The 57,671-nt window shown below is 54.0% G+C and carries 53 protein-coding genes and 7 pseudogenes (2 of these 60 running past the window's edge); 9 read left to right on the forward strand and 51 right to left on the reverse strand.

What is annotated here, in order from left to right; translation table 11 throughout:
• From ELQ88_RS01390 to ELQ88_RS01420, 7 genes and pseudogenes are all read right to left on the reverse strand, one after another.
• Nucleotides 1–432, reverse strand: the start of a protein-coding gene (locus ELQ88_RS01390) for an NAD(P)-dependent oxidoreductase (RefSeq protein WP_138963158.1). The gene continues 453 nt to the left of window position 1, outside the view; 432 of the gene's 885 nt are visible here — the first part of the coding sequence; the start codon lies at nt 430–432; its stop codon lies beyond the left edge, outside the window.
• Nucleotides 433–450: 18 nt separating this feature from the next.
• Nucleotides 451–1,356, reverse strand: a complete 906-nt coding sequence (locus ELQ88_RS01395) for a DMT family transporter (RefSeq protein WP_228761510.1) — start codon at nt 1,354–1,356, stop codon at nt 451–453.
• 43 nt (nt 1,357–1,399) lie between these two features.
• On the reverse strand, nt 1,400–1,807 hold the full coding sequence (locus tag ELQ88_RS01400; RefSeq protein WP_228761511.1) for a DUF126 domain-containing protein: 408 nt from the start codon (nt 1,805–1,807) through the stop codon (nt 1,400–1,402).
• Complete coding sequence (locus ELQ88_RS01405) at nt 1,807–3,099, reverse strand: aconitase X catalytic domain-containing protein (RefSeq protein WP_138963162.1); 1,293 nt, start codon at nt 3,097–3,099, stop codon at nt 1,807–1,809. The genes ELQ88_RS01400 and ELQ88_RS01405 overlap by 1 nt, the downstream gene beginning before the upstream one ends.
• Nucleotides 3,100–3,221: 122 nt before the next feature.
• Nucleotides 3,222–3,992: an SDR family oxidoreductase gene (locus ELQ88_RS01410; protein WP_138963164.1), complete on the reverse strand. Its 771-nt coding sequence runs from the start codon at nt 3,990–3,992 to the stop codon at nt 3,222–3,224.
• A gap of 37 nt (nt 3,993–4,029) precedes the next feature.
• A complete protein-coding gene (locus ELQ88_RS01415; protein WP_138963166.1) occupies nt 4,030–4,785 on the reverse strand; it encodes a class II aldolase/adducin family protein in 756 nt (251 codons plus the stop codon).
• 187 nt (nt 4,786–4,972) lie between these two features.
• Nucleotides 4,973–5,128 (reverse strand): annotated as a pseudogene (locus tag ELQ88_RS01420) (transposase); the annotation flags it as partial.
• Nucleotides 5,129–5,416: 288 nt separating this feature from the next.
• Between ELQ88_RS01420 and ELQ88_RS01425 the strand changes: the two are divergent.
• The gene (locus ELQ88_RS01425; protein ID WP_138963360.1) at nt 5,417–6,520 is read left to right on the forward strand and encodes a GlxA family transcriptional regulator; all 1,104 of its coding nucleotides are present in this window, start codon (nt 5,417–5,419) and stop codon (nt 6,518–6,520) included.
• Nucleotides 6,521–6,718: 198 nt separating this feature from the next.
• Here ELQ88_RS01425 and ELQ88_RS01430 read toward each other — a convergent pair whose 3' ends face one another.
• Together ELQ88_RS01430 and ELQ88_RS01435 are read right to left on the reverse strand one after the other, a co-directional pair.
• Nucleotides 6,719–7,408 (reverse strand): IS6 family transposase, encoded by a 690-nt coding sequence (locus ELQ88_RS01430; protein WP_138962948.1) that lies wholly within the window; start codon nt 7,406–7,408, stop codon nt 6,719–6,721.
• Between the two features lie 138 nt (nt 7,409–7,546).
• Entirely contained in the window at nt 7,547–8,581 is a 1,035-nt protein-coding gene (locus ELQ88_RS01435; protein WP_161599942.1) for a LacI family DNA-binding transcriptional regulator, read from the reverse strand.
• Nucleotides 8,582–8,916: 335 nt separating this feature from the next.
• Here ELQ88_RS01435 and ELQ88_RS01440 point away from each other — a divergent pair.
• Nucleotides 8,917–9,420: pseudogene (locus tag ELQ88_RS01440) on the forward strand (IS630 family transposase); the annotation flags it as partial.
• 114 nt (nt 9,421–9,534) lie between these two features.
• On the opposite strand, the gene ELQ88_RS01445 reads toward ELQ88_RS01440, so the two are convergent.
• The 17 genes from ELQ88_RS01445 to ELQ88_RS01525 all read right to left on the reverse strand — a co-directional run bounded on the left by ELQ88_RS01445 (nt 9,535) and on the right by ELQ88_RS01525 (nt 30,193).
• Entirely contained in the window at nt 9,535–11,055 is a 1,521-nt protein-coding gene (locus tag ELQ88_RS01445; protein ID WP_138963171.1) for a proline/glycine betaine ABC transporter permease, read from the reverse strand.
• Nucleotides 11,045–12,103 carry a glycine betaine/L-proline ABC transporter ATP-binding protein gene (locus ELQ88_RS01450; protein WP_138963173.1) on the reverse strand — a complete coding sequence of 353 codons (1,059 nt, stop codon included), beginning with the start codon at nt 12,101–12,103 and terminating at the stop codon, nt 11,045–11,047. The genes ELQ88_RS01445 and ELQ88_RS01450 overlap by 11 nt, the downstream gene beginning before the upstream one ends.
• Before the next feature lie 170 nt (nt 12,104–12,273).
• Nucleotides 12,274–13,923, reverse strand: coding sequence for an electron transfer flavoprotein-ubiquinone oxidoreductase (locus tag ELQ88_RS01455; protein WP_228761532.1), 1,650 nt, complete (start codon nt 13,921–13,923; stop codon nt 12,274–12,276).
• Between the two features lie 35 nt (nt 13,924–13,958).
• On the reverse strand, nt 13,959–14,867 hold the full coding sequence (folD, locus tag ELQ88_RS01460) for a bifunctional methylenetetrahydrofolate dehydrogenase/methenyltetrahydrofolate cyclohydrolase FolD (RefSeq protein ID WP_138963175.1): 909 nt from the start codon (nt 14,865–14,867) through the stop codon (nt 13,959–13,961).
• Between the two features lie 18 nt (nt 14,868–14,885).
• Nucleotides 14,886–15,746 (reverse strand): formyltetrahydrofolate deformylase, encoded by an 861-nt coding sequence (gene purU, locus ELQ88_RS01465; RefSeq protein WP_138963177.1) that lies wholly within the window; start codon nt 15,744–15,746, stop codon nt 14,886–14,888.
• Between the two features lie 32 nt (nt 15,747–15,778).
• The gene (locus ELQ88_RS01470) at nt 15,779–16,708 is read right to left on the reverse strand and encodes an FAD-binding protein (protein WP_138963179.1); all 930 of its coding nucleotides are present in this window, start codon (nt 16,706–16,708) and stop codon (nt 15,779–15,781) included.
• A 10-nt stretch (nt 16,709–16,718) separates the two neighbouring features.
• Nucleotides 16,719–17,471, reverse strand: a complete 753-nt coding sequence (locus ELQ88_RS01475) for an electron transfer flavoprotein subunit beta/FixA family protein (protein WP_138963181.1) — start codon at nt 17,469–17,471, stop codon at nt 16,719–16,721.
• A 182-nt stretch (nt 17,472–17,653) separates the two neighbouring features.
• The gene (locus tag ELQ88_RS01480) at nt 17,654–18,607 is read right to left on the reverse strand and encodes a glycine betaine ABC transporter substrate-binding protein (RefSeq protein ID WP_138963183.1); all 954 of its coding nucleotides are present in this window, start codon (nt 18,605–18,607) and stop codon (nt 17,654–17,656) included.
• Nucleotides 18,608–18,640: 33 nt separating this feature from the next.
• Nucleotides 18,641–21,061, reverse strand: coding sequence for an FAD-dependent oxidoreductase (locus ELQ88_RS01485; RefSeq protein WP_138963185.1), 2,421 nt, complete (start codon nt 21,059–21,061; stop codon nt 18,641–18,643).
• 487 nt (nt 21,062–21,548) lie between these two features.
• Nucleotides 21,549–22,247 (reverse strand): amino acid racemase, encoded by a 699-nt coding sequence (locus tag ELQ88_RS01490; RefSeq protein ID WP_138963187.1) that lies wholly within the window; start codon nt 22,245–22,247, stop codon nt 21,549–21,551.
• Nucleotides 22,248–22,451: 204 nt separating this feature from the next.
• On the reverse strand, nt 22,452–23,732 hold the full coding sequence (locus tag ELQ88_RS01495; protein WP_138963189.1) for a TRAP transporter large permease: 1,281 nt from the start codon (nt 23,730–23,732) through the stop codon (nt 22,452–22,454).
• 39 nt (nt 23,733–23,771) lie between these two features.
• On the reverse strand, nt 23,772–24,353 hold the full coding sequence (locus ELQ88_RS01500; protein WP_138963190.1) for a TRAP transporter small permease: 582 nt from the start codon (nt 24,351–24,353) through the stop codon (nt 23,772–23,774).
• Between the two features lie 101 nt (nt 24,354–24,454).
• Nucleotides 24,455–25,453: a TRAP transporter substrate-binding protein gene (locus ELQ88_RS01505; protein ID WP_138963192.1), complete on the reverse strand. Its 999-nt coding sequence runs from the start codon at nt 25,451–25,453 to the stop codon at nt 24,455–24,457.
• Between the two features lie 92 nt (nt 25,454–25,545).
• Entirely contained in the window at nt 25,546–26,739 is a 1,194-nt protein-coding gene (locus ELQ88_RS01510) for an aminotransferase class I/II-fold pyridoxal phosphate-dependent enzyme (protein WP_138963194.1), read from the reverse strand.
• 45 nt (nt 26,740–26,784) lie between these two features.
• Nucleotides 26,785–28,098, reverse strand: a complete 1,314-nt coding sequence (gene hisD, locus ELQ88_RS01515) for a histidinol dehydrogenase (RefSeq protein ID WP_138963196.1) — start codon at nt 28,096–28,098, stop codon at nt 26,785–26,787.
• 38 nt (nt 28,099–28,136) lie between these two features.
• Nucleotides 28,137–29,159 carry a putative sulfate exporter family transporter gene (locus tag ELQ88_RS01520; RefSeq protein WP_138963198.1) on the reverse strand — a complete coding sequence of 341 codons (1,023 nt, stop codon included), beginning with the start codon at nt 29,157–29,159 and terminating at the stop codon, nt 28,137–28,139.
• A gap of 23 nt (nt 29,160–29,182) precedes the next feature.
• Entirely contained in the window at nt 29,183–30,193 is a 1,011-nt protein-coding gene (locus tag ELQ88_RS01525; protein ID WP_138963200.1) for a D-cysteine desulfhydrase, read from the reverse strand.
• A gap of 141 nt (nt 30,194–30,334) precedes the next feature.
• On the opposite strand from ELQ88_RS01525, the gene ELQ88_RS01530 reads away from it, so the two are divergent.
• Nucleotides 30,335–31,246, forward strand: a complete 912-nt coding sequence (locus ELQ88_RS01530) for a LysR substrate-binding domain-containing protein (RefSeq protein ID WP_138963202.1) — start codon at nt 30,335–30,337, stop codon at nt 31,244–31,246.
• 825 nt (nt 31,247–32,071) lie between these two features.
• Here ELQ88_RS01530 and ELQ88_RS01535 read toward each other — a convergent pair.
• From ELQ88_RS01535 to ELQ88_RS01555, 5 genes and pseudogenes are all read right to left on the reverse strand, one after another.
• Nucleotides 32,072–32,845 carry a sulfite exporter TauE/SafE family protein gene (locus ELQ88_RS01535; protein WP_138963204.1) on the reverse strand — a complete coding sequence of 258 codons (774 nt, stop codon included), beginning with the start codon at nt 32,843–32,845 and terminating at the stop codon, nt 32,072–32,074.
• Nucleotides 32,846–32,947: 102 nt separating this feature from the next.
• Entirely contained in the window at nt 32,948–33,193 is a 246-nt protein-coding gene (locus ELQ88_RS34265) for a hypothetical protein (RefSeq protein ID WP_178084664.1), read from the reverse strand.
• A 124-nt stretch (nt 33,194–33,317) separates the two neighbouring features.
• A pseudogene (locus tag ELQ88_RS01545) lies at nt 33,318–33,635 on the reverse strand (transposase); the annotation flags it as partial.
• 238 nt (nt 33,636–33,873) lie between these two features.
• On the reverse strand, nt 33,874–34,275 hold the full coding sequence (locus ELQ88_RS01550) for a type II toxin-antitoxin system MqsA family antitoxin (protein WP_138963206.1): 402 nt from the start codon (nt 34,273–34,275) through the stop codon (nt 33,874–33,876).
• A 1-nt stretch (nt 34,276) separates the two neighbouring features.
• A complete protein-coding gene (locus ELQ88_RS01555) occupies nt 34,277–34,573 on the reverse strand; it encodes a type II toxin-antitoxin system MqsR family toxin (protein ID WP_138963208.1) in 297 nt (98 codons plus the stop codon).
• 327 nt (nt 34,574–34,900) lie between these two features.
• Here ELQ88_RS01555 and ELQ88_RS01560 point away from each other — a divergent pair, with 327 nt between their 5' ends.
• The 3 genes from ELQ88_RS01560 to ELQ88_RS01570 all read left to right on the forward strand — a co-directional run bounded on the left by ELQ88_RS01560 (nt 34,901) and on the right by ELQ88_RS01570 (nt 36,943).
• A complete protein-coding gene (locus tag ELQ88_RS01560; protein ID WP_138963210.1) occupies nt 34,901–35,200 on the forward strand; it encodes a MarR family transcriptional regulator in 300 nt (99 codons plus the stop codon).
• Nucleotides 35,201–35,424: 224 nt separating this feature from the next.
• Nucleotides 35,425–36,612, forward strand: coding sequence for a sulfite oxidase (locus ELQ88_RS01565; RefSeq protein WP_228761512.1), 1,188 nt, complete (start codon nt 35,425–35,427; stop codon nt 36,610–36,612).
• On the forward strand, nt 36,599–36,943 hold the full coding sequence (locus ELQ88_RS01570) for a cytochrome c (protein WP_228761513.1): 345 nt from the start codon (nt 36,599–36,601) through the stop codon (nt 36,941–36,943). The genes ELQ88_RS01565 and ELQ88_RS01570 overlap by 14 nt, the downstream gene beginning before the upstream one ends.
• 533 nt (nt 36,944–37,476) lie before the next feature.
• Here the strand turns inward: ELQ88_RS01570 and ELQ88_RS01575 are convergent.
• The 13 genes and pseudogenes from ELQ88_RS01575 to ELQ88_RS01635 form a co-directional block, all read right to left on the reverse strand.
• Nucleotides 37,477–37,926, reverse strand: coding sequence for a hypothetical protein (locus tag ELQ88_RS01575; protein WP_228761514.1), 450 nt, complete (start codon nt 37,924–37,926; stop codon nt 37,477–37,479).
• A 469-nt stretch (nt 37,927–38,395) separates the two neighbouring features.
• Entirely contained in the window at nt 38,396–38,848 is a 453-nt protein-coding gene (locus ELQ88_RS01580; RefSeq protein WP_138963216.1) for an RES family NAD+ phosphorylase, read from the reverse strand.
• 67 nt (nt 38,849–38,915) lie between these two features.
• The gene (locus ELQ88_RS01585) at nt 38,916–39,287 is read right to left on the reverse strand and encodes a DUF2384 domain-containing protein (RefSeq protein ID WP_138963218.1); all 372 of its coding nucleotides are present in this window, start codon (nt 39,285–39,287) and stop codon (nt 38,916–38,918) included.
• 401 nt (nt 39,288–39,688) lie between these two features.
• Nucleotides 39,689–39,955, reverse strand: a pseudogene (locus tag ELQ88_RS34480) (hypothetical protein).
• A 211-nt stretch (nt 39,956–40,166) separates the two neighbouring features.
• Nucleotides 40,167–41,207, reverse strand: coding sequence for a putative sulfate exporter family transporter (locus tag ELQ88_RS01595; protein ID WP_138963220.1), 1,041 nt, complete (start codon nt 41,205–41,207; stop codon nt 40,167–40,169).
• Nucleotides 41,208–41,321: 114 nt separating this feature from the next.
• Nucleotides 41,322–41,648, reverse strand: coding sequence for an NIPSNAP family protein (locus tag ELQ88_RS01600; RefSeq protein ID WP_138963222.1), 327 nt, complete (start codon nt 41,646–41,648; stop codon nt 41,322–41,324).
• 235 nt (nt 41,649–41,883) lie between these two features.
• On the reverse strand, nt 41,884–43,374 hold the full coding sequence (locus ELQ88_RS01605) for a CoA-acylating methylmalonate-semialdehyde dehydrogenase (RefSeq protein ID WP_138963224.1): 1,491 nt from the start codon (nt 43,372–43,374) through the stop codon (nt 41,884–41,886).
• Entirely contained in the window at nt 43,374–44,105 is a 732-nt protein-coding gene (locus tag ELQ88_RS01610; RefSeq protein WP_138963226.1) for a fumarate hydratase C-terminal domain-containing protein, read from the reverse strand. The genes ELQ88_RS01605 and ELQ88_RS01610 overlap by 1 nt, the downstream gene beginning before the upstream one ends.
• Entirely contained in the window at nt 44,105–45,043 is a 939-nt protein-coding gene (locus tag ELQ88_RS01615; RefSeq protein ID WP_138963228.1) for a fumarate hydratase, read from the reverse strand. Before ELQ88_RS01615 ends, ELQ88_RS01610 begins: the two co-directional genes overlap by 1 nt.
• Nucleotides 45,040–46,788: an FAD-binding protein gene (locus tag ELQ88_RS01620; protein WP_138963230.1), complete on the reverse strand. Its 1,749-nt coding sequence runs from the start codon at nt 46,786–46,788 to the stop codon at nt 45,040–45,042. Before ELQ88_RS01620 ends, ELQ88_RS01615 begins: the two co-directional genes overlap by 4 nt.
• 39 nt (nt 46,789–46,827) lie before the next feature.
• Nucleotides 46,828–47,166 (reverse strand): succinate dehydrogenase, encoded by a 339-nt coding sequence (locus ELQ88_RS01625; protein WP_138963232.1) that lies wholly within the window; start codon nt 47,164–47,166, stop codon nt 46,828–46,830.
• Entirely contained in the window at nt 47,163–47,501 is a 339-nt protein-coding gene (locus tag ELQ88_RS01630) for a succinate dehydrogenase (protein WP_138963234.1), read from the reverse strand. Before ELQ88_RS01630 ends, ELQ88_RS01625 begins: the two co-directional genes overlap by 4 nt.
• The gene (locus ELQ88_RS01635) at nt 47,498–48,223 is read right to left on the reverse strand and encodes a succinate dehydrogenase/fumarate reductase iron-sulfur subunit (protein WP_138963236.1); all 726 of its coding nucleotides are present in this window, start codon (nt 48,221–48,223) and stop codon (nt 47,498–47,500) included. Before ELQ88_RS01635 ends, ELQ88_RS01630 begins: the two co-directional genes overlap by 4 nt.
• Before the next feature lie 133 nt (nt 48,224–48,356).
• Here ELQ88_RS01635 and ELQ88_RS34485 point away from each other — a divergent pair.
• Nucleotides 48,357–48,956 (forward strand): annotated as a pseudogene (locus ELQ88_RS34485) (transposase); the annotation flags it as partial.
• Nucleotides 48,957–49,000: 44 nt separating this feature from the next.
• On the opposite strand, the pseudogene ELQ88_RS01645 reads toward ELQ88_RS34485, so the two are convergent.
• Nucleotides 49,001–49,186, reverse strand: a pseudogene (locus ELQ88_RS01645) (transposase domain-containing protein); the annotation flags it as partial.
• Nucleotides 49,187–49,208: 22 nt separating this feature from the next.
• Between ELQ88_RS01645 and ELQ88_RS34035 the strand changes: the two are divergent.
• Nucleotides 49,209–49,326 (forward strand): annotated as a pseudogene (locus ELQ88_RS34035) (transposase domain-containing protein); the annotation flags it as partial.
• A gap of 242 nt (nt 49,327–49,568) precedes the next feature.
• Here ELQ88_RS34035 and ELQ88_RS01655 read toward each other — a convergent pair.
• From ELQ88_RS01655 to ELQ88_RS01675, 5 genes are all read right to left on the reverse strand, one after another.
• Complete coding sequence (locus ELQ88_RS01655) at nt 49,569–50,822, reverse strand: OprD family porin (protein ID WP_138963240.1); 1,254 nt, start codon at nt 50,820–50,822, stop codon at nt 49,569–49,571.
• A 371-nt stretch (nt 50,823–51,193) separates the two neighbouring features.
• On the reverse strand, nt 51,194–51,961 hold the full coding sequence (locus tag ELQ88_RS01660; RefSeq protein WP_138963242.1) for a sulfite exporter TauE/SafE family protein: 768 nt from the start codon (nt 51,959–51,961) through the stop codon (nt 51,194–51,196).
• Nucleotides 51,962–52,061: 100 nt separating this feature from the next.
• Entirely contained in the window at nt 52,062–53,579 is a 1,518-nt protein-coding gene (locus ELQ88_RS01665) for a tripartite tricarboxylate transporter permease (RefSeq protein WP_138963244.1), read from the reverse strand.
• Complete coding sequence (locus ELQ88_RS01670) at nt 53,576–54,070, reverse strand: tripartite tricarboxylate transporter TctB family protein (protein ID WP_138963246.1); 495 nt, start codon at nt 54,068–54,070, stop codon at nt 53,576–53,578. Before ELQ88_RS01670 ends, ELQ88_RS01665 begins: the two co-directional genes overlap by 4 nt.
• Nucleotides 54,071–54,136: 66 nt before the next feature.
• The gene (locus ELQ88_RS01675) at nt 54,137–55,147 is read right to left on the reverse strand and encodes a tripartite tricarboxylate transporter substrate binding protein (RefSeq protein WP_138963248.1); all 1,011 of its coding nucleotides are present in this window, start codon (nt 55,145–55,147) and stop codon (nt 54,137–54,139) included.
• 363 nt (nt 55,148–55,510) lie between these two features.
• On the opposite strand from ELQ88_RS01675, the gene ELQ88_RS01680 reads away from it, so the two are divergent.
• Nucleotides 55,511–56,398 (forward strand): LysR family transcriptional regulator, encoded by an 888-nt coding sequence (locus ELQ88_RS01680; protein ID WP_138963250.1) that lies wholly within the window; start codon nt 55,511–55,513, stop codon nt 56,396–56,398.
• Nucleotides 56,399–56,648: 250 nt separating this feature from the next.
• Here the strand turns inward: ELQ88_RS01680 and nhaA are convergent, their stop codons facing one another.
• On the reverse strand, nt 56,649–57,671 hold the 3' portion of the coding sequence (nhaA, locus tag ELQ88_RS01685) for a Na+/H+ antiporter NhaA (protein ID WP_138963252.1). The gene runs 378 nt beyond the window's last position; the window shows 1,023 of its 1,401 coding nt (coding positions 379–1,401); its start codon lies off the right edge, out of view; it ends in the stop codon at nt 56,649–56,651.

Genomic DNA, 57,671 nt, shown 5'->3' on the forward strand with positions numbered 1-57,671 from the left:
TTCGAAGGTCGCCAGGTCGCCGCCTACCAGCACAGTCAGGGTGCCCGCTGCTGCACCTTCGGCGCCGCCGGAGATAGGGGCATCGAGGGTACGGATCTGTTTTTCCGCGGTCAAGGCGCGCACTTCGCGCCACACCTCAAGGTTGTTGGTGCTCAGCTCAATCCAGATCGCGCCCTGACGTATATGAGCGATCAACCCGTCCGTCGCGCAGGCGACCTGCTTGATGATTGCGGGCGAAGGCAGTGAGGTCATCACCACGTCGGCCTCACTAATGGCGACCTCGATGCTATCGGCCCAATGCGCGCCAGCCTCCACCAGTGCCAGGGATTTGTCACGGTCGACGTCATGGACAGTCAGATCGAAGCCGCCCTTGAGCAGATTGGCCGCCATCGGCGCCCCCATGTTACCCAGACCAATAAACGCGATTTTCATCAGGTATTCTCTCCCGTATCAGACAGTCGATTGTTTGCGTAATGTGCTTGCGCCTATGGAAAAGACGCCGCCGGTCACCACCAACGCGGCTCCGACCAGGGTCCATGCATCGGGGAACTCCCCAAACACCAGCAAGCCGATGAACATCGCGAACACCAGCAGGCTGTAATTGAAAGGTTGCAGGGCTGCGGCGGGGGCATACTCCAGCGCCTTGACCAGCAACAGGTGAGCGACTATCCCGCTCACCGACAATACCCCCATCAGTCCCCATTCACCGGGACTGGGTGCTTGCCACACTGGCAAGCCGAAGGCCGTGGACGCCACCGCGCCGACCACCGCCATATACAGCATGTTGGTGGTGAAGCCGTCCTCACGACTGACCAGGCGAGTGACCAGGTTGTAGACCGCGAACGCCAATGCCGCCGAGAGCGGAATCAGCGCCGCCGACTCGAACAAGTCCAGGCCCGGGCGCAAGATGACCAAGGTGCCGAGAAAACCAATCGCCGCCGCCAGCCAGCGGCGCAAGCCGATAAACTCGCCCAGCACCACCCCGGCCAGCGCCATCGCCAGCAACGGAAAAACCGCGAACAGCGCGTGGCTTTCGGCCAGTCCCAGGTAACGCAAGCCAAGGCTGAAGATGGCGATCTCGCCGACCGACAGCAGCGAGCGCAGCAGCTGTAACCAGGGATGCCGGGTCCGCGCTGCCGCAGCGAGACCGCCGCGCCAGTGGGCATAGCCCAGGGCGAAGGCCACAAACACCCAGTAGCGCACCATGATGAACTGGGCCACCGCGAAGTCCTGCACCAGCACCTTGGTGATCGCGTCCTGGCTGGCGAACACCAGCATCGACAGCAGGCACAGGCCAATGCCGCGCTGAATGCCTGCTTCCGTGGGAGAGATCGCTTTTTCCAGAACTTCGTTCAACGCTCTCTCCCTCTGCTCAATAAACTGCCAAGCCCCACGTGTTTTAACGCTGAATCAGAACTTCGCCGTTGCTTTCCAGCCTGACCATCTGGCCGTTATGCAGATGGGCATAGCCCGCCTTATCCAGCACCAGCACTGGCACCGGTAGGTCATACAATTCGGAAACCACCAAAGCTGCTGCCATGACGTTGACATCCGGCTTACCGAGGATTAATCCGATCGGGCCTGTCCCCAGGCGCAAGGACTCGCCCAGAACCCCAGGCGTGCCCGAGGAGCCACGTGTCCCTGGCATTACCAACACCTTGCCGGTGACTTTGAGTCCGACCTGCGGATGTTGTTGATCGATGATGGTGCCGGTCAGCGGGTCATAGCCGCCCCAAAAGCTCAGGGGCTCATCAAGCACCAGTAGTTGGCCACTGACGCTGCCCGGATTTAGCACACTGGCTTTCATTAGCATTGCGCTGCCCCCCAGAAATCACCACTCCACAGGCGCTCATCGCGCCAAACCTCGCCGCTCACGGCAGACTCGACACATTCCTCCAGGCTACCGAAAACCACATCCACATCGAGAATGCCTGGGGCGTAGTAAGCCCACTTACCCGAGTTGGTCATTACACGACCCTTGATGCCGTTAACCACTGGAGTGAAGTAGGTACAGGTGTCGACCACGATTTTCACTCCAGCTTTCTCAAGCAATTCGAGCCAGCCCTGTTCACGCACCTGGCTCAGCACGTAGCGGCTGGTCGAAACATACAGCCCTAAATCCGCATGTACCTGCCGGCCAGCCAGCAAAGGAGTAAGTCGCTCGAACTCGGTATAAGAAAAATGGGGTGTCCCCAGGCATACCGCACTGACCTTACCCGCCGCGCTGGTGGTCAGAGCATCACGAGCTTGAATGAGCATCTGCGGCGTCACTGCGATCACCCGCGCAGGCTCCGCACCGTGGAAGGCATCGCTCAGGGTTTTCGCCTCAGGGGTAATGCCAACGGCGTGGAACAGTGCGACCGAACCCGAGGCTGCGCTGGCCGCCGAGATCGCCTTCAACTGATCTTCAGTCGTCGATTTCGGCAAGCCTTGGATGACAGGCACGCTGTTGCCGGCTTCACGCCCCAGCACGATGCCGAGGACGTGGTAGAAAATGTCCTGTTCAAGCAACTTCTGCGGAATCCCTTCCAAACTGAAGAGAATCTCGCCCTTGCGGCATTCGTCACGATGCAGACCGGCATAAGGCGCACGGCCGGTAATTGCCGCGCAGATGTCGAGAAAATCGCCGTACTTATTGGTTCTTGCACCCAGTACCGAGTTGTAGAAGGCCACAGCATTGGACTCTGAACCGACGATCTGGTCGCCGACTTTAGGTCGCACCTTGTACTGATAGGGCGCACAGGTCCACACCACCTCGCAGCCCAGTTGCTCATATATCTTCATCAAACGACGTGCACCCAGCACAGCTTCGCTATTGGCCTTTTCCGGGCGTAACTCCGGATGCAGCAAGTCGACCAGACCGACATTAGTCTTGGTCGGCACCGCAACCTTGACGCCATCGGCCAGCAGAAACTCAGCAAAGTCGAGTCCGACCTTGCCGCTGTAGAAACAGCTGTTGACATGGGCCATCGAGACATCAATCAGGCGTTCGGCACCCATCGCCTCGGCAGCCTTGACCATCATCTGCATGGCCACACGCCGAGCTTTGCCCTCGTCGCCTGACAGCAGGCGCCTATCGTACTCACTGAGTTCTACCATCACCGCTCTTAACTCTCCGGCCAATATTGGCCGCCATCAAGACCGCAGCCATTGCAACACATCACGGGCGACCACGACTGCAGCGCGGGACCACCCGTCAGCCGCCTAACCGAGCGCCATATTTACTGACGCGGGTAGAGGGTTTCGGTATGGCCGTCCACACCGACGATCTGTCCCGAGACATGCCGGCCATAGTCGGAACAGAGGAAGCAGATCATATCGGCGATTTCCTCAGGGTCGACGTAGCACTGCATGGACACGCCGATGCCATAGAGCCGGCGGACCTCTTCGGGGTCGATGCCTTCGGCCTCGGCATGGGCCTTGATCACTCGCTCCATGCGCTCGCCGTTGACGTTGCCCGGAACGATACCGTTGACCCGGATATTGTCCTGGCCCAGCTCCATGGCCAAGGTCTTGGTGAAGCCGGTGACCGCCCATTTCGCCGCCACATAAGGGCTGCGATTGGGAAAACCGAGGATGCCCGCGGCCGACACCAGGTTGATGATCACCCCGCTCTTCTGCTTACGGAAGGTCGGCACCGCACGGCGCGCGCAATAGAACTGCGAGTCGATGCACACACTCATGCAGGCGCGCCATTCCTCATTGGTGACGTGCTCGACCGGCTTGGTCGGTCCACCGATACCAGCATTGTTGATCAGAATGTCGAGACCGCCCGGCAGGAACTCATCGAACATGGCGTCCACTGCATTCGGGTCAGATACGTCGGAAACGAAAGTCGTGATGCCATCCGGCAACGTCGAAAGCGCCTCGGCATCGACGTCACAAGTAAACACCTCAGCGCCAAGCTTGTGCATGGCCAAGGCCGTGGCACGGCCCATGCCGGCACCGCCGGCAGTGATGAAAGCGCGCTTACCTTTCAGAGAAACCTGCATCAGAGACTCCTATTTATTGTTGTCGATTCAAGGTTGATCAGTACTTGTAGGATGGGTCGATCCGGTCAACCTGGCGCAGCAACGCCGGCCACTCGTACTTGCCCGGAACGAACGCGGCGTATTGCTGCGCGGCTTTCTCCCACATCTCCGGCTTGGTTTCGGCCAGCGGCAAACCGGTGGCGCACACCTGCAGCATGTTGGCGCAAGCGCGCACCAGATAATGCATGTTCATGAAGGCTTCGCCGGCGGTTTCACCTACGGTCAGGAAGCCGTGGTTACGCATGATCAGACACTTGTTGTCACCCATGTTGTCGGCGATGCGCAGGCTCTCATCGGTGTCTACCGACAGCCCTTCCCACTCGTGGTACCCGATCTTGCCGTAGAGCATCGAGGAGTCCTGCACCAAGTGCACAACGTCGCGAATCGCGGTGGCGGCAAGGCCAGCTGGCGCGTGGGAATGGAACACGAACTTAGCGTTCGGGATGCTCAGATGGATGCCGCGATGGATGACGAAACCGGCGGTGTTCACCTCGGGCGGACCGTCCAGTACGTTGCCGTGCTCGTCGATCTTGATCAGGTTGGACGCAGTGATTTCGGTATTGTGCAAACCGAAATGGTTCATCAAGAAATGGTGGTCGGTGCCCGGCACCCGCGCGGTAATGTGGTTCCAAACAATATCGTCGTAACCGTAGACGTTCGCCAGGCGATGCATCGCTGCCAAATCAACACGAACATTCCACTCGTCTTGGGTGAAGCGCGGCTTGGCCGACGTGGCCCCCTCGAACTCTGCCATCGATACATCCTCCGCTAGTTGTCGCTGCCCATGAATCCGCATTTTCGGCGGAATGAGCAAAAACTACCATCATGGTTAATGGTTGACAATCATTTATTAACAAATAAATCTCGGCGTAACCACACTCTGATTTGAGAGATGAAAAATAGGAGAGGTAGGGCCACCTCACACTCTGAGAGAGTGACCACTCGCGCTTTGGGCAGTGCTGACGAACCTTCAAGTCAAAAGCGGTTTTCATGTCCATCGCCACCGCTTCGATTCGGGCACAACCCTCTGGCCCCAATTCCTCGAAGAACGGCCTGACCGCCGCACGGCTGCGGCCTTCGTCGATCCACAGCACTCGGAGCTAGAAAAAAGCCATGCTTGTGGCAGGACAATTAAGCTCTGTTCACAATTGTTGACAATCATCAATAAACGAATCACGCTTCTCCCAAACCCCACGCACACCTTGGCGCGAGGACGGTAAATCGGCTTATATCCGCCCCTCAATGGACGGACGATATTTGAATTTTTTGTGCAAAAAGGAGCGATTGCGGCTGAATTTCGTACGTTCCTTGATGCCACATTTCAGGAGATCGCAATAAGCCTCGAAATGATTGTGCACTGCCGGCTTACCTTGAGGGCTTATCAAATGACACCGCTGAATCAAGAGGTTAACTCCGTTACACAGCATTACTCTCCGCAATCAATCGGCTTCCTTCTGCTGGAAGATTTCACCCTGATTTCATTGGCATCGGCGGTTGAGCCATTACGCATGGCAAATCAGCTTTCGGGTAGAGAGTTGTATCGATGGTTCACCTTGAGTAAGGATGGCGAGCCGGTATTTGCCAGTGATGGTTTAAAAATTACGCCGGACGCGAGCATTGAGGCGGCCCCTACCCTTGATTCCGTGATCGTTTGCGGGGGCGTCGATATTCAGCACCGCGTGAGTCAAAAACACGTCAAATGGCTGCAATCACAAGCCCGCCAAGGCCGTCAGATCGGTGCGGTGTGCACCGGTAGTTGGGTGCTGGCCGAATCCGGATTACTGGATGGTTTCTTATACAGTGTCCACTGGGAGTGCGTAGCGGCAATGCAAGAAGCCTTTCCCCGATCGGACGTTTGCACTCGTTTGTTTTCCATTGACCGGAATCGATACACCTCTTCCGGTGGCACTGCTCCGATGGACATGATGTTGCACCTGATTGTCCGTGACCACGGCCGTGAACTGGCGACTGACATCTCCGAAATGCTCATCTATGAACGCGTCCGAAATGAACAGGACAACCAACGCGTACCACTCAGACATACGCTGGCCACCAACCAACCCAAGTTGCAGAGTATTGTCATGCTGATGGAAGCCAATTTGGAGGCGATCATCGACCTCGACGAGCTGGCACGTCACGTAGCCCTTTCCCGTCGTCAGCTGGAGCGTCTGTTTCAGAGATACTTGGACTGTACCCCCTCGCGCTATTACCTCAAATTGCGTTTGGTCCGGGCACGCCAGCTGTTAAAGCAAACCTCTATCTCCATCATCGAAGTAGCATCGATATGCGGCTTTGTCTCCACTCCTCATTTCTCCAAGTGCTACCGTGGGTATTTCGGTGTTTCTCCCCATTACGAACGCACTAGCCAGAACAGCTTTGTGGCGTTGATGCAAGTTCCTGAGAGTCTATTACAGAACGCACTATCCCCGGCCCACGCGGCATTAAGCCGTGCACAAAGGGAGCCCTCCTTCGCAAGCGTGAAGGTTTAATTTTCCTATAAATGATAGCTGCTTAGCGGCGATCACTGAATCGCTTCAGCCTGGCGCGACTGCGGTCGCGCCGGACATTCGGTGGTTAATTGAGCTTGGCGATAACGTTGTCAGCGACATCCTTCGGTGTAACCGGCCGGCCAAGCCGGTTCTGTCGCATTAACAACGATAGGCAGCCAAAAATCGGCAGTCTGTTGCTTAGGCGGCCAGAAGATAAAACTGTTCGGCAGGTGACAGCCCTTCACCTTGCGGATGTTGAAGCTGCCCTTTGCGGATCATCTGTATCAATTCAATGCCTGCCAGTAACGTTTGTGCTCGACGAAATGACTTGAATCCCAACATCGGTCGTATTCGTCTTTTGATGTTGCGGTGATCCTGCTCAACTAAGTTGTTCAGGTATTTGTTTTGCCGAACGGTGATCCCTTCAGCTTGGTCGGCATTGAGCACCGCCAGGGCAGCGGTATTGGCACCACTTTTGTCGATGGTCACGACCTCAGGCTTGCCACACTGGCGGATGGCTTTGCGGAAAAAACGCAATGCTGCGTTGGCATCCCGGTTAGCGGTCAACAGAAAATCGATGGTCTGGCCATCAGTGTCCACGGCGCGGTACAGGTACTTCCAGTGGCCGCGGATTTTGATGTAGGTCTCATCCATTCGCCAGCGGCGTCCCACGGGACGCTGGTATCGACGCAAGACCGTATTCAGCACGGGAGCCAGCCTAATAACCCAGCGATGCAGCGTGGAATGATCAACGACAATGCCGCGCTCCGCCATCATCTCTTCAATGTTACGCAGGCTCAGGGCGTAAGCCAGATACCAGCGAACACACTGGGCGATAACATCAACGGGATAATGGAGGCGTTTGAAGGTTTTTCGGATCAGCGACATCTGAGGCAGTGGCTTCATGGAAAACAACAGGTTACCTCACACGGGCTTAGTGCAACAGAACCGTTTATCTTGAGCACTAACCAACTCATGATCCACACGTTCAAAATCTATCTGTGCAGTCTGATCCGCTCATTGGGATCAGACTGTGGAGGGACTTGAACAAGACTCCCGTATAATCAGTTCAACATCCAGTGCCGACGGAGCAGCGACCTCCTCGCCGCTCAGTCTAGAAATTAAATACTCAGCAGCCTTCAGGCCAATCTGCTGTTGAGGCGTTCGTAATGTCGTTAATGGAGGAGATAAGTTAAGCGCAAGCCACGTATCATCGAATCCAGTAATAGAAACATCTCGAGGCACATCAACACCTAAAATTTTACTTTCAAAAACAGCCCCATAAGCGAAAGGATCAGAACCACAAATTATTGCTGTGGGCCGAGGACAACGGGACATTAAATATCTAAACGCGTCCTGCCCATGCTCAATCCCGAAAGGTCTCTCGATAACGAACTCATCTGATAATCTTAATTCACGCTGCGCCAAAGTATCGCGCACACCCTGGAGGCGACTACACGCCCTATCGTTGCCATTTAAGATACCAGATATCATAGCAAAACGGCTGTGACCTAGACCTATTAAGTATTCCGTGATTTTGCTAGCCGCATCATAATTATCAAACCCAACACAAGGATGTTTATCCGCGTCATCTGTAGTCCAAGTTATAACATAGGGTATTCTGCTATTATTAAGAAGACTATAAGCTGATTCATCCCGAGAACCACCTATTAGCAATACAGCATCCACCCCATGAGACACCATTTTCCTAATATGACTATACTCTTTTTCGGCGTCATAATTGGTTGATGCAACCACCATAGTGTAACCTGACCTAGAAATGCAGTTCTGGAACGCCTCAAGAGCTCGCCCAAAAAGTGTGCTATCTAAGGACGGAACAATAGCCCCGATCATATACGACTTATTCGAAGCAAGGGTGCGCGCAGCAGCGTGAGGAACGTAACTCAAGATATTAATTGCAGCCTCTATCTTCCGCCTACTACGCTCACTGACTACATCAGGGTTATTTAAACAGCGCGACACTGTCGCTGAAGACACCCCTGCGTATCGAGCCACATCATCTAAGGTTGAGTTCTTTAACGGGTCGATTTTTTTTCTCATACAATTAGACTCATACGCCGTAAACGAAAAAAATCCCAGAAACCAGATCACACTTGACTCAAAAAATTTATTCATGGGGATCGAAAGAGCAAGGTATAAAACAATGATTCCATCAGCTAAAATTTAGCCATTCTTAGGCCACCACTAAAAATCAAATAACCAACCAGATATCATACCATATATGACAGAGCCCTTCCAATGCACGTCTGCGACTTACGTCTCCTCATCATGATCGCTGCCAGCAGGATCACTTGAGCGCAACGGCTAAGGTGCTGGCTGATGGTGACCGAGTCAACGACTCAGTTCGACTTGATCTTCTGGGCCAAGGATCTCTCTGTCGAAGCGTGGCTTGAGTCGCCGGCATTTCATCGGCCAGCGTCCAGCGGAGGCCGCCAACGACATAAAACCGCACCTCACACGCACCTTCAAACTGTCCAACGATCCAAACTTCGAAGAGAAATTTTGGGATGTCATTGGGTTGTATCTGGATCCACCGGATAAGGCATTGGTGCTCTATTGCAATGAAAAAAGCCAAGTTCAGGCCCTTGAGCGAACCCAGCCAGGACTGCCTTTGGGAAAAAAAGGCATATCCGCATACAATCGTACGATTATCTCCACCATTGCGCCTTCACATTGTTCACTGCGCTGGATCTTCAGGGACGCTTGATCAGTTCCATCGAGCGCCAACAACGGCATCAGGAATAGCTGGTGTTTCTCAAGAAGATCAATCGCGAAACGCCCAGCATCTTCAGCTGCATTTGATCGTCGACAACTACGCCACGCACAAGCATCCGAAGGTGAAGGTATGGCTTGAGAAGTACAAACGCTTCCACATGCATCTACCCCCGAGGGGGAAGATATTTTTAACAAGATACAGCGAGCCCGTGAGGCAAAGACCTCACAGGCATGAGTAGCTATATTTATGAGGCAGCACACTAAGTACATCTATTGACTCATTCATTTCGCCTTTTAAAACGCCCCTGCACGATACGATCAATAACCATAGCACAAAGCAATATCGCAACACCGGCTAGAAGCCCCTGCCCCTTTGCTGCGTACTGCAAAGCCATTAACACATCTGAGCCAAGCCCTTCAGCGCCAATGAGAGAAGCAATAACAACCATCGATAAACACATCAAAATGGTTTGATTAACACCAGCCATAATACTTGGCATCGCTAATGGAATCTCGACATCCAGCAAAAGCTTCCGACTGTTGCAACCAAAGGCTAACGCGCCTTCAACTATCGAGGGCGGTACTTGCCTGATCCCTAACGCAGTTAATCGCACCACAGGAGGAAGTCCAAAAATTATGGTTGCTATAATCCCTGGGGGCTTGCCTGTTCCAAAAAACGCGATAATAGGAATCAAATAAACAAACGCCGGCATTGTTTGCATAAAATCAAGGGCTGGCTCAGTAATAACTTGAGCATAACGATTCTTCGCACACCACACACCCAGTGGCACTCCAATTAGTACACACATAGTTGCAGCCGTTCCCAGCAGAGCAATGGTTGACATGCTTTTTTCCCAAAAGCCCATGAATGCTAGGTAGGCTAACGCCGCGACAGTGAATACCGCGACTCTCGGCCCCGCTAAACGCCAGGCCATAATTACAATCACCAACATCGTAACCGGCCAAGGTGTATGCACCAATATTACCTCGAGAGTGTCGAGCAGAGCACTGATACCACTTGTTATACCACCAAAAAATACAGAACCTTTAGACGCGATAACGTCAAAAGCCGCATCTAGCCAATTTGCGACGAACGAATAAAAAGACTTATCACTTGGGAACTTAATTAAATATACTAGTGGGTTCTCCGCGGTATACCGGTAAATGGTCAGCGGAAATATTAGAATCAACAAGACAACACCAAATATCAGATTTTTTACGCTGAAGCCAATTTTCTCAAGCTTATTAATACGCCACCGGCAATACTTCTTTTCGTATGCCAGGTTGCCTAGAAACCCTTGAGCGACCATGATTATCAGGAGCCCAAGCGCTCCCAACAACAACAGTTGACTAGCCCCGTGTGCAGCAAGGGACGCTGCCGCTGTGGCATTTTCAGCGGCCTGCTGTAGGTTAGCAGTAGTTCGCTGCAAGGATTCTGCATTACTTGCACCTGAGTCGATTGCGACCTGAGCCTTTATTGACATCTCCTGTGCCTTCATGCTCAATCGCGCCGCGCGTGAAAGCTGGTCAGCTCCTAATTCCCCCCATAGCCCCCTCCCGACCTGGACCAGTGCTAATAAATTAGCCATAGCGCTAAGCCAGAAGAAGCCCCACAGACTACGAGAGGCTGCCCAGAACGGCCCCAGTAAAGCCGCATAAAAATTAAAAGAAACCGAAATACCGCTACTAGACTGTATTCTCATGAATTGTCTGGCATAGTAGTTTCCGTTACGCCCGGCGAATTGCTGGACGGAATTATCAAGCTCTACTGGTACATGGCCGTTCTGATTAGCCGTCATTTTGATTTCCTCCTTTTATGCCGAGCAATAGAGTATTCTTACTTATCAATCCAACATCTACACCGGTGGCATTAGTCACGACTATTGGCAACTCTGAAGAGACTGATATATCGATCAAATGTTCAAGAGACGTATGCTCATTGACGCGAGGGGCTTGCGCAAGACTCATACCGACGGGCACAGAGTTACTGTCGATGTCTCGCATTATGGAGCGAGCACTAACAAGCTTAAGATTGGAAATATCCTTCACGAAATCTGCCACATAATCATCTTCAGGATGCATTACAATTTGCTCCGGCGTACCAACCTGAATAAGTTGCCCATCTTTCATGATCGCAATACGGTCTCCGATCCGGATAGCCTCATCAAGATCATGTGTGATGAACACCGTGGTCTTCTTTAGCGTCTTGGTCAATGAAACAAACTGGTTCTGCAACTCCCTCCGTATTAGTGGATCTAATGCACTAAATGGTTCGTCCATCAAAAGTACTTCAGGATCACTGGCCAAAGCTCGGGCAAGCCCAACGCGCTGCTGCATACCACCCGATAACTGTGCGGGGAAGTGATCTTCGTAGCCTCCAAGATTAACAAGCGACAGTGCTCGCTGAGAGATCTCCCAGCGTTTAAATTTAGGTATGCGCTGAACCTCCAAGGGAAACGCGACATTTTCTATCACGGTCCGGTGTGGCAAAAGAGCCATATGCTGGAACACCATACCAATATGCTTGGCGCGGATATTTAATAGCTCGTCATGTGTTAGATTCGACATATCATGGCCTAAAACCTTGATACTGCCGGCTGTAGGTTCAATCAGACGATTCAAGTGTCGAATTAGTGTTGACTTCCCACTTCCGGAAAGCCCCATGATGCAAAATATTTCACCACGCTGTACTGTAAACGAAACATTTGCTATTCCTACTACACAGCTAAATCGCTTTAGGACACTTGGTTTATCAAGTCCTTCTGTAGTGATTGCGTTCATGACCTCGGCGGGATTATGGCCGAAAATTTTCCAGACTCCATCTAAGCTAATCACATCTGCTTGCATGTCCAATCCTCCAATATTCTCTCTGCTACCGCGCCGAATCTAAGTCCGATGCCACTTGGATCCACAATCGCCACCGCCAATAGACCAAAGCTATATCCGCCAAGGCTTGCGGGAAGGGCATTAAACGACCTTACTTTGATAGCCATAACCTCCTAACTTATTTTTAATATTCACATATTTGGATAACTTGGTCCGCCTCCGCCTTCCGGAGCGACCCAGCGAATGTTCTGGGCAGGATCCTTGATATCGCAGGTCTTACAGTGCAGACAGTTCTGTGCATTGATTTGAAAACGCTTGCCCGCCTCTTCGTCTAGCACCTCGTAGACACCCGCCGGACAGTAGCGCTGAGCCGGTTCGAGGTAACGCGGCAGGTTGCGCTGCAGCGGTACATCCGGGTCCAGCAGTTGTAGGTGGCAGGGCTGATCTTCGACATGATTGGTGTTGGAGAGGAATACCGAGGACAGCTTGTCGAAGCTCAGCACGCCATCCGGCTTCGGATAGACGATCGGCTGACACAGCGCCGCCTGCTTCATTTGGGCATGGTCAGGGACATTGTCGCGCAGACGAATCGGCAGTTTGCCGCCGAACAGGTTCTGATCGATGAAGTTGAAGGCGCCACCGAGTACCTGGCCGAACTTATGTAGCGCGGGGCCGAAGTTGCGACTGTTGTGCAGCTCCTCGTAGAGCCAGGAGGCTTTGAAACGTTCAGTGTAGGCCAGCAACTCATTGCCGCCGCCGTCGCCTTGGCGCAGTGCCTCGAACACCACCTCGGCCGCCAGCAGGCCCGACTTCATCGCCGTATGGGTGCCCTTGATCTTGGCGAAGTTCAAAGTCCCGGCGTTGCAGCCGATCAGCAGCCCGCCCGGGAACGTCATTTTCGGCAGGGCATTGAAGCCGCCCTTGGTAATGGCCCGCGCGCCATAGGCAACACGCTTACCGCCTTCCAGGTACTGGGCCAGCGCCGGGTGGTGCTTGAGACGCTGAAACTCATCGAACGGGCTGAGGTGCGGGTTCGAATAGTTCAGGTCGACGATCAGACCGGCGACGACCTGATTATTGTCACCGTGATAGAGGAAGAAGCCACCCGAGGTGCCATCGCTGAGCGGCCAACCCGTTCCATGCACGACCAGGCCAGGGCTGTGCTTGCTCGGGTCGATGTCCCAAAGCTCCTTGATACCCAGACCGTAATGCTGGCAGTCGGCGTCCCGATCTAGGTCAAAGCGCCGATACAGCGTCTTGCCCAAGTGACCGCGGCAGCCCTCGGCGAACAGGGTGTACTTGGCATGCAGCTCCATGCCCGGTATGTAGCCATCGTTGGCCTCGCCGTTGCGCCCGACCCCCATGTCGCCGGTGGCTATGCCCTTGACCGAACCATCCTCACGGTAGAGCACTTCGCTCGCCGCGAAACCGGGAAATATTTCGACGCCCAAGGCATCGGCCTGCTCAGCCAACCAGCGGCAGAGGTTGCCTAGACTGATGATGTAGTTACCGCTGTTGTGCAGGGTCTTGGGGACCATCCAGTTAGGCAACTGCAGGGCACGCTGTTGATTTTGCAGCAGCAGGATCTTATCTTGCGTCACGGGGGTATTCAGCGGAGCACCGCGCTCGGCCCAATCGGGAAACAGCTCATCCAGCGCACGGGTTTCCAAGATCGCCCCCGAGAGGATATGGGCACCAACCTCGGAGCCCTTCTCGACCACACAGACACTCAATTGCTGCCCTGCCGCCTGGGCCTGCTGCATCAGTTTGCACGCGGCGGTCAGCCCCGATGGGCCTGCGCCGACGATGACAACATCGAACTCCATTGATTCGCGGGCAATCTCGTTCATTGGATTCACCTTGATATAAACATGAATCAGTGACTGAGCGAGCGCTGCCGCGCCGCCTCAAGGGTGTTGCGCAACAGACAGGCCACCGTCATCGGGCCGATACCACCGGGCACCGGGGTCACTCCGCCGGCGACATCCTGCGCGGTGGCGTAGTCGACGTCGCCGACCAGGCGCGACTGCCCCTGCGCATCCTCAACCCGGTTGATCCCCACATCCAGTACAGTGGCGCCCGGTTTGATGTGGTCGACCCCGATCAACCCCGGGCGACCGACGGCTACTACCAGGATATCGGCCTGACGGCACTCTTCGGCCATGTTGCGGCTGCGCGAGTGCACCGTGGTCACCGTGCAGCTGGCATTGAGCAGCAACTGCGCCATCGGCTTGCCAACGATGTTGGAGCGCCCGACCACGACGGCCTTCAGGCCAGACAGGTCACCCAGTCGGTCTTGCAACAGCAGCAAGCAACCCAGCGGGGTGCAGGGCACCATCACCGGCTTACCGCCACTCAAGCGCCCGACATTGTAGGGGTGGAAGCCGTCGACATCCTTGCCCGGGTCGATCGCCTCGAGCACCGCCGCCTCACAGATACCCGCGGGCAACGGCAGCTGCACTAGGATTCCGTCGACATTGTCGTCGCGGTTGAGCGAGTCGATCAGGGCCAACAACTCGGCCTCGCCGGTGTCGACGTCGAGCAGATGCGGAAAGGACGCAATGCCCACCTCTGCGGCCTGACGCATCTTGGTCCGTACATAGACCTGACTGGCCGGATCGCTGCCGACCAGCACCACCGCCAGGCCCGGTTTGCGTCCCGTTTCAGCAGTAAAGCCAGCCGCCCCGACCGCTATTTCTTGACGCAGTTGATCGGCGAAGGCCTTGCCGTCAATGCGCACGGCAGGGATGGACTCGTGTTGGATTTTGGTTGCCAGATCACTCATCAATGCAAGTCCTCTATTTTAGAAAACGACGGTGCGTAGCCCGTTCTGGAACACACGGTGGGACACGTGGTATTTCACAGCCCGTGCCAGCGCCTGGGCTTCCATGTCGCGCCCAATCTGGGTCAGTAGCAACGCATCGTGGGAGTGGTTCACCCGTTCGACCATCTGCTCGATGATCGGCCCCTCGTCGAGGTCGCCAGTGACGTAGTGCGCCGTTGCCCCGATCAGCTTCACGCCGCGGTCGTAGGCCTGGTAATAGGGTTTAGCGCCCTTGAAGCCCGGCAGGAAGGAGTGGTGGATGTTGATGCAGCGTCCGGCCAGTTGCTTGCTCAGCGAATCGGAGAGTACTTGCATGTAGCGCGCCAGTACCACCAACTCGGTGCCGGTACTTTCGATGATTTCCAGTAATCGGGCTTCCTGCTCCGGCTTGGTTTCTTTGGTCACCGGTAAATGGATGTACTCGATGCCTTCATGCTCGGCCATCGCCCGCAGATCTTCGTGGTTGGAGACGATGGCGGTGATGTCGATCGACAGTTCACCAGTCGCACGACGATAGAGCAGGTCGCGCAGGCAGTGGTCGTACTTCGACACCATGATCAGCACCTTGGCGGGCTCCGTAGTGTCGTGAATCTCCCAATCCATTTCGAAACGCAGCGCGGTGACCTCGAAGGCAGCCTTCAACTGCTCGACGCTGAACGTGCGTTCGCCCTCAAAGACGAATTCGATGGTGGAGAAAAAGCGGCCGGTATCCAGATCGTCGAACTGGTGCAGTTCCTTGATGAAGCAGCCGCGGTCGGCCATGAAGTTACCGATGGCGGCGACGATACCGACGCGTCCAGGGCAGGAGACCTTGAGGATATATGAGGGTTTGTTCTTCATATCGATTCTCTTCTGACTCACATTGTGTTGATTTAGAGGGCTGCGTCGAGCTGCGGCATGATCTCGAACAGGTCACCGACAATGCCGTAATCGGCCACCTGGAAGATTGGCGCGTCGGGATCCTTATTGATCGCAACAATAACCTTGGAGTCCTTCATACCGGCCAAGTGTTGAATCGCCCCAGAAATCCCGACAGCTATATAAAGCTCTGGGGCAACCACCTTGCCTGTTTGACCAACTTGGTAGTCGTTCGGTACAAAGCCGGCATCCACAGCTGCACGAGAGGCACCAACCGCAGCACCCAACTTACCCGCGACATTATGGAGCAGAGCAAAGTTCGCGCCGCTGCCCATACCACGCCCTCCAGATACTACAACACGAGCAGTTGAGAGCTCAGGACCCTCAGACTTAGCTTCCGACCGTCCCACCACGCTAGCGTTGCGCTGAGGTGCGGGTGCACGAAGAGTCATTTGTTCCGCCGCCCCCCCAGCGACCGCCACAGGGGCAAACTTAGTGCTACGCACAGTGATTACTTTCACCCGATCCTTGGAGCGATAAGTTGCCAAGACGTTGCCGGCGTAGATGGGCCGCTCAAACGTCTCTGCATCGACTACCGCACTGATATCGGACAGCTGCGCCACGTCCAGCAGCGCGGCAACCCGCGGCATCAAGTTCTTGCCGAAGCTGTTGGCCGGGGCCAAAATATGACTGTAATTCCCAGCACAATCGCGCAATAGCGGCGCCATGTCTTCAGCCACCGGCTGTTTGAGGTACTCGGCATCGATGCGGATCACCCGCCGCACGCCGCTGATGGCCGCCGCGGACTGGCTGACGCTGGCGCACTCGTACCCCATCACCATCAAGTCGATATCCCCGCCAATCTGCTGTGCGGCTCCGAGAGTATTAAGTGTTGCAGCCGAAATCGTATCGTTATCGTGCTCAACAATAACTAGAATTGACATATTTGACTCCTTAGAGTGCATCAGTTTCAGTTTTCAACTTCATCACCAATTCAGCGGCGTCCTTAACTAATATCCCTTTAGCCTGGCGAGCGTGCGACTCAACTACGGACAGCAGGACAAGATGTGAAGTCAAATCAACACCCAAGTCGCTGGATGTGATTTGTTCCAATGGCTTTTTCTTAGCCTTCATAATCGAGGGTAGCGATGCATAGCGCGGCACATTCAGTCGTAAATCAACACTCACTACTGCCGGCATATCGAGCGCTAAAGTTTCCAGCCCATTGTCGACCTCACGCACCACTTCCACCTTGCCCGACTTGATCATTAAGCCAGATGCGAAAGTACCTTGTGGCCAAGCAAGAAGTGCGGCCAACATTTGCGCAGTTTGGTTGCAATCATTGTCAATTGCCTGCTTGCCAAGCATCACTAATTCAATACCTTCTTTGGCTACCAAACCTTTTAATACCTTAGCAACTGAAAGCGATTCGGTATCCCCATCGTATGGCACATGGATTGCCCGATCCGCGCCAATAGCCAAGGCCTGGCGCAATGTTTCCTGGACCTTTTCCGGCCCTATAGAAACCACAATCACCTCATCAGCTATGCCGGCTTCTTTCAGCCTAACAGCCTCCTCTACTGCAACCTCATCAAATGGGTTTATTGCCATTTTAACATTTTCCAGCTCGACCCCTGAGCCATCCGCCTTAACTCTAACATTGACATTAGCGTCAACCACACGCTTCACACCCACCATAACCTTCATATACAAATCCTCTAGGACCAACCAGCCTCACACCAACAACTCTCGGCGCTCTAAATACAAGCAGCGCCTCAGAGCCCACACGCACCAAAATAACCCTTGAACTTAAATAATCCAACTACTTACTTCTTCATAAGAGCCTTTTATCCAACATCCATACACTCGACAGAAGCCTCTACCGCCCTCTAATCATGCAACCAAGACTGAACCACATTGGGGTTTTCTTTAACCCAGCTCTCCGCAAAGCTTGCTGGATCTAGTTTATCCACCGCCATCGCATAACTAATCGAATTCAACTGCTCACTGCTTAGCTTAAACCTTCTCAGAAAAGCAGTTGCCACAGGCTGCCTCCCCTCCAGCGATTTGGCGTAATGCAAATACAGATAAGCATCCGGCCACGCGCTGTCAGCATTAGATTTAGCCAACCACTCAGGATCTTCGGATGGCTGCAATACATGCCATGTAGACGGATTATGAGGCGGCTCTTTTAGCTTAACTAACTCATACAAGGTAAACAGGTGCTGGGGGGCATAACAGAAGAATACATAAGGCGTGTTCGACTTAACTGAAGCATCAAGCGCCGCCAAATGAAGTGCAACATCCACCTCTTGAAGGGTAAATGTTTGATCGTAGCCATAACTCTTCGCTCTAACCCGCTCGACAGGTCCGGAAGCCGCCGAAGGCTCTCCGATCCACATTTCGCCAAGGCCATCACCATTACGATCAAATAGGCGCGCAATTTTAGGATCAGTAAGGTCAGAGACATTCTTAATATTGTACTTTTCAGAGATCGCTTTAGTTACACACATTCCCTGGGTAGCCAGAATCCCATTGGGACTTTGCTTGACCGTCCCCCTACCCTTTACATATTTGTCAGACAAATTTTGCTGATTTGGCAACCAAACCTCTGGATGCACGTCAATGCTACCACGGTCCATACCTTCGAAAATAACTGAGTTAGTGCCATTCTGCATCTCTACATTTAGCCCGAGCTCTTCCTCCATCACCACTTTTAAAATATAACTTGTCGCTGCCGCAGTTGGCCAGTTTGGCACTCCAACAACCACATCCGCAGCGTGAGCCATTCCAACAAACAAATACAATATTGCAGGAAATACCCACTTACTTATGAGATTCATAAAAACCTCCAATCAAAAGAAAATGATATGTTTTTAGGATTTAATCCGAGTGTTTTCAGGGTCAAATATTGAACCTTGCACCACCTGTGCTTTATGCGGTTCGCCAATAATTTCCACCTCGAACTCAGCGCCTTCAAACGCATAAGCGGGATCAATAAAGCCCATTGCAATGTTCTTTTTAACCCGATGACCATATCCCGCCGAAGTGACTGTGCCAATCACAGAACCTGATGCACATATTGAGTCACCGGGGTGGGCGGCGGCATGTTCGCAATCGATAACCATTGTTACAAACTTTCTTCTTGCCGGCTGACCCGCCTTGGCCAGTAGCGCTTCTTTTCCTGGGAAGATTGCCTTATCCAGTTTCACGAAGCGATCCAGGTCACTCTCGAACGGATCAAATTCGGTAATCAGGTCGGCTTTCCAATGGCGGTAGCTTTTCTCGAGACGCATCGACTCTGTTGCCAGCGCACCAAATGGCTTGAGATCGAACTCGACGCCTGCGTCTTTAATAAGCGAGTGTGCAAGGTAGAGCTGTTCATTGGGCACATGAAGCTCCCAGCCCAACTCACCGTTGAAGCTAACACGCATGGCAAGTGCTTCAGCATGTCCAATGTATACAGACTTGGCGGTGAGCCAGGGGAAGTTCTGGTTCGACCAATCAGTTCGGGGGGACAGTTTTGCCAGCAGCTCTCTGGACTTGGGTCCCGAAACAACCAAAATCGTATGTGAGTTGGTCATCGGAATGATCTCAACTCCCTCACTCGGAAGACGAGTTCGCAGCCAGTCCAAATCATGAACCTCAGAGGCTGCCGCTGATCCATACCAGAAACGCTCTTCTGATAATTTCGCCAGAGTGGCTTCACCCGCAACATTACCTTTATCGGTAAGGAAGTAGCACAGACCAATACGACCCACTTTTTTGGGTACATTCCCGCACATCAGGCTATCCAGCCACTCCGCCGCGCGAGGACCTTTTATTTCATATCTGTTGAAGCCACTTACTTCCATAAGCCCGACGTGTTCATGTACTGCCTTGATTTCGTCGGCGACAACCTGTTCTACATCAGTGAAACGAAAACTGTGCTTGAACTTGAAGTCCGCAGTTGGCTTATAAAACAGTGCCCGCTCCCAACCACTTACCACGCCGAACTCTGCCCCCATCGCTTTTAGCACTGGATACAGTGGGGTTGTTTTCGCCAGCCTACCCGCAGGGCGATGCTCGTGAGGCATGTGAAAACGGAACTCGTTTTGATAATCCTCTACGGCCTTACGGGCCGTAAACTCTGTGTTGGCATGACGGCTGAACCGGGCCGGATCAAGGCACCAGGTATCCCACTCAGACTCACCGTGAACGATAAGTTCCGCCAGGATTTTACCGTGACCTCCGCCTTCGCCCAATCCGGCTCGCAGACCAATAATTGAATAAGCATTTTTCAGACCCGGGGTCTTGCCCACGAGCGGGTTGCCATCTGCGGAATAGGTGATAGGGCCATTGATAATGCTGTGAATGCCAGTGCGCTCAAGGCAAGGCATGCGCTTGAAGACCCGCTCCATGTTGTCCAAGCAGCGATCCAAATCATCTGGGCAAAGTGCGTTAACAAAGTTAGGGTCGATTCCATCCATACCCCAGGTTTTACAACGCTGCTCGTAGATCCCTACCAATAGGCCCTTCTTCTCCTGACGGCTATAAAAATCATCTCTTGGATCTCTCAGCAGAGGGACACGCCAGTCAATAGCTTCCAGCTCAGGCAATGGCTCCGTCAGGAAATACATATGCTCCATGGATATAACCGGATACTGGACACCCAACATGGCACCGAGTTCGTTGACTCGATAGCCACAAGCATTCACGATAATTTCACATGTGATATCGCCATTTTGAGTTTGTACTACCCACTCACTATTGGCTTTTTGGTATACCGCTTCAACCGGATTATGGCGGTATATTTCCGCGCCAGCTTTACGCGCTGCACGCGCCAAAGCTTGAGTGAGTTGAGCAGGGTCAATATCACCGTCTAGAGGGTCCCAGAGTCCGCCAAGCAAATCATGAGTCTCAATCAACGGATGCCGCCTCGCGCACTCCGCAGCATCTATCAACTCAAAGTCGACTCCCATTCCCTTGGCCAAAGAAATGAAATGCTTATAACCATCAATATGATCTTGAGTAGAGGCGAGACGAATACCACCTGTAGCATGGTGATAATTGATTGGGTGCTCAGGGTCCTCCGCCAATTCTTTGTACAGTTTAATGCTATGGCTTTTCAAGCCAACCATCGTCTGCACTGCACCAAAATTAGTGACCTGGGCGGCAGAGTGCCAAGTCGTGCCTGATGTTAGTTCGTTTCGCTCGACCAACACTACATCTGTCCAGCCCTCACGAGTTAGGTGATAGAGGGTGCTGCAACCAGCAATTCCACCACCAATAATCACTACCTTACAATGCTTCTTCATGAATTTTCCTTAGTGCGTGTTTATGCGACAACCGCACAACTGACTAGTTAGACACACCGGACCGGTATCCGCGCTAATTGGATGCGTTAACCAAGGCCACTCAAAATGTAAGCGCTTTCATTTTTAGCACCATTCGACCCATCATGCAATGGGAAACTTAATTTTTTTGGAATATTGAAGATTACTTTTAGAGCATGCTGAGATGTAGATTTTCCACTCACCACGATGAAACAACGACTACCGGTATTACCTCTGCCAGATATTAAATGCATGACGTGCTACCAAAGGTGACATCTCACGTTACTCAGAACTGAGTAGACCGCCCCCCTTAAAATCGGCACTCGTAAAATGTAGTATTTTTTCTTATCCGAACATACAGCCGGAGGGATATGTGTACGTCATAAACATCGTGAAGCCACCTTTGTCCCTAAACACCCTACATAACTGATAGAGTGGCCACTCTACTGATAAGGCCTATTGCATTGCCTCAAAGCTCCGCCAACCTAACAATCTCTGCGGCCAAAATATCAGCTGCATCATATATAGATAATGTAGATATAAGTTGATTGTTAATAACTGAAAGTTCTGTGCATGCAACCACAAGGCATTCAGCACCCTGTGCTTCAAGGTTTTTTGCAGCCGCATTGTATGCGTCGATCTGCAGACTAGTACAACGGCGTGCCTTGACGTCACGAATCAACTGCATAACTGCTGCCTGACTATCTGCGTCCGGGTAGAGGACCTCAATATTCAGCGAACTGAACCAGGGTTCATAAAGTTCGATTTTCTGTAATGCACTTGAGGCCAGCAGTCCAATCTTACGTATTCCCGGCTTCCTTATTTGGACAGTCTTAGCAGTCAGTTCAATAAGGTTAATGACCGGTATTGAGACTGACGCAGCCACCTCCCCATAATAGTGGTGTGCGGTATTACAGGGTATTACCAGAAAATCGGCCCCTTGCCGCTGCAGCTCCTTAGCCATTTGCGACATGCACGGTGCCGGACTTTCCCCCGTACCCTCGATCAGTGCCTTAATCCTCGACGGAATTTTAGGATTGTTATCAATTAGCATGCGAATATGGTCTGCATCATCTTCGGCAGGCGTAGCCTCAATGACTCGCCGCATCAAATCTACCGTGGCCTCCGGCCCCATCCCGCCAATTATACCGACTATTTTTTCGCGCATTTTTTCCTCTCAAATTTTCACAAAAGCAACCAGCCCCCCCTTCCTTGAAAGCGACGACATCCAGTCGTCATGTAAACTGAAACAGGAGTGCTTGGCGCAACGAGCGGTGACGCTCAATAAATACAACTAGATGGTGCCTGGCAAAACAATCAGCGCACAATCTAATTACCCGGCTATGTGAGGCCCGCTAAGTCGCGAAGGCAGTCAGTACCCAAATAACTCGGGGATCCAGAGCGAGATCCCGGGAACAAATGCGATCAACATCACCACGAACAATTGAATAACTACGAAAGGTAGCGCCTTTACAGTTATTTCCTCGATCGAGACCTTGGCAATACTCGAGCTTATAAACATGTTCTCGCCAAGCGGCGGTGTCGAGAAGCCAATTTCACAACAACATACCAGCACGATACCGAAATGAATGGGGTCCACACCGAGGCTGACCATCACGGGCAACAATACAGGCGTCACGATCATGATCGTTGCCAGCGTTTCCATGAACATACCAACGAATATCAGAAAGGCGATGACGATTATCCAAATCAGCGTCAAGCTACCTGTCACTTCGAGTAGCGACTGCGCGATCATTGACGGAATGTCATTTTCAACGAGAATCCGCCCGAACGCCGTGGCGGCAAACATGATGATCAGCACGCGACCAGTCAGCCAGGTCGTGGAGTTAAGCGACTCCTTGAGTCCCTTCCAACTCAATTCCTTATGGATGAAGATACCGACAAAAAGGGTATAGAACACGGATACCACCGCAGCTTCGGTCGGCGTAAACAGCCCTGAGTAGATACCGCCCAAAATCACCACCGGCGCCATGATCGCCCAAATGCCATCCTTGCAAGCCTTACCCAGAGTACCGGGGGCGTGCGTTTCGCCTGATGCATAGCCCTTTTTCTTGCTGATCAGGTAATTACCGATCATCAGGCCCATAGCGAGTAGAACACCCGGCAAGATCCCGGCCAAGAACAGTTTAGTAATGGACTCACTGGCGGTAACGCCATAAATGACCATTGGAATGCTAGGCGGAATCACCACCCCCAAGCCACCAGACGACGCAGTCAATGCGGCGGAATAACTCTTACTGTAGCCCCGGTCTACCATCGCGGGGATCATCAGCATTCCCACTGCCGCCGTGGTTGCCGGGCCGGAGCCTGAAATGGCACCAAAGAACATGCTGGCCAGGATCGCAGAGAAACCGAGTCCCCCCGCCATTGGCCCGGCCAGCACTTCCGCGATATGAACCAATCGCTTTGAGATCCCGGCGCACTGCATCAGTGCCCCCGACAGAATGAAGGCCGGCAAGGCCATGATCGGAAATGAATCGACCGCGTTCCAGGCTATTTGCACCAGGGATACAAAGTCATCACCCGCGGCCAGGTACACGGTGAGCGCCGAGGCTCCCAGCGCAACCACAATGGGTGCACCAATTAACAGAAAAAATCCAAACATACCAAACAGTATAAAGGGCGCCGTCATATTTTTATTCTCCTATTTGCCCCGCGAAACAATCAACACTCAGAGTGTTTGAAAAGTCTTATTCTTTTCACGCGACTTCAACGCTTTATCTTCAAGAAGCTCGGCTTCCAGCGCCTCTAAGTCCGGTTCGTCAACATCATGAAATTTAACGCCCATCACCAGCTTCATGTAGTTCACCTGAACGATACGGATTGATGTCAGCGTAAAAGAGATCGGAAATATAAAATAGAGGTAGGCCATCGACCAGTCCAGGGCCGGCGAATGATAGGTAAACTCCATCATTGACTCAATTACCTCGATGCTCTTTACGGTCATCAGCGTATTGAATGTAACCCAGAACAAATCCGCGAACAACTCAACGCCATTACGCACTTTTTCGGGCATCATCCTGAGATGAAAGGTGACCCGGTTATGTGCCGCCATCCTGGCGGCATACGAGGCCCCCAAGAAAACAAACCAGACGAAGGCAAAGCGCGACAGCTCTTCACTCCAGTGGATGCCATAGTTAAAACCAACCCGCATCACCACCTGAGCAAACAACAGGATAATAAAGCCGCACAGCAGTAACTGGCAGATATAGTTTTCGGCATGATCCAGCAAGTTAATTAATTTCTTAAACATTTGATCACTCCCTTAACTGGCTGCCGGACCGAGGCATCACGACCTGCAGTATTATTCTGACCATCGCCACCTGCCAAAGCGCGGCAGGTGAAAATATCGGCTTACTTCAATTGCTCCAGCACACGGTCAAAGTTCTCCTTGCCACCGATGGTGTCGTAAAACTTTGGCCAGACCTCCTGCTTGGCAATTTCGATCCACTTGTCTTCATCCTCCAGCTCAAACACCTCGACGCCATTGCGAATCATGTTTTCCTTGGCTTTACCGGCTTCGGCAATTTGGAACATCAACGCATACTGCTGAGCTTCCAGGCCAGCGCGTGTCACAATCTTGCGCTCATCTTCGCTCATCTTTTTGAAGGTGTTATTGCCGATCAGCAATGGCTGCAGCGAGTACATGTAATGCACTTCGGTAAGATAATCCTGTATCTCATAAAACTTCATCGTATTGTTGACGATGTAGGGATTGTCTTGGCCGTCTACCACCTTTTGCTGCAGGGCGGTAAATGTTTCATTCCACGACATGGCAATCGGATTGGCACCCCATGCCTCCCAAGAATCAAGCATAATTGGGTTCTGCGGAACGCGAACTTTTAGGCCTTTAGCGTCTGCCAGATTCTTTACCGGGCGCTTCGAGTTGGTCAGGTAACGGAAGTTCGAATAGGTCCAACCCAGGATGTTAACGCCTACCTGTTTCTGGGCCAGAGTGTTCCAACGATCCCCCAACTCACCGGTGGTCATGGCGACCGCATCCGAGTGGCTTTTCATGACATAGGGCATGGTCAGTATGCCGAGCTCTTTGGAGAACGGCGTGACGTTGCCAATACCCACTACGGCCATGTCCAATGACCCGAGGCGGGCGTTCTGGACCATTTCGGTTTCCGACCCCAGGGAGCCGTTCGGATACAGGGTGACCTTGAGCTCGCCTTTGGAATAGTACTCAACCAGATCCTTGAAGCGGCTGGCCAGCGCTCCTTGGTCGGAATTCAGAGGATCACCCATCCCCAACTTGAAGGTCTTGGCTTGTACCAGGGCTGGCACCGCCGCGGCGATAAACGCTGCAGATATAGCAAACGCGTGAGTCAGTTTAAGTAGACCGTTCATTGTTATTCTCTCACTGTTAGCTTTCATCTTATTGGGTCACAAGTTAAGGCTTGCGGCCCACGCTCGTACCTACTGCTGCTACTTGCCCTTGCCTAGCTTTGTGTTGCATCCAGCGCCTCGGCAATGACGGCCACTATCGTCTTGCAATCCTCAACGTCGAATGTCAGCGGCAAGCGCATATCGCACATGGTCTCAAGGACCTTCACAGTCTTGGGCAATGAGGGCGTGGAATCGAGGTACTGCCAGCTATCAAAACGGCTGGTATAACCTTTGGGATCGGCATCACCGAACCACTTGATGGTGACGCCGTGTTCTTCGCAGCGTTGGATAAAGTCCCACACCGTTCCGGCGCTGAGCTGCGGCAAGGAGAACTGGATCGAACTGCCGACGAAGAACTCAGGCTCCTTTCGCTGCGGGACGCGGATGCCTGAAATCCCGCGCAGGCCCTGTTCCATCTCCCGATACAGCGCGTTCCAGCGCTCGCACTGGCGATCGAGATTACGCAGCTGAGGTCGCAGAATCGCCGCCCTCAGGTTGTCCATGCGCCCGCTGTAGTTGGGTGTTTCGAAGCGAATCCGCTCAAAGGCCTCAGGGCCCGGGGCCGCCGGGTGTCGGTCGTACAGCATATAAGAGCCAGAGTGCATGATCGCCTTGGCCATCAGCTCCTCGTCGTCGGTGATCAGCAGACCGCCCTCGCCGGAGTTGATGTGCTTGTAGGTCTGGGTGCTGAAGCAACCGACCCTGCCGAACGTGCCACTCTTACGGCCATTCCAAGTTGCGCCCATGGTATGGGCGCAGTCCTCGATCACGCAGATGCCATGACGCTCACAAATATCCATCAGCCGATCCATATCCACCAGATGGCCGCGCATGTGCGAGAGCATCAGATAGTGCACATCGTCCGCCGCTGCCTTCGCCTCAAGGTCGACCAGGTCAATGGTGTAGTCTTCGGTGGTTTCGACCAGCACTGATACGGCGCCGGCATTGTGGATGGCACCGGGAACCGGGGCCAGAGTGAAAGCGTTGCACAGGACTTTATCGCCAGCCTTGACTCCGACCGCGCGCATCGCGATATGCAGCGCATAGCCGCCGGAGGCGCAGGCGAGAGAGAATTTACTTCCACTGTAGGCTGCAAATTCCTGCTCGAGTAGCGCTGTTTCAGTGAGCTCATCGCCTACGGAGTTGTAGCGATGCAGGCGGCCGCTGCGCATCACTTCCAGTGCGTGCTCGATTCCTTCTTCGGGAATCGGCTCCTGCTGGGTGAACGATTTGGTGAATCTAGTCATTACACTTCTCCATAGCGGGCGCAATGTAACTGGCAGCGGAATTGGTTAGTTGTAACGCTGCTGGTCGAACACCTCAAAATCCCATTGGGCATTCGGATAGAACTTACGTAAACGCCAGTCGCACGCGCGGGCGTGACCTTCCATGCCTTCGACGCGGGAGATCCGCGAACCTGCAGCGCTGAACACCAGATTGGCTTCTTCGCTGAGCTCTTGGTAAGTGAGCACTTTCATGAACTTCTGCACATTCAGACCGCCGCTGTAACGTGCAGCTTTCTTGGTCGGCAAGATATGATTGGTGCCGGAGCATTTATCTCCGTGGGTGACGGTGCTGCCTTCACCCAGGAACAACGATCCGTAGTTTTTCAGGTGGGCTTTCCACCACTCCAGATCCTCGGTCATTACTTGCAAATGCTCACAGGCATATTCATCACTGATCTGCACCACCTCTTCACGATTTTCGCAAAGAATTACGACACCATGATCGCGCCATGCGGCTTCACACACGTCGGCATTGGGCATGTCGGCGATGACCTTTGGCATAATTTCGAGCACTTTCTCACCCAGCTCGCGGCTGTCGGTGAACAGCCAGACAGGCGAGTTAGTGCCGTGCTCGGCCTGTGACACCAGATCGACAGCAATGGTCATTGGATCGGCAGTTTTGTCAGCAATGATCGCCGACTCGGTGGGGCCGGCAAACACATCGATCCCAACCTCACCGAAGAGCATACGCTTCGCCTCCGCGACGTAGGCGTTACCGGGGCCAACGAGAATATCCGCGGGCCGACCGGTAAACAGGCCGAATGCCATCGACGCGACGGCGTGAACGCCGCCCATCTCCAGGATCACGTCGGCGCCGGCGACATGCATGGCGTAGGCAACCGCTGGGTTGATGCTGTCACCACGCGGTGGTGAACAGGCAACGATAAAGGGCACGCCCGCGACCTTGGCCGTGGCGACACTCATCAGTGCAGAAGCGGCATGGGCGTAGCGACCGCCGGGCACATAGCAGCCGGCAGATTGAACCGGGAGCACTTGCTGGCCAAGGCGCACGCCTTCTTCAGTTTCAATTTCGAAGGATTTCAGGCTATCGCGCTGCGCCTCGGCGAAACGCTTGACCTGACGATGGGCAAAGTCGATATCGTCTTTAACTTGTTGGGGCACCTGGGCAATCAATGCCTGCTTTTTCTCTTCGGTGAGAACAAACTCGCCCTGCCAGCTATCGAATTGTTTGGCGTACTCCCGGACTGCCGACTCGCCATGACGCTTGATCTTCGCCAGCATTTCTTTGACAGTCGCCTGGATACGCTCATCTTCTAGGGCTACTTCAGCTTCCGCGGCCGCGCGCTTGAGATATTCCATCTGATCCACCTCAATTCAATATTGGTTAATTGTTCTACTCAACTTATCGCGATAAAGCTCAATATCAGTACGACGATAAAAATGGTTTCGCTGACCACCAGGAGTACGGGTTTCAGGCCCACGGTCATAATTTCTTTCAGCGACGTCCGCACACCGAGCGCGGCGATGGCGGTTAACAGCAACCAAGTGGCACTGTCGGCCATTGGCTGCACGATCATTTTAGGAATCCAGCCGAGACTATTCAGAATGAATAGCGCGACAAACCCGATTAGGAAACCCGGAACGGATACCCCGCCGCCGCCGACTTCGCCACGGCTGGCCATCGAGCGGCGAATGAACACCCCAATCACAAGCACGATCGGCACCAACATGGCAACACGCAACAACTTGACGAAGGTGCTTAGGTCGCCGACTTCGCTCGATACGCTGTAACCGGCACCGACTACCTGCGCGACATCATGAATGGTGCCGCCGAGGAACAGCCCGGTTTCAGCTGGCGTCAACCCCAACTGATGGCTGATCATGGGGTACATAACCATTGCAAGCGTACTGAGGGTGGTGACGCTGATGACAGTGAACAACGTGTCCTTCTTCGTTTGCTCGGTTTGCGGCATTACGCTGCTGATCGCCATAGCCGCGGAGGCACCGCAGATGGCCACCGCACCACCGGTAAGCGTGCCAAAACTGCTGCTAAACCCCAGCATTCGTGCCATGAAGATGCCGAAGCCGATGGTTAGCAGTACAGCCGAACACACCATCAGCAGAGGTGGCCATCCCAGGGTCAGAACATCGGAGAAGGTGATGCGCAACCCGAGCATGGCAACACCCAAGCGCAGCAGCTGCTTGGCCGCCAACTCGATGCCCGGTATGACCCTGGGCACTTCGCTGAGAAAGTTGAAGGCCAGCCCCAGCAGCAGCCCCATCAGCATCGCCGGGGCGCCGTAACGCTGCGAAATAAAAGTCGCCGCAATGCCGATCGTCACGGCGACGCAGAGTCCCGGAAAGAAACGCTGCTTAAATTCTCCTATCCTTTCGATGGGATTCACGGCCAGCCCTTTCATGGTGTTGACTCCTGGCTCTGGGTTCAGTCGTACTGCGGCAGGTCGAATACTTCACGGTAGCCAAATAGCGCCTGGCTGCCGCCGGTATGCAGGAACACCACGTTTTCGCCCTGCTTAAAGTGCCCCTTGCGAATCAGGTCGATGAGGCCAGCAGCGCCTTTGCCGGAATAGACCGGATCCAGGAGGATGCCTTCATGGCGGGCGAACAACTCGATGGCCTCAATCGTGCTCGCCGCCGGGATGCCGTAGCCTTCGCCGACGTAATCACAGTTGGCAACCACATCCTCACGCTTGACGGCGCCTGGAATGCCCAACTTCTCGGCAGTCCGCTCAGCCAGGCGGAACACGCTGGCCTCCTGTTGCTCGCGAGGAGCGCGGACGCCGATGCCCAGCACGGGAATCAGGCTGTTGCTGCCACTGAAACCGGTGACCAGTCCGGCCTGGGTGCCAGCAGAGCCAGTACCGTGCACAACGCTGTCGATACGCAGGCCAGCGTTATTGGCCTGGTTGAGCATCTCCAGCGCACAGTTGACGTAACCCAGCGCACCGATCTCGTTGGATCCACCGCCGGGAACGATATAGGGCTTTTTACCATCGGCGCGCAGTGCTGCCGCGAGCTCTTCCATAGCGGCATTCATGTCGGTGCCGGCCGGGAACTTGCGCAGCGGCGCATCGAACAGCTGATCCAGGAGCACGTTGCCGTTGTAGTTGTAATCCACAGCCTTGGAACCGGTGCGGTCCTCCAGCAGGATGTGGCATGCCATACCTAGCTTGGTTGCAATTGCCGCAGTCTGGCGGGCATGGTTGGACTGGGTAGCGCCTTGGGTGATGATGGTATCGGCACCTTGCTCGACGGCATCCGCCATCAGGAACTCCAGCTTGCGTGTCTTGTTACCGCCGCCCGCCAGACCGGTGCAGTCATCACGCTTGATCCACAGGGTGGGGCCGCCGAGGATCTTGCTTAGGTTGGCCAAAGGTTCGAGGGGAGTAGGCAAGTGGGCAAAATGCAGGCGAGGAAAACGGGCTAAATGCATGGTGTCGCTCCTTTACAGGGGATCTGTCGTTGTCGTCCTCTGACAATAAGAAGATCACCCCGGCACCTACCAATGCTATATCCTCATGAACCGGTTACTTTTCGGCATACGCCACGGCTAATAGGCTTTCCAAGGTATTTTATGGAACTGAAGTGGCTTGATGATTTTGTTGCTCTGGCCGAAAACGGAAGCTTTTCCAAAGCAGCTGAAGCGCGTTATGTAACGCAGCCAGCGTTTAGCCGGCGCATTCGTTCACTGGAGAATTGGTTAGGCGTGAGCTTGGTCGACCGCAGCCAACACCCCATGGCCTTGACTCAACTCGGCGTAGAGTTTGTCGATGAAGCCAAACACCTGATCAGCAAAATCTACGGTAATCGCAACCAGTTACGTCTTCATAGCAAACAGCGTGAAAGCCTGCAGTTTTTCGCTCAGCACACCCTGGCCGCATCGTTTTTTCCGACATGGATTCAGAACGTAGGTGCACTGGTAGGCGACAATTTGGTTCGCGTACAAGCTGATAATCTGCACGATGCCGTGGAAGGTTTCCTTTCCGGAAGGGGGGACTTTCTCTTGTGCTTTGCCTCCCCCGTCACCTTCGCCAAACTTGAACGGGACGATATCGATTGCATTCAAATCGGCACCGACAGACTGGTTCTGGTCTCTGCCTTAGATGAATTAAGGCATCCCGTGCATACATTACAGTGCGACCGTCCGCTAAAACTCCTGACCTATCCAGATGACTCTTTTCTTGGCCAGCTGATAAACCGTGAATGCCTACCCCGGATTCCGACAGGCTTGAGTTTTCACCCGGTATTTGAAAGCGCGCTGGCCGAAGGACTTAAAGCGCTGGCCATGAAGGGGCTTGGTGTGGCCTGGCTACCAGCCAGCTTGGTTCAGCACGAGCTTGAGAATGGACAGTTGGTCGTGCTTCCTGCCCCAGTGGCAACGGTAGATCTGAAGATACTGCTATACCGGTTACATCCCCCCCGAACACCAGAGGCAGACAGCTTCTGGAAATATGTCCTCGAACTATACAACCCAGGCTATTCATAAAGATGGTTACCGAGATGCACGCTCTTTTCTCTTCCATCCGCTGCGCTCCCCTCAGCTAAACTTGGGCGCGAGCGAAGTCTGATCCCCAGGAAAATTCGGTGCTAGAGTCGTCGCCCATAAAAAAATGACCCGTACTGACCGCTCACTGATTGGATGGATACTGTACGCCAGCGTACTGTTCTGTTGGCAGCAGCGACAAAGGTCCCGGTGTTGATGTCGGCGGGGCGGATAAGCAGGCGCCGCAACTGGCATCAGAACTTACCTGCCCTATGTGCTCCTCTTAATGCTGTGGCCGTGACCATCACTACCGCAGCATGGGCGCTGGACCATGTGCCTGGCACCACGCTAACCACCGTCGTCTTACCGTGTAGTGCAACCGCCACCGCGCTATGTGTGGCCTGCTTTAAACCCCCGCGCATCTCCTCGCACTTCCACTGCTGTGAATCTTTCGGCCTGATTTTGCTTGCCTGCGCATCTGCGCAGGAGTATCGCCTGACTGCGCATACGCAACCTGACCGAGAAGATATCAACGACAAGCAGGCGTACGGCTCGATGTATTACCAAGGTACGTCCTGAACGTTTGAAGTCGCATCAAACCATTGCAGAGACAGCGCGGTTGGGCCGCGCACGGGGCTGATTCGCAGCCTGAACAGCCGAGTTGATCGCTGTTATCAGTGTGCTTGGGGGATTAAAGATCCGCCGCCTCCGTAGTGAACGAGCCCGCTAAGACGCCGCAAACACAACCTCCATTTACTCACCGGGCCGGCCAAGGTTCAACAGCATCACCCCGGCATTGCCGCACTGGATCACTAACGCGGTCGGCCTTCAAGTCGAGGTTGTTGCCAAAAGCCCCGGCAATGAATCCCAGATCAAGCTGACGCCCGCTAGCGCCATCAGCACGAAGACCAGCCAACGCACCGTACGTGGCGACAACTTCGGCGGATAACGACGGACCAGCCAACTGACCAGCAACACCAATGGCAATGCTTCGGCACTCAACAACAACGTGGACTGTTGCATCTGCCCTTGCGCTACAACCATGCCAAGGCGTGCCGCTGCGTTGGCAGAAAATACCGTGATCAGGGTATTGCGGATGATTTCGTAGCCCAGTGGCTGGCGATACAGGTGATAAACAATCGGTGGCCCGCCGCTGGAAAACAAGCCATTGAGCAGGCCGCACAGGCCACCGGCCAGCCAGAACGAAGGCTGCCGGGACAGTTGCGCTTTGGGCTTGTTTTGAACCACCAGCATGAGGCTGGCCGCGACGATCAGTACGCCGAGCAGAAGGCGCAGCCAGGTTAGCTGACTACTATTCAACGCACCGAGCCCCCACACCCCTAGGCTGACGCCAAGCAGACTGCTGATCAACACGGGCATCAGCACCGCGCGGTCCAACTGCGGTTTCGGCCCACCCAGCGTACCCGTGGCGTTACCCAGAGTGAGGATACTGATCACCACCGCTACCTCCGTTAGCGGCACCATTTGCAGGAACGCGACCAATCCCAACAGGATCAAGCCGAAGGCAAAGCCGGTAAGGCTCTGGGCTACGGTCGCCAGGGCCACACAACACAGAAAGATCAGATGAACTTGCAGACTCATACCGCCTCCATTGCTGGTTAAACCAGCCTGCCGGCACACAGTCACCGTGTCGGCGGCAACTTGGTGATCAGGCGGGGGCGATTAGTCACCCATGACGCTGGCTCATCCCAGCCATTTAACCGCAATCAGGATCAAAGTCGCGAGAAACACTGTTTCACTGACTAACAGGGTCGCCAGACGCCAGCCGACTTCCAACAACGCCTTCAGTGAAGTTTTCAGGTTCTGTCCCACTAACCCGGATGTTTCATAAAAACGGCCGTTTGCTCGAACCTTGAGCCTGCGGCCGTTTTTGCTCGCGCGCTTGGAGGCCAGAACGGGGGTGGCCAGGCTGGCGTTGATGCTCTGCACATAAAAACAAGACCGCGGCTCGCATTAGTGGAGCGGCGCGCCGTGAATCGCTGAGGCCAGGTGTATCGGTGCCTCCAGCCGTGGCCAGATCAAATCATTTCGGTTGGTGAAACGGCGTTTCGCGTCAGCTGCGCAGCGGTGGCGGATGAACGAGGTAGAGCAGTTCGCTGACGCGGTGCAGCAAACCTTTGACCGGGCAGGCGCTCGGCAGGTGCAACTTGATCCGGTCCTTGTATTGCACGACCCGCACGGCCAGTTTGAACAGCTTCAGGATGATCGACATCGGCTGCGTCCGGGCCAGTTCGGTATGGTACAGCGTGTTCTCGCGCAGGCTGTGGATCAGGCTGTAGGCGGCGCAGGCATAGAACAGGCGCAGGTGGTTGGCCAGGAAAGTGTGATCGGAGGTGCGGTCACTGGCCAGGTCATTCTTCACCGCCTTGACCTGAACCCAAAGCCACATGCCGAAGCCCAGTACAACTTGGAGCTCTGCTACGCCACCAGCAGAGGGTGTTTCGAAGTCACTCGAGGTGGCGGCAGAGCAGGGGCATACTGTCGCAAAACTCCAATCTGCGCGAAAGACGAAGGTGGGGTACACGCTGCCCCCCCCGCGAGCCTGTGTCAGTAGCGGACGCGTATTGCCGGCTTAACGCCCGATTGAGGCCTCAACCGGGCAAATGCACCTATGTCGTCCTGACTTCGTTTAACAGCTCCGGGTGGCGATCAAGCACCTTGAGCAGCTTCACCAGCGCCAATGGCGGCTTGGTCTTGCCATTTTCGTAGCGCGAGAACGCGTTGACGCCACCGCCGAAAATTTCCGCCGCTTCACGCTGATCGAGCGCAAGCTTCTTGCGCACGGTGGTTATAAACCCCGGATCGACAATGGCCGCGTTGACCTGCTTCGAGAAAGCACGCATTTCGCGCATGACGCGGTCCGACTCCACTGGGCCCAAGACAGACTCGGCACAGGCGGGACAAAAGTCCCCCGTCACCGCAGCAATGACGGTGGTTTCGCCCTTGTAGGTGTAGGGCAGGTCGCGGGTGTCATGAATCAGTTCAGCCGCGCCGCAAACAGGACATTTCATATTATAGCTCCTTAAAAGACACGATCAGCACGTCATCAATGACCGTCAGCTTCAGATACACGTCACCCGCCTGCGTGTTTGGACGGTAAACGTCTTGCCACACCGTGTGATCGGCGTGAGTGGGCATGCTCTTGTAGAAATCCGCCGGCGTAAGCGCCGTCACCACGGCCAGCATCTGGGAAAACTCAAGCACCAACTCATTCGCGCCAACTCGCGCAGCTTGTGTGGTGCGTACCTTTCCCACTTCGATCAAGGCTTTGACGGCGGATAGCTTGCAGTGGGGTGTTCTTTTTTCCATGAATGGAAATTAACCTAATAGGTTATATATGGCAAGTTGGTTAATTATCTCAGCGTACGATTTTATTCGAACTCTGCGGGTTTACCATAAGGAAGGCTCTCCAGGCCATTCAGTGCGAACCGACGCTTTATTTGATACACCGTAGAGCTACTGGCCGAGAGCGTGCGGTAATCTCTTCATCACTGATCCCGGCATCGGCGGCCACAAGATCTGCGCGCGGCATGCTTGCCGCCGCTCAGCATTTTCGCCAGTGGCGCACGTTTAGCTTCATCACGGTCTATCCGGTAGCGTATGTTCATTGTCGAGCCCTCATCCTAGAGCGCAACAATGGATCGCACCATTCAATCGGCACAAACATTCACCCACAAGCAGGGGCAGTATCTGTCGTTCATTCACGCCTATAACCTGGTCAACGGTTACGCACCAGCTCAGGCCGATATGCAACGCTTTTTCAAAGTCACCCCACCGTCGGTTCACCAGATGCTTCTGACCCTCGAAAAGGCTGGGCTGATTTCACGCCAGCCTGGGTGCGCCCGCAGCGTATCGGTTCTGGTCGAGTACGACGTGCTGCCCCGGCTTGAGTCAGTTGAAGATCAAACAGTCAAATCCTCTGTGATGAGGTACTAGCCCGGATGTTTCATAAACACGGCCATTTGCTCGAACCTTGAGCAAGCGGCCGTGCTTATGAAACATCCGGGCTAGACTTCTCTGACTGCCCAGACAACGAGAGGCTGACCCACTGGTTTGCGCTGAAGCCTGGACAGTTGACTGCCCCATCGATACGGATCCTGCCTATGCTCCAATCAGGATCCCATCCCGTACCGGGCGACTCGCCTATTAGGGAGAAAAACGTGAACGACAACTTTGACCCGCAACGCCGCCAGGTGCTGCTAGGCAGCGCTGTCGCGCTCGCCTCGGCCAGCCTGCTCAGCCTTAGCCCGGTTAGTCTTGCAGCCGAGATGCCGCTGCCAGACTACGTCAATTGGAAAAGCCCCGAGGCGCTGATCGTGCACAGCGCCAACACCGTGGAAACCCGGCGTGACGCCGTCGGCACCAGCATAGTAACGTCCAACGAACAGCTGTTTATCCGCAACAACCTGCCGCCACCCTCGGCGTCCATTGTCGCCGATCGCGATGCCTGGACGGTCGCCGTCCAGGGCGTGAAGAAGCCGCGCAGCATAACCCTCGGCGAACTCAAAACCCTGGGTGTCACCACCGTCGCCAGCGTGCTGCAGTGCTCGGGTAACGGTCGGGCATTCTTCGACCACGAAGCCAGTGGCACCCAGTGGGAAACCGGTGCCGCCGGCTGTGTTTTCTGGAGCGGCGTGCCGCTGAAAACCGTGGTTGAGGCCATGGGCGGAAGCCTTGACGGCCTGTCCTATATCACCAGCACCGGCGGCGAAGAACTACCGGCCGGCCTCGATCCGAAGAGCCTGATGGTCGAGCGTTCGGTGCCCCTGCGTGCCCTGGATCAGGCCGTCCTCGCCTGGGAGCTGAACGGCGAGCCCCTGCCCTTGGCCCATGGTGGTCCGTTGCGCCTGGTAATACCGGGTTACTACGGGGTGAACAACGTAAAATACATCAAACAGGTGGCCTTCACCGCGGAACAGACCAACGCCACTATCCAGGCCTCGGGCTACCGCATCCGTCCGGTTGGTCAGTCAGGCGCACCGGATCAACCGTCAATGTGGGAGATGAACGTCAAGTCCTGGATCACCCAGCCGCTCAAGCAGGCCAAGGCCGGGCGGGTGCGCATTCAGGGCGTGGCTTTCGGCGGTGCCCAGGAAGTGAAGGACGTCGAGGTATCCCTCGATGACGGCAAGAACTGGCAGGCCGCCGCCTTCGTCGGCCCGAGCCTGGGTCCATACGCTTGGCGTCCCTTTGTTCTATTCGCCGAGCTCAAGCCCGGTAACTACAGCCTGATGAGTCGAGCAACCGACGTCGAGGGCAACGCCCAACCCCAGGAGGGGCTGGCAAATGAACGTGGCTACGGCCACAACGGCTGGAGGGATCATGGTGTCAGCATTGCAATTGTCTAAGGCCTCGGCACTGGCGCTGAGCCTCGCCCTGAGCGGCCTGCTGGGCACGGCTCAAGCCAGTGTAGCGGCTACCGATGACGCCCAATATCAGTTGGGCCGCAAGGTGTTCGCCGAGCAGGCGCAACCCTCCTGCACGATCTGTCACACCCTGCAGGACGCCGGCTCCAGTGGCGCCATTGGCCCCAACCTCGATGAACTCAAGCCGACCCCGGAACGGGTCATGGCCGCAGTACGCGGTGGCGTCGGGGTGATGCCGGCCTTTGCTGAATTGCTCAGCGTCGAGCAAATAGAGGCCGTAGCCCACTACGTGTCCCAGGTGACCAAGCAATAACGCCACAGCCCGGAACGAAGTAGCAACCAAGGTCATCGAGACGGCCCCGTCTCGATGACCTTTTAACACGGACTGGCGGAATGAAGCCTGCGGCTGATCTGAGTAAAGTGGAATGAATCTACCTGTTGGCGCTGATGCGGCTTTGACCCAGGTTCAAAATCGCATCAACGCCAACAGCTAGCTAAGGTCAATCGAATTTCGTTGATGTTTAATGACTGCGAGCGTATCCAACATTTGTAACTTACGACACAGGAGAATCGCTATCGGCCCGGGCCAGCCCGGGCGATGCAACAGCCGCGATCAGGATCTGTGCCCGGCTCAGGGAATCACCTTGCAGTTGCCCACCGCCCGGGCAAAAAAAAGCCGCCCGTCCCGTGGACAACTGCACCGCTCGCTCTGGCCTTTGTTGGGCCTCGCTCGCTGGGCGATTTTGCGTGCGCTGGCTGTTGCATCGGAATGCCTTCGGCGACCGAGTAGGTGCCCCCCTTGGATCCGCAGGCTGAAAGGGTGCGGGCTTCGCCCATCGGCGTGGACTATTCGCCGGTTTCGGCCACCGCTTCGGACGGGACCTCGACCAGCTCTTTCGAGTCAACGAACTGGACTTTGCATTCGACACATTCAATGCGGCCACTCAGACCAGGCTTGCCCCACAAATTGAGGTGACAGCTCGGGCAGGTGTACTTGCGTTTGTTCTTCGGATCTTCTTTGCCAGGATCTGGCTGCAGCAATCCCGCTGAGGTCAGCGCGGGAATATCAATCGTCGGATCCTCCGGCATGCCTGGCACCGGCTCGCCACCTGGCCCATAGAGCAATACCGCTGACATAGGCACGCGCTTAGTTACCACGTCGATCCAGGACAGCATGCGGCCCTGCTCGATCAGTTCATTGCAGGCCACATCAAACGGCCCGCCCTCGATGATGTAATGCGTCATCTGCTGGCCGTGGCGCTTACCACCCGGTTCGCCGGTATTGGACGGCATCAAGCCGACCGCCTCCATTTTGTGAGCCCATTCGGCATTGTGATAACCGGCCCGCGAACGCTTGCCGTAGTGGGCCTGCCATTGGTGGACTTGCTCATGTACCGCAGTAACCAGATAATCTCGTTTGAGTTGACCGGGGGGTATTTCTCAAGGCAAAGAAATACTGTGGTTTAGACAGCTATCTCAGCGAAGCAGCAATACAGCTATCGTGGATGTTCGAAGCGTCGGGTAGTCGCGTAAACCCTCCAGTGGGAAACACCCGGGCAAGGTGTGGGGGCCTTGAACATAGCCCGCGTTATTCGTAGCGCGCCGCTTAGCCTTTTTCATCATTCGTTTCCATTCGCAGCACTTACCATAAATCTGAGTCGTAACAATCCGTGAAGCCTTTTGCGAAGCTTCTTGCTGTGCGGCCGTCTCGACCCAGTCATCACACATGATGACGGTTGGGTATTGGTGAGCAGCGCGTGGCCATTCAATGCCCCGCGAGCCCCTGTAACACCCCATCAGGGTCACAGACGCGCAGTTGCGACGCAGGCTTGGCAGAGCTGCGGTAGATCACCAGATTGGTCCCAACCGGACGCGCCTGCGAGGGGAACAGAATGCCGTCCAGCCCAGCAGCCACCACATCATCGGCCATGTACAAGGTCGGCGGCTCCGAGGCCTTGTCGAACCATTCCGCACGCCAGTCCACGGTAAAATCAGCCCACAACGACGGCCAGCGCTCGCAGTCGAAACCCGCGCTCAAATCGGCCACCTGCAGGCCGTTGACAAAGAACGTGCAGATCGTGCCTGGCCGCAGCCAGGGGTTGTCCTGTTTGTACTCTGCCAGCGCCGTCGCATCATCCAACGACAGGTACAACGCCTCCTGATCAGGGCGGTTGAAGCGACCACCCTGGCGCGCCGCCCCCATGCCGGATAACGGCATGCTGGCGTAGGCAGGGGAAATGACCCGGTAACAGGCTCATCCCCTCCCTTACCGAAGATGGTTGAAATCATCCCGCGGCACCGCCCACGAGAGACTCCAGATAGGCGATAAGCGCATCGGCACGCCCTTCCTGGATCAGGGCATCGGCAGTCTTGTAACTGAAGGCCCGCAACGGCTCATTGCGCAGCAGAAAGACAGCCCGCTCGGAGTCGCCTGTCATCTCGGTGGCCACGGCCAGCACTCTTAACATGTCCTGCAGGTACTTTTGCAACTGAGGTGCCTGAGGCCGCGCGGTAGGGGTATTGCGATGCACATGCGCGCGCTCGGCCAACTCCTGTACCCGAAAGCCGAAGAAATCACTGACCTTGGACGGGGATAGATACGGGGTGTTGGGCTCGCGGAACCGCTCAACGATGGGTTCTTGCAGCACGGTATTCATGAGTTGTCTCCTAACGCAGGGGTTACGCACTAATTATGCACTGAAAGTGCTTTCTTTCGTAATTGAGCCACCGTACAAAGAAGGCGCCGCCCAGCCGGGTTAGCGTTTCCCATAGGCGTCTACGGGCTTTGGGCCCTTACCGGTTTGTACCTGTGCCCATGCAGGTTGCAGCGAATCTGGCATCGCAACCTTGTAAGCAATTGCGTACAACAGCTTAGGCAATTGCCTACTCCCTAAGTGCTGGATGGCCAGTTAATATCGCTGACGTGTTATGGATCGATACGGGCTGACAAGGTTGTAAGCTAGGAAAATCGCAGTAGAGCGATACATCATGACGATGACCCAATGAACCGGAATCAGTAAAAACGGCGGTTTCCATCCCGCCGTTTTTTTTGTCTGAATTACTCTGGCATTGTCCAGGACCGCAGCTTGTAGCCTTCTGGGCACAATTCAGCGCGCATCTCCACCAATAGGCTTTTTCAACTGCCCGGGTCGGAATACGCACTTCTTGGAATCTGTTTTCGGCCAATACGGAGCGTTGCTACAGTCCATGACAGTCAAACTCAGTTCGCCATTACTGTCTTGAGGAGCCCAGCTAACGCATTGAAAAGGTTTAAATGCGCGGCCGACAATCAAAGTGCTTCATTGATGCGCAGCGGGTTGCTCATGGGTTGTTGACGCCGATGCCGAATTGACCTGCCAACGCAAGACTGACCCACGGCCCCATCGGCAACAAATCTGGGGAGCAAAATGGCACTGCTAAGTGAAATCTAAGTCCCAATGCCTCTGCGACCCTTTCCGGACGTCAGACACCGAGCGACTTATTATGCTCGCCGGGATCAGTCGCGCGTCTGCTGATCGATAAGCTAACCGCACCTGTCAACGCGCCAGGAACAACCATACGCCCACCAGCACTGCCAGAAATACCGTATTGGCAATCATCAGTACCATCGGGCGCCACCCCATTTCCGCCAGTTCCTTGAATGAAGCTTTCATACCCAGCCCCACCATGGCAACTACCAGACACCAGCGCGAGAGTTCGATCATGGCATTGCTGATCGATGACGGCAGGTATCCGCTGCTATTAAGCAGTACAACAATGACGAAGGCGACCAGAAAGCCGGGCAAGGGAAAACCGGACTTGCCGCCCTTGCTACCGGCGTCCGAATTCCGACGTGCAACGATGACTGAGATCATCACCACTACCGGAACCAGCATTGCCACCCGCAGCAGCTTCGTAAAGGTAGCAACGTCCCCTACGTTGTCTGAGACCATGTAGCCTGCACCGACAACCTGCGCGACGTCATGAATAGTCGCACCCAGAAAAATACCAATTTCCGTATCACTGAAACCAAAATAGCTGACGATCAGGGGATAAAGAATCATCGCCGTGGTGCTCAGAGCCGTTACCGAGATCACCGTGAAAATGAGGTTTTTTTCCGCGTCTTTGCTCTGGGGCAACACTGAGGCCACAGCCAAGGCTGCGGACGCACCGCAAATGCCAACAGAGGCGCCCGCCAGCACGCTCTGTGAACGGCCAAGCTTCAACCACTTACCGCACAGGATACCGAAACCAATGGTCGCTGGTACGGCCACCAGCACAATGGCTATGGGCGTAATACCAAGCCCCAGTAACTGCTCAATGGTAATTCGGGCGCCAAGCAACCCTATACCAAAGCGCAGTACCGCCTTGGCCGAAAAGACAATGCCCGCGACACAACGGCCTTCCAACGAAAGGTAGTTCAATGCCATGCCCATCAACACGGCATAAAGGATGGTTGGACCACCGTAGTGCTCCGATACGAACGTTGCAGCCATACCGACGACAAGGCACAACACAAAACCCGGCAGCAGCTCCGCCACACGCGTACGCAACCCGGCGAACCGACAGGAAAAAAAGGACTGATCGACTGAGTTCATTCTACTGTCCAGTAGTCTGTGAGAAAGGAACGCCAAGGATAAAGACGCGTTATTCTTAGAATAAAGAAGACAGCAGGCTCAAAATCGAACCTGCTTTAAAAGGAGTAGAGCTGTTTACTTATCGGTGCCGCCGATCGGGCTCCAAGACTCAGGAATGAGAATCTTGTTTTCAATATTTTGCACTAGCGGGCGCATTTTAAGAGCGTATTCAAGCCACTCCTCACTGGCCTGCAGTTCCTGCCGGCGTCTCCATCGGTCATCCATCGACTCGTAGCCCCACATATGTACCACTTGATTCAGCGGCCCAATATCGGTATGGAAATAGCCAATCATATTACCCAGAATACGAACTTGAACATCCTTGCCCAAGGCCTCATACAACTTAAGAAATTCGCCGAGCTTGCCGTTATGAAGAGTATAAATTCGCTCATCAACAAACATTTTTCATCTCCAGAAAAAGGCGGGCTCCATTACTAGTCACATGACAAAACACGCACTGCCATGACTCAACAAAACCCCGCTAAAGAAACACCAGAATGAATGATCCTGTGTTGCAGACCCACGACCTGAAACCTATGACTAACTAATCGAGAGTAAGTTACCGTAAATAAATCATGCAGAAGCGTTCTTACATCATCGATTAACCCAGCGCATTAATAGCTCGATGAGTACTTCATTACTTCATGGTTGGCATGGAAAACTGCGACTGGCTGCTACTGGCCTGCCAGCGGGAAGTAATCGTCTTCAGCTTGGTAAAGAAACGTATCCCTTCCATGCCGTGCATATGGTGATCACCGAACAGTGAACCCTTCCAGCCACCGAAACTATGGAATGCCATCGGTACAGGGATTGGGACATTGATACCCACCATGCCCGCCTGAACCCTAGCGGCAAATTCGCGAGCAGCATGGCCTTCCTGAGTAAATATGGCGGTGCCATTGCCGTACTCGTGGCTGTTGATCAATTCCAGCGCCTGCTCAAAGTCATCAACACGGACAACAGCCAGTACAGGACCGAATATTTCCTGCTGATAAATGCGCATGTCAGGCGTTACGTTGTCGAATAGACAGCCGCCCATAAAGTAGCCTTCGCCATGCTCGGGGTTCTGTAACTGACGCCCGTCCACAACCAGGTCTGCGCCTTCCTTAATGCCGCTGTCGACAAAGCTCAACACAGTGTCCAGGTGCTCGCGCGTCACCAGCGGGCCCATCTCGGCGTCCGGGTGAGTACCGGGCAGCACTCTCAGGTCTTTGAGTCGGTCTTTCAGTGCAGCCACCAGCGGATCAGCAATATCGCCTACGGCAACCGCGACTGAGATGGCCATGCAACGCTCACCTGCAGAGCCATAGGCAGCCCCCATAAGCGCATTCACGGTGCTGTCCAGGTCGGCATCCGGCATGATAATGGCATGGTTTTTGGCACCGCCCAGGGCCTGTACTCGCTTGCCATGCTCGATACCGACTTTCTGTACATAGCGTGCAATCGGTGTGGAGCCGACAAAGCTGACAGCGCTGATACCCGGGTGTTGCAGCAGGGTGTCCACCGCCTCCTTGTCGCCATTGACCACATTGAACACACCCGCCGGCAAGCCCGCCTCTGAGAAGAGTTCCGCAAGGCGCAGCGTGCTGCTCGGGTCTTTCTCCGAGGGCTTCATAATAAAGGTGTTACCACAGGCGATCGCAATTGGGAACATCCACAGCGGTACCATCACTGGGAAGTTGAATGGCGAAATACCAGCACACACACCCACGGGCTGACGCACAGACCAGCTATCGACGCGGGTACCTACGTTTTCGTTAAACTCACCCTTGAGCAGATGCGGAATTCCACAGGCGAACTCAACCACTTCAATACCACGGGTGACTTCACCTTTGGCGTCATCCAGCACTTTGCCGTGTTCCTGAGAGATCAGCAGCGCCAGCTCATCGATGTTCTCGTTCAGCAGCTGCAGAAACTTCATCATTACCCGGGCCCGGCGTACCGGCGGCGTGGCCGCCCAAGCCGGTAACGCATCGGTCGCAGCCTGAACTGCCTCTTCTACTTCCTTTACGGTCGCCAGGTTCAGCTGCGCACTCTGGAACCCCGTCGCCGGATTAAATACTGCACGATTGCGCTCACCGCGACCAGTTACTACTTTGCCATTAACATAGTGCCCTAACTGATTCATTAGTTATTATCCTTTTGAGTTGGCATCACATTTACGAATTTTATGGGTTGAGTGTCTGGCTCACCGATAACTTCATCGCCACGATTAGTAGTTTCACCGTAACGCTTGAGAGCAGGAGGCTTAAGGCCTTCATAGAGCTTTTCGAGCCTGACATTAACCGCACGTTCGTGCTTTACAAAAAGGCTGTTGCCTTCACGGTCGTTATCCACGATAAAGGGACCGATTTCATCAACTTCAAAAATCCACATCGCCTGTGCAATACCATTTTCTTCCAGCCAGTGCACATCTTTAACACGGGTAATACCACGACCGAGCAATGCGCCAGCGCCATAGCCCACGGTTGAGAGATAGCGTGCACCGTTGGGCATAAAGACGTCTCGGTAAGCCTCTTCCGGCATTCCGCCCTTGCCGATAATGATTTTTGCACCCGAGGTTTCGAACCAGCTTTTCATCCATTTTCCGAAGCGAAAACTGGCAGTCGCTGTTACAGCCCCCACATCGTAACCACCTTCTTTATTCAGGCTTGCTGCCGGAGAACAATGGAAGTTGACATTGGAAATTGATCGGATATCAACGGGCAGTTCTTCTCCGCTTTCCAGGACTTTTTTGTAAACGCCTTCCCGGGCGGTATAGATTGTGCCTGTCAGATAGACAATATCGCCCTGCTCCAGGTTATCGACATCTTCTTGGGATACGGGCACCTGCAATTTTACAACTCTCATATTGCTCATCAGATACCCTCCCGCCGATAGAAGTCGGTGAACCATTGCGGGTCATCCCTGAATTCAACCCGGCCATCGCTATAGATACGCGCAGCGGCGCGGCGGGACGAATGACAGAACGAATGAATGCTCATGGGCATGCCGCCGGTATGGGTGTATGCCACTTCAACATGGCAGTCGATGACCAGCGTCTTGCCTTCAAACCCCATGGGGCCCATGCCGATGCTGTTGCCGAGGTCCTTGAGCTCTTGCTCCAGCTTGGCGACATCCGGATCCGGGTTAACATCGCCGACAACGCGCAGGCAGGCGGCCTCCTTGCCGATTCGCATACAGGTGTCTTTGTTGCCACCCAGACCCACGCCGATGATGGCCGGTTGACAGGCCAGGCCACGGCGGCCAAAAGAGGCCATGGTGTCGAGGAAGAAACGCTTGATGCCGTCAATGCCATCACCCGGGAACAGCATGCGGTAGTCGGTACCGAACAGGCCGCCCTTGTGTACCGTGATGATATCGATCCAGTCACCGCCGGGCTCAAACGTATACTCGACCTCAGGGGCATGAATACCCAAGTTGTTGTTGTTGTCCTTGCGCGTTAATGGATGCACACGGTTCGGACGCAGCGGAATTTCCTGAGTACCGATGACAACCGACTGACGCAAGGCATTTTCCAGCGCCACAAAGCCGCCCTGCACCATGGCCTCATTCCCTGCCTTGACATAAAACCGCGGCAGGCCAGTATCTGCACACATCGGACGCCGGTCCTTTTCGGCAACGTCGTAGTTGTCCAGCATGGTCTTGATAACAAAGCAGGAGAGGTTTTCGGTCTCCCTGCTCGCGGCCTGCTGCAGGGCACGCTTGTAGTCAGGCGGAATATCAATGGCCGCCCGGGACATCAGCTCCGTTGCCGTTTCCAGCACCAGTTGCTGCGGTATGGGATTAAAACTCATGATGCGACTCCAATTTTATTGTCGTTTTCTTCTGGTATCAGCGTCTGGCCAGGTTTAACGCGGGTGAATTCAACCGGTATTTCCGTCACGGTAATAGCGTCACCGTCCTGCCGAACCCGCACATAGGTTGATGTGTCCAGGTCACCCTTTTCGGGGAAATCATCACGAAAGTGAGCGCCCCTTGAGTTCTTGCGCAGCTGAGCCGACTTGATAATCGAGAGGCTGACGCTGATCTGTGAATGCAGGTTCAGCCAGTCATGCCAGGTCTGGTTATAGGCCTTGCCATGATCGGGAATACCCAGACCCATGAGTTCTTCGCGGATGGCTAATACATCGTCATAGGCCCGCACCAGCCCTACTTCGTTGCGAATAATGCCGGCGTCATCCCACATTTTGTCTAACAGGCGATAACGCAGATCGGTCAGATCACCCTGGCTCTGGCGAAACGGCGTATCAATGAATTCCAGCGTTTGCGCGATTCGATTTTGGTCAGGTTCAGCGAACTGTCCCTCCCGTAAGACCCAGTCGGCCATGACATCGCCGGCAATGCCGCCATAGACCGTCGAGTTGGCCACACCGTTACCGCCCAGGCGATTGGCGCCGTGTACACCGCCGGCATCCTCCCCTGCACAGTAGAGCCCGAGCATCGCGGTTTCGCAGTCTACGTTCACCTCAACGCCGCCCATCATGTAGTGTGCCGTTGGCACCACCTCTACCAGGCCGCCTGCGAGATCCGCCCCTACATCCTTGCAACGGCTGACCATGCCCTTGAATTTCTTGCGCACATTGTCGACCCCCAGGTGCGCCATGCTGATATGTACGCCACCACTTTTGGTTGTATTGCCCTTGCGCATTTCGCGATAGATCGAACGGGATACCACATCACGGGTGGCGCGCTCGCCACGCTCATCATAGGAGTGCATGAAGCGCTCTCCCTTGCCGTTGAGCAGGTGGCCGCCCGCGCCGCGCAGGCCCTCCTCCAGCACCGTACCGGTCAAACGCGTGCCTTCGCCGGCCAGCAATCCGGTGGGGTGGAACTGCACCATTTCCATATCGCGCAGATTGAGACCCGCCCGTAGCGCCATGGCCAGACCATCGCAGGATTTTTCGCCGGACGGCGTGTGGTAACGGTACATCGTAGGGCCGCCGCCAGTGCCCAGCATCACGGCCTTGGCCTGAACAAACAGAGGCTTACCGGTGCGGATATTAAGCATCAGAATGCCCGATATCCGGCTGCCATCTTCGGACTGGATAATCTCGATGGCCCGGTGATCCTCAAGCCTGTCGATAGGCCGAGACCACACCTGCTCGGCCAAGCGGTTGATGATTTCGATACCCGTCAGGTCGCCTTTATGAATGGTGCGATCGAACGTCTGGCCCGCAAATGCCTTGCCATGCAAGGAGCCGTCGTCAACACGGTCAAAGAAGCATCCAATCTCGTTTTCCAGCTCAAGCACTCGCTTGGGCGCGGTTTCTACCAGTTTCCAGGCCAGTTCCTGATTGGGAATCCAGTAGCCGCCATGGATGGTATCCATAAAGTGACGTTCGACAGAGTCACCATCATTCAAGGCAACGTTGTATCCCCCCTGCACCATTCGGGTACAGCCACACTTTCCCAGCAACCCTTTAACGGCCACGGTAATCTTGAGGTCCGGATTGCTTTTATGGGCATGAAGCGCTGCGAATAAACCGGCGCCACCAGAGCCGAGAATCAGAATATCGGTTTGTTTAGTTTCAATAGTCATACCGTCTCCCATGCATCCTCAAAGGACACAATAAGCTGTTTAAAATGCCCTAAGAAGAAACAAGCAACCGGTCGCCGCAGCGCCGGTCGCGGCGACGGAAATCAAATACCCCTGCCACTCTTTCCAGGCAAAAAACTCGATAACTAGCAGGCGCACACCGCCTAAAAGGTGAACCGCGAGCAAACCCACTAAACCGGCTTCGGCAAACTTGATCAGCGGGGCATCAGCCCAATAGAGGAAACCGTCCAGCACATGGCTTCCCTGGAGAACTAGACTTAACACCAGAAAGTGAAACGGTAGGAAAAGCGCAAGGGCAACGCCCGACCAACGCTGGACAAACGAGGCCCAGTATTCTTTTTTATCGCGGTTGGTTTTCACAACACCAGCCCTCCTATTGCAGAGATACCTGTCACGCAGAGCATCAGGAAGAACACAGTCAGAACGCGGTTTACAATCGCTCCTCTCCACCCCAATACTTCAAATGCGACAGTACGCAGTCCAATGGAAGAGTGAACAGCAGCTGCAATCGTGAATACCGAGTAGAAAACTCCCATGACATAATTTTCGCTGGTGCGCTGCAAAATTTCAGCCGAAGACAACCCACCCTGAATCGCGATAATCATCCCAACGATATGTATCACCACAAACAATCCCAGTAACATGGCGCTAACACGATGCAAGAGCCACAACTTGAACTCGATTCGAGTGCTCATATGTCCCCCTTCAGCGTTGCAAAGGCTACCGCCCTTTTAAGGCCGGCAATGGAACGTGTAGGATTCAGTTCCAATGGGCAGCGGGCCATACACTGGGAGTTGGTATGGCAGTTCTGACAGCCGCCATCACCGCTCACTGCTTTCAGGCGCTCTGGGTTCGCGAAGTCTTTGGCATCATTGATCAGTGACCAGGCACGTTGGAGTGCCGCAGGGCCCAGGTAGGCGGGGTTAGACGCCACCACATCACAGGCGGCGTAGCAGATGCCACAATTAATACATTCGATGGCCTCGTCGACTTTCGCGCGCTGCTTGTCTTGCGGCTTGATTGGCGCGAACTCCTGCACCGCCGATTCTGCCGGCTCAAATCGGCCTTTGGCTTGCTGCCACTTGTCAAAGAATGGTTCCATATCAACCACCAAATCTTTGACAACCGGCAAGTTAGCCAGCGGCTCAAGCCTCAATGCATCATTCTCTACGACGTTGCGTACCAAGGTGCGGCAGGTCCAGCGAGGCTTGCCGTTAACCTGCATTGCACAGGAACCACACATACCGACCCTGCAGGCAAATCGATACGACAGGGAACTATCAACCGATCGCTGAATATGGGTCAAAAGATCAAGAATTGTTTGCTCCTCAACAAAAGGAACCTGGAACTCTTCAAAACCACCTTCCTCTTTTCCTCGCCAGACTGATACGGTTATTTTTTTGTGATTATGTTCCATATTTTTTGCGCCTCACCGGAAGTACATGACTGCAGAATTACTGGCTACCGTTTCATACAGTCGATCTTATAACCGCAGATCTACTTATGCCATCCATATAAATTTAATAACAGCTTAAGGATTTATTAATATGATGGTCGAGCAACGCCGTCCCTTTCCTGCTGAACTCATTTGCGAGGCTGCCGATCGCGTGCTCAAGCAATACAGTTACATAGAAGCCAGCCGTTCACTCGGCATTGGCAAGTCGGCACTCCGCCGCTGGGCCAGCCAGGCTCAGCAGGAGCGCGAAGGTCTCACTCCGCAGAGCAAAGCACTGACACCGGAACAGCAAAAATCCAGGAGCTGGAAGCCCGGATCATCAGCCTCGGACGGGAGAGATCGATACTAAAAGGCTACCGCGCTCTGATGTCGGAAGATCACGAAAATACGTGCTGATCATTCAGCTTAGCGTCCATGATCCGGTTGATTGACAGTGCAATGTGATTGAAATCAACCGCTCAAGCTACTACGCCCACCGCCTCAGGTGCCGGACTCCTGATGTCGAACGGCTTCAGTTGTGCAGCCGGGTGAGTGAGCTGTTCTCGCAAAGCGCAGTGCTGCAGGTAGCCGCACATCCTGTTGATGATGGGTAAAGACGGTAAATGAGCAACTGGGTCGGTTCAAGGTGCGCAGCTTGATGCGTGCGCTTGAACTCATAAACAAGCAGCCGGGGTCGCTTGCCTACAAACAAGCGTAAGCGATCCATGAACACCGTCTTCCAATAAATGGGGTTGATGCTTACTGTGGCGTCGCTGGTGTGCAGTTCCACAGCAGCAGCGCTTCGTAGCCCTCGACGCTGTTGACCTGAGGCAGGCACTCGAGGATGTGGTGCACGTAGGCGTAGGTCTCTTGGCCGTTGGCCTTGGCGGTTTCCACCAAGCTGTAGAGTTGGGCACTGGCGGTCGCGTCTTTGGGCGTGTCGCTGACTCGACTCACAGGATCGGAACGCGTCGCCGCCATCCAGAACCTGCTGGCCATCGCCAAACTGAACGGATATTGAGCCATCCGCCTGGCTCAAGGACACGTTGGAAAAGCTTCCCGCCTGGCCAACAACGAATCGATGAGCTATTGCCCCTCAGCGCCGAAACCTGAGTAAAGGTGCCGGCCGGACGTACGATCAACTGCGCGGCTGCGCTCGGGCTCCACAGGGCGGAACCATAAAAGCACCCTGCGAAAGGCTAGCCTTCGCAGGGTGTGGGAATGACGATCTCATCAGGCAAGCCCGTAGCGCGACCCAGGCTTGCCTGAGCTACTCCGCCAAACAGGATGCAACTACCTGACAGCCCCGTCAGCAACGAGGCAACTGTCAGAGCAGCGGCAGGGTGTAGCTGGCGATCAGACGGTTTTCGTCGATATCGTTGGTGAAGTTCGAACGCACCATGGCATTGCGCCAGCGCACGCTGAAGTTCTTCAGGGTGCCTTCCTGGAACACGTACATCAACTCGGTGTCGCGCTCCCACTCCTTGCCGTCGCCGGCAGCGTCCAGATCGACGTTATCACCGCTCAGGTAGCGGGTCATGAAGGTCAGCCCAGGGATACCGATGCCAGCGAAGTTGTAGTCGTAACGCACCTGCCAGGACGTCTCGTCCTTGTTGGCGAAATCGCTGATCTGCACATAGTTGACGAGGAACGGGTCGGTGCCGTTGAGATAGGCGAAGCCGGTGTCGCCGCTCATATTCTGGTAGCCGATGCCGAATTTGTGCACGCCCAGGCCATAGGTGAGCATCGCGCCCAGCGCCTTGTTGTCGACGTTGCTGTGGCCGTCCCCGGTGGAATGCGCATAGCGCAAATCAGTCTTCAGGCTCTGCCCTTCGCCCAGCGGCAGCACATGCACCAGGTTGAAGGAGTTCTGCGTATACAGATCCTCCAGGTTGGAGTGGTAGTAGGCCGTGCTCAGCTCCTTGTTGAGCTGGTAGGTGCCGCCGAGGAACCGGAAGGAATCGGTCAGGATACCATCGGTGAAGGTGAAGTCGCGCCGGCTACCGGCGGTCATAGACAGGTCTTCGAAATCGCCAGAATTGCGGTTGTTGACCTCGCGCACATAGCCGCCATCGAGGGTCAGGCCGTCGATTTCCTGGGAAAGCAGTTGGCCGCCCTTGAATACCTGCGGTGTCAGGCGGCTGTCGCTGGAGGAAATGGCCATGTTCTTGAACTGCATGCTGCCGACGCGTAGGGTGGTCTTGGACAGCTTGGCCTTGGCGGCCACCGCCAGGTCGGAGGAGTAATCCTGGGAGCCGCCCGAGCGGTCGGGCACCAGCAGACCACTGCCGGCGGTGCCCCCTCCTGAGTCCAGCTTGAAGCCGAGCATGCCGATGGCATCGATGCCGAAGCCCGCCGTACCCTCGGTATAGCCGGAGTTCATGCGCAGAATGAAACCTTGCGCCCATTCTTCCTGTTTGGCCTGGCTGGCGGCGGCCTGACGGAAATCACGATTGAAATAGAAGTTGCGCGCTTCGATGCTGGCCTTGCTGTCCTTGATGAATTCGGCGTTGGCGACTTGGCTCAGGGACATGCCCAGAGTGACGGCGACTACGGCCAGCGCCAGGGAGGTCTTTCTCATTATGATTTTCTCCAGTATTTTTATGGGTGGCTCATCGACACGGGCGCACACTTAGACCACGAAGAGGCAGGCACGCGCCGAATTCGTGGGCTCACTCTTGCCCGGTTCGGCGTCCGGATAGGCCGGCGGCATGCGAGGTGAACCGAAAATCTGGGGTACATGGCAACTTGATCGAAGCACCGGGACACCCTGGCGAACAGCAGGAAGATAGTCTTGCTCAGCACAATTTCCGCATCTTCGAACCAGTACTCATCGCTGAGCAGTAATCGGGGTATCGCAAGCTCGGATCGGTATCGGGGCGGAGATTCAACGGCTTACTTTTATAAAAAATCACTTCGCGCGAAACGGGAGAAGTTCCAAAAGCCATTTCACTAAAATAGCAAAGGGCGAGCAGCCAAAAAGACTCCAAACAGCAACAGGAAGATCCAAATGATCTTTTGAAACATATCGGCATCAAGCCGATGGGTCAGCAGATGACCAAGTATCGTAGATAGAAATGCCAACGGCAAGAAAAGTAAATAGAGGCCAATCAAACGAGGTGTAATCAAGCCAGAAGACAAATAACTTATAGGAATTACAACGCCACTTAGAATATAGAACCCGCTAATGGTACCTTTGAACTGATCCTGACTCCAACCTCTGAGTCCACCATAAATACTGAAAACGACACCACGGAGGGCGTAAGCAGACCCAAGCATGCCTGCAAGACCTCCGAACAGATAACTCCAGCCATCTGACTTTAACTGTAATTGCGATTTAGGCCCTAAACGCCACAAAGCCATGGCAACGAGCAAAACGCCAAGTAAGCTCTTGACCACAACTTCATTGCCTAAACTCAACAGCATGACACCAAGAGGGATACCAACTAAGGCTGCGACGGATGTACGTTTTAGCGAACTAAGCTGCAGTGATCGCCGCCCCTGCCAAAGCGCATTAACCGAAATAGTTGTGGAGAGACAAATAATCAAAGGCACAGCTTCACGTATATCAATGAACATTGCCAGCAGAGGAACCGCCAGCAAACCATCACCAAAGCCGATCGCCGCGCGCAGCAATAATGAAAAAAAAAGTATCAAACCGATGCAACTTAGGTTATCCGACGCCATTGCCAGGCTAAGTGATGACGAGATGTATTCCATTTATTTAGCCTATTAATAGCAAACTAAAGCGTACGCCATAATCCTGAAAATGGGACACTCCTAGATCAGTGCCCCATTCCCAAGACTCCCTAGCCTTATTTCACTGTTTCACTGTTTCACTGTTGGCATTAATGGCCGTGGGCTTGGCAGCAAGGCTATTCTTGATCAGGAAGAACAGCGTAAGCGCGGTGAGCGTCCAGAACACCCAAGTAATCACACTACGAAACAGTATTGAAAAATCGCCATTGGACATCAACATCGACTGCCGAAAGTTGTCCTCAAGCAAAGGGCCCAATATAAAAGCGATCAGAAAAGGAGCAGCAGGCACGTCCAGCCGCATCATGAGGTAGCCGAGCAAGCCTAAGACAAACATGACCAAAATATCAAACATTGAATTGTTAACAGCATATGTCCCAAAAACGCAAAGCACCAATACCGCTGGCATGAGTATCGATTTAGGAATATCTGCAACAAATCCAAAGATACGTATGGAGAAGCCGCCAATAAAGAACAGGAAAAAAGAGCTCAAAATCAAGCCCATAAACAACGCATAAACGAGAGTGCCATTGGTCTCAAAAAGCATGGGCCCGGGTTGAATTCCGTGAATCATGAAAGCACCGATAATGATGGCGGTGATCACATCCCCAGGAATACCCAATGCTAGCAATGGAATCAGGGTAGAGCCACAAACCCCATTGTTACCTGATTCAGCTGCGGCAACGCCCTCAAGCTCGCCTTTACCAAAATTATCTTTATTGGGGGATTTCCGTTTCGCCTCACTGTACGAAAGAAATGCAGCAGGTGCGGCACCTATGCCCGGAATGGCTCCGAGTATGGCACCGATGATGCCGCCCCGAAAAATCGTTCGAAAGCAACGTTTATACTCTTGAAGAGTAATGCTATTACAACCCAGCTCCCGAACCTTTCCATGGGCGTCGGATGGGTTCATGGCAAAGGCGATAATTTCCGGCAGCGCGAACAATCCGATCAGGACAGCGATGAAATTGAACCCGCCCATCAGGTTTACATTGCCCATGATAAATCGATCTGTGCCGTAAACCAGATCCAAACCGACAGTAGCAAGCAGTAACCCCAAGGCAGCAGAGACCATACCTTTCATCAACCGGTCACCGGATATTCCAGCGATAATCATCAGCGAGAACACCATCAGTGTGAAAAACTCCGGTGGCCCGAAGCTCATTGCAAAGGAAGCTAGCCAACCAGCAAATAGAATCAGCGCTAGGTTCGATATTATATCCGCCGTACAGGATGCATATAACGCCATGCTCAAAGCTTTACCCGCCTGCCCCTTTTCAGCCAGAGGATATCCATCCAGCACGGTCGCACTGGAAGCCGGCGTACCGGGAGTCTTGATCAGAATCGCCGGTATGGAACCACCAAAAACACCGCCCTTATATACCCCCAGAAGCAACAGAATACCCACTACAGGTTCCAGCGCGAAGGTAAAAGGTAGGGTGAGCGCCACCGCCATAGTGGCAGACATACCTGGAATAGCCCCGCAAATCACACCAATAGCAACGCCAATCGCAAGTGCAAGGATACTGTCAAACTGAGCAACCAGCGAAAAAGCCCCCATCAACGTATCAAGAAAACTCATGGCAACCTCGCAAATTCACTTTGGGGAATGTCGATGCCCGCAACATGATAGAAAAAGGCATATAGTGCTGCGGGCAAAAGAATTCCAACAGCTACTGCCGTAAAGCGATATCCAGTCTTGCAGAATGCTATTGATAGTATTATGTATGCAATGCTGGAACCCCAAACCATTCCAAGATAAGGTAGCAGCAAATAGTAACCAGATAGAAACACAACAAAAACGGACATTCGAAAAGCGGTTTCACATGAAGTCGTTTCGAAAGAGTTAGCGTGAGGCTCAGACCTCCTGTTAAGCATTATATTTAACATCATGCATATACCAAGAATCAGCAATACCCATGACACAACCTTAGGCCAGAACGCCGGGTCAAGAACCGCAATAGCTATAGATTGGGGCGAAACAACTGCGACAGGTATCAGAAAGAGTATAAACAGAAGGCCAGAGGCAAACACGCCTCCACCGACCACTAGCTCCTTTTTATTGATGAGCATATCGGCAACCTCATTAATGTATAAAAATATGTACTCTATACTTGGCACACATAATATAACCAACCATTAACTAGCTTCCATACCCAACTTATCTACCAAGCTCTTGAAGATAATGTACTGTTTGTTAATGAACTCTTCCGACTCTTTTGCCCCCATATTGACGATAACGGAGCCAAGTTTTTCCATGCTACCTACGAACTCGGGGTCACGGGTCGCCGCAGCTAGCCATTTTTCCCAGGATTTGACAGCCTCCATATCCATATCTTTGGGTCCAGCGATTCCTGTCCAACCCAGTAGCGTCTCGAGCTCTGGATGATTCAGCTCAGACGCCGTGGGAGCATCGATTCCGTTGATTCGCTCCTTGGTCGTTACAATAAGCGGGGTCATCAGGCCATTATTGATGAAGCCTGCCAGGGTCGATGAATTATCACAGATAAAGGTCGCTGTACCGTTAAGTACCGCCGTGACCGCTTCGCCGCCGCCACGCATTGGCAGGTGAATGGCCATTTCCAGCGGTTTTTTTACACCGAAGGCATCCAATATCATGACCGCAGACAACTGAAGAAAAGAGCCGACCCCGGAGGAGCTATAACTTACTGTTCCTGGGTTGGATTGCACCTTGCTTACCAGCTGTTCCATAGAATCGATCCCACTGTCGCTGTTCGTTGCGCAGACAATTGGGTTTATTTCGTACACCCCAACAAATTTGAAGTCTGATAACGCATAGGGAAGGTTACTCTTCATGGCGGGATTTACGGTATGGGAGCCAACACGTGCGGCAAGCACTGTATAGCCGTCACCCTTCGCGTGAGCAACGCTGGCCGAACCTGTCACTCCGCCTGCACCGGTGCGGTTTACGATCACCAGAGGCTTGGAGACTTCGCCAGAAAGGGAACGTGCCAAGGCGCGTGCCGAAATATCGGTAGCACCACCTGGTCCATAGGGAATCACTAACGATATTGGGCGCTTTGGATACTCAGCCATAGCCGGAGCTGAAAGCATGAGCCCTATGCTTAGGCACAGGCCCGCCTTGACTACCTTGTGAATATCCTTAAATGATTTGGTTTTTTTTGTCATTATTATTGTTCTCTGAATAGTAAATACAAACTCGCCCTCTGTTACAGAGGTGAGGTTTTATCAAAAGCCAAATTAGCGCTGATCACCTTTCACCATCCCTATCGAGCAGCAATGGCAATTACCTTGGCTCAATACAAAAAACACACTAACATCAAGGGGGATAATTACAATCTACATTTTATTAACCAAGTCTTAATATCTTTTAAAGTTGGCGACGGCGTTTTGCTCCTTGCCCAGCCGCTACTCATTCTTAATTTTTAGTAATTTTACCGATTAATATGTAGATATTTTTCAATTTTTTCTTATACTGTACCGGTGCCTGACCCAACACCATGACCCTCAGGGCTAGCCAGGAATCAGTCAATGTCAATTCGCCATCTCAAAACGCTCCTTGCCATCGCAGACAAGGGCTCCTTTGTGGAAGCAGCAGAAGCTGAGTTTCTTACACAGGCTGCAGTCAGCTTGCAAATGAAGGCGCTTGAGGATGAGCTCAACATGCCACTGTTCGACCGGACACGCCGCCCGCTAACCCTGAACGAAGCCGGCATAACGATCGTCCCTAAGGCCAGGGAAATCGTCCGGAACTATGAACAACTGATGGAAACTTCGGCCATCTTTGACAAGCTGTCGGGGCAGCTTGCCCTTGGTTCGGTACCTACCATGTTAACCGGGGTGTTACCAACGGCGCTGGCAAGCCTGCGTCACTCCCTTCCACAGCTTCATATAACGGTATCCAGCGGGCTGTCCAACTCATTGATCGCACAGGTGGAAAGAGGCGCCATCGATGCCGCCATTATCAGCGAGCCTCCCACCGAACGCCCAGGACTTAGCTGGACACCCTTTGGCATAGAACCACTGATCGTTATTGCACCCATTGATTCGCCCAATGTCCCTCCGGAAGTATTGCTGAAGACTCACCCTTTTATCCGCTTCAACAAGAATGCATGGTGTGGCCAATTAATCGACGAGCATTTGAAAAACCTGGGTATCGTCGTAAACGACGCCATGGAACTGAATACGCTGGAAGCTATTTCCACGATGGTATATCACGGTCTTGGCGTCTCAGTTATTCCAGAACGCAATATACAGTACCCAGGCTCGCTGCCTCTAAAACGCCTCGATTTTACCCGAAAAGCGCCCCACCGGATCCTGGGCCTTATCGAGAAAGAGAACAGCAACAAGTCACATCTGACAAACGAACTAATCACTGAACTGGCTGAGACAATGCGAAAAAAGAAATGGTTAAAATAACGCCAAATTTTAACAATATCAGGGCGGCGGCAAAAACTGAGTGCAACAACTGACCTTTCCAGTACGGTGCTGCCCCATGTCCTATCACGAACTCAGCGTCGAAGAACGCGCCGCCATTCAAATCGGTCATGTCCAGGGCTGTTGACGCTTACACCGGATTGACCCATGGGTCAATTCGGTGTAAGCGTCAACAATTGGATCGCACCCATCCAATGTTGCCCCTACGAAGGCAACTTTTCGTAAGTCAATTTCATGCCTTCACCCGTTCCGGGTTGCGCACCCCGCTAGCGACTACTTTAGGGCGAGCCGTACCCAACATTGTTAGCTTCCCCCAGATCAATCCCATAATTGCAGCGCCGGTCGAGGCCGCGAGGACACTCAATTTCGCCGCAGATAGTAGCGCCGGATCAGGAAACGCCAACGACGCAATGAAAATGGACATGGTGAATCCAATTCCCGCTAGCAGCCCCACCAGCCAGACACCACTCCATGTCACACCTACTGGCAGCTTGCAGATATTGAGTTTGGTGAGTACGAAGCTCGCCAGCACAATTCCGAAAGGCTTGCCGAGTACCAACGCCAGCAGCACCCCCACAAAAACACTTTGGGAAGCAGCATCGTCCAGATTGAAACCTCCCAGACTCACTCCCGCGTTAGCCAGTGCGAAGAGCGGCATGACACCAAACGCCACCCACGGATGCAGGCCGCACTGTACTCGCTGTACCGGAGGCAATATCTCCCTCTGGGCTTGCTGGAGTTGCTTCAGCGGCTTAGCGACTTCCTGCGGACTGTTGGAGGATTGAGAGAGTCGATCCATCAGCTCATGAAACGCATGGCCGATTGTGTCGAGTGGACGTTCCGTTGCAGGCTTGGAGTTGACTGGCGTCATCAGGCCAAGAATGACGCCGGCAAGGGTGGGGTGAACACCGGTTTTCAGGAGTCCAAACCATACAATGGCGCCAGGCAGTATGTACGCATAGGCCTTGCTTATACCCATGCGCTGAAAAATCAACACCAGTACCAGACCACTCACCGCAACCACTAACCCTAGATAATCCAGTGTTGCGGTATAGAACACGGCGATGATCAGGATTGCGACAATGTCATCGATGATTGCCAGCGCCAGCAAAAGGACGCGTACCCCACCTGGAATCGACTTTCCTAACAGGGCGAGGACACCTACTGCAAACGCAATGTCGGTAGCAGTTGGTACAGCCCACCCTGTACTGGCTTCGGTACCTTGATTGAACGCCAAGTAGATGATCGCCGGCAC

The organism is Pseudomonas sp. MPC6 (genome assembly GCF_006094435.1).
In the GTDB taxonomy this organism is placed as follows: Bacteria; Pseudomonadota; Gammaproteobacteria; order Pseudomonadales; family Pseudomonadaceae; genus Aquipseudomonas.

What these genes read in the sequence shown, in the direction of transcription:
- ELQ88_RS01620 (WP_138963230.1), bottom strand. Translation starts at nt 46,788, where the DNA reads ATGACTATTGAAACTAAACAAACCGATATTCTGATTCTCGGCTCTGGT.
- ELQ88_RS01635 (WP_138963236.1), bottom strand. Translation starts at nt 48,223, where the DNA reads ATGGAACATAATCACAAAAAAATAACCGTATCAGTCTGGCGAGGAAAA.
- ELQ88_RS01665 (WP_138963244.1), bottom strand. Translation starts at nt 53,579, where the DNA reads ATGAGTTTTCTTGATACGTTGATGGGGGCTTTTTCGCTGGTTGCTCAG.
- ELQ88_RS01520 (WP_138963198.1), bottom strand. Translation starts at nt 29,159, where the DNA reads ATGAAAGGGCTGGCCGTGAATCCCATCGAAAGGATAGGAGAATTTAAG.
- ELQ88_RS01450 (WP_138963173.1), bottom strand. Translation starts at nt 12,103, where the DNA reads ATGCAAGCAGATGTGATTAGCTTAGATGGAGTCTGGAAAATTTTCGGC.
- ELQ88_RS01405 (WP_138963162.1), bottom strand. Translation starts at nt 3,099, where the DNA reads ATGGTAGAACTCAGTGAGTACGATAGGCGCCTGCTGTCAGGCGACGAG.
- ELQ88_RS01605 (WP_138963224.1), bottom strand. Translation starts at nt 43,374, where the DNA reads ATGAATCAGTTAGGGCACTATGTTAATGGCAAAGTAGTAACTGGTCGC.
- ELQ88_RS01660 (WP_138963242.1), bottom strand. Translation starts at nt 51,961, where the DNA reads ATGGAATACATCTCGTCATCACTTAGCCTGGCAATGGCGTCGGATAAC.
- ELQ88_RS01675 (WP_138963248.1), bottom strand. Translation starts at nt 55,147, where the DNA reads ATGACAAAAAAAACCAAATCATTTAAGGATATTCACAAGGTAGTCAAG.
- ELQ88_RS01475 (WP_138963181.1), bottom strand. Translation starts at nt 17,471, where the DNA reads ATGAAGGTTATGGTGGGTGTGAAGCGTGTGGTTGACGCTAATGTCAAT.
- ELQ88_RS01410 (WP_138963164.1), bottom strand. Translation starts at nt 3,992, where the DNA reads ATGCAGGTTTCTCTGAAAGGTAAGCGCGCTTTCATCACTGCCGGCGGT.
- ELQ88_RS01610 (WP_138963226.1), bottom strand. Translation starts at nt 44,105, where the DNA reads ATGAGCAATATGAGAGTTGTAAAATTGCAGGTGCCCGTATCCCAAGAA.
- ELQ88_RS01680 (WP_138963250.1), top strand. Translation starts at nt 55,511, where the DNA reads ATGTCAATTCGCCATCTCAAAACGCTCCTTGCCATCGCAGACAAGGGC.
- ELQ88_RS01670 (WP_138963246.1), bottom strand. Translation starts at nt 54,070, where the DNA reads ATGCTCATCAATAAAAAGGAGCTAGTGGTCGGTGGAGGCGTGTTTGCC.
- ELQ88_RS01435 (WP_161599942.1), bottom strand. Translation starts at nt 8,581, where the DNA reads ATGAGAAAAAAAATCGACCCGTTAAAGAACTCAACCTTAGATGATGTG.
- folD (WP_138963175.1), bottom strand. Translation starts at nt 14,867, where the DNA reads ATGAGTGATCTGGCAACCAAAATCCAACACGAGTCCATCCCTGCCGTG.
- ELQ88_RS01470 (WP_138963179.1), bottom strand. Translation starts at nt 16,708, where the DNA reads ATGTCAATTCTAGTTATTGTTGAGCACGATAACGATACGATTTCGGCT.
- ELQ88_RS01585 (WP_138963218.1), bottom strand. Translation starts at nt 39,287, where the DNA reads ATGAATACCGTGCTGCAAGAACCCATCGTTGAGCGGTTCCGCGAGCCC.
- ELQ88_RS01550 (WP_138963206.1), bottom strand. Translation starts at nt 34,275, where the DNA reads ATGAAATGTCCTGTTTGCGGCGCGGCTGAACTGATTCATGACACCCGC.
- purU (WP_138963177.1), bottom strand. Translation starts at nt 15,746, where the DNA reads ATGAAGAACAAACCCTCATATATCCTCAAGGTCTCCTGCCCTGGACGC.
- ELQ88_RS01600 (WP_138963222.1), bottom strand. Translation starts at nt 41,648, where the DNA reads ATGTTTGTTGATGAGCGAATTTATACTCTTCATAACGGCAAGCTCGGC.
- ELQ88_RS01525 (WP_138963200.1), bottom strand. Translation starts at nt 30,193, where the DNA reads ATGCATTTAGCCCGTTTTCCTCGCCTGCATTTTGCCCACTTGCCTACT.
- ELQ88_RS01530 (WP_138963202.1), top strand. Translation starts at nt 30,335, where the DNA reads ATGGAACTGAAGTGGCTTGATGATTTTGTTGCTCTGGCCGAAAACGGA.
- ELQ88_RS01500 (WP_138963190.1), bottom strand. Translation starts at nt 24,353, where the DNA reads ATGTTTAAGAAATTAATTAACTTGCTGGATCATGCCGAAAACTATATC.
- ELQ88_RS01555 (WP_138963208.1), bottom strand. Translation starts at nt 34,573, where the DNA reads ATGGAAAAAAGAACACCCCACTGCAAGCTATCCGCCGTCAAAGCCTTG.
- ELQ88_RS01560 (WP_138963210.1), top strand. Translation starts at nt 34,901, where the DNA reads ATGGATCGCACCATTCAATCGGCACAAACATTCACCCACAAGCAGGGG.
- ELQ88_RS01535 (WP_138963204.1), bottom strand. Translation starts at nt 32,845, where the DNA reads ATGAGTCTGCAAGTTCATCTGATCTTTCTGTGTTGTGTGGCCCTGGCG.
- ELQ88_RS01425 (WP_138963360.1), top strand. Translation starts at nt 5,417, where the DNA reads ATGACACCGCTGAATCAAGAGGTTAACTCCGTTACACAGCATTACTCT.
- ELQ88_RS01480 (WP_138963183.1), bottom strand. Translation starts at nt 18,607, where the DNA reads ATGAATCTCATAAGTAAGTGGGTATTTCCTGCAATATTGTATTTGTTT.
- ELQ88_RS01485 (WP_138963185.1), bottom strand. Translation starts at nt 21,061, where the DNA reads ATGAAGAAGCATTGTAAGGTAGTGATTATTGGTGGTGGAATTGCTGGT.
- ELQ88_RS01630 (WP_138963234.1), bottom strand. Translation starts at nt 47,501, where the DNA reads ATGAGCACTCGAATCGAGTTCAAGTTGTGGCTCTTGCATCGTGTTAGC.
- ELQ88_RS01505 (WP_138963192.1), bottom strand. Translation starts at nt 25,453, where the DNA reads ATGAACGGTCTACTTAAACTGACTCACGCGTTTGCTATATCTGCAGCG.
- ELQ88_RS01655 (WP_138963240.1), bottom strand. Translation starts at nt 50,822, where the DNA reads ATGAGAAAGACCTCCCTGGCGCTGGCCGTAGTCGCCGTCACTCTGGGC.
- ELQ88_RS01415 (WP_138963166.1), bottom strand. Translation starts at nt 4,785, where the DNA reads ATGGCAGAGTTCGAGGGGGCCACGTCGGCCAAGCCGCGCTTCACCCAA.
- ELQ88_RS01495 (WP_138963189.1), bottom strand. Translation starts at nt 23,732, where the DNA reads ATGACGGCGCCCTTTATACTGTTTGGTATGTTTGGATTTTTTCTGTTA.
- ELQ88_RS01615 (WP_138963228.1), bottom strand. Translation starts at nt 45,043, where the DNA reads ATGAGTTTTAATCCCATACCGCAGCAACTGGTGCTGGAAACGGCAACG.
- ELQ88_RS01445 (WP_138963171.1), bottom strand. Translation starts at nt 11,055, where the DNA reads ATGACGGCTAATCAGAACGGCCATGTACCAGTAGAGCTTGATAATTCC.
- hisD (WP_138963196.1), bottom strand. Translation starts at nt 28,098, where the DNA reads ATGGAATATCTCAAGCGCGCGGCCGCGGAAGCTGAAGTAGCCCTAGAA.
- ELQ88_RS01510 (WP_138963194.1), bottom strand. Translation starts at nt 26,739, where the DNA reads ATGACTAGATTCACCAAATCGTTCACCCAGCAGGAGCCGATTCCCGAA.
- ELQ88_RS01595 (WP_138963220.1), bottom strand. Translation starts at nt 41,207, where the DNA reads ATGAACTCAGTCGATCAGTCCTTTTTTTCCTGTCGGTTCGCCGGGTTG.
- ELQ88_RS01430 (WP_138962948.1), bottom strand. Translation starts at nt 7,408, where the DNA reads ATGTCGCTGATCCGAAAAACCTTCAAACGCCTCCATTATCCCGTTGAT.
- ELQ88_RS01400 (WP_228761511.1), bottom strand. Translation starts at nt 1,807, where the DNA reads ATGAAAGCCAGTGTGCTAAATCCGGGCAGCGTCAGTGGCCAACTACTG.
- ELQ88_RS01490 (WP_138963187.1), bottom strand. Translation starts at nt 22,247, where the DNA reads ATGCGCGAAAAAATAGTCGGTATAATTGGCGGGATGGGGCCGGAGGCC.
- ELQ88_RS01580 (WP_138963216.1), bottom strand. Translation starts at nt 38,848, where the DNA reads ATGCCGTTATCCGGCATGGGGGCGGCGCGCCAGGGTGGTCGCTTCAAC.